This is a genomic window from Rhodococcus sp. IEGM 1305, from assembly GCF_030058635.1.
Taxonomy (GTDB): Bacteria; Actinomycetota; Actinomycetes; order Mycobacteriales; family Mycobacteriaceae; genus Rhodococcus_F; species Rhodococcus_F opacus_D.
On the sequence record NZ_JASHKX010000002.1, the window covers coordinates 230,543 to 288,213 of the forward strand.

Consider the following 57,671-nt stretch of genomic DNA (forward strand, 5'->3'; position numbering starts at 1 on the left):
ATCCTGGACGGCTGGTCGATGCCGCTGCTGGTGCGGGAACTGCTGGTTCGCTATGCCGCCGACGGCGACCCGGCCGGGCTGCCGGAGCCGCCCTCGTATCGCACGTATCTGGACTGGGTAGCGACCCGGGACGCGGAGGCGTCGGCGCGGGCCTGGGAACGAGCGCTCGACGGTGTCGAGGAGCCGACTCTGGTGGCGCCCCACGCGTCCGCGGAACTCTACGGTGTGCCCCACGAACTTGACGTCGAACTGCCCGCCCCGGTGCTCGATGGACTTGCGGCCGCGGCGGAGCGCGCCGGCGTCACCATGAACACGGTGATCCAGGCGGCGTGGGGGATGCTGCTGTCCCGGTTACTTTCCCGCGACGACGTGGTCTTCGGTGCCACCGTGTCCGGTCGTCCACCGCAGCTGTCCGGTGTCGAGAACATGCTGGGACTGTTCATCAACACGGTGCCCGTGCGAGTGCGGGTGGACCCGGACGAGAGCGTCGGGCGGCTACTCGTCCGCCTGCAGGACGAGCAGACGTCCCTACTCGACCACCATCACCTCGGCCTCGGCGAGATTCAGTCGCGGGTGGGTGTGGGCAATCTGTTCGACACGCTGTCGGTGTTCGAGTCGTTCCCGATCGACACGTCCGGACTGGACGAGAACACCGACATCGGGGGCATGCGGGTGACCGGTCTCGATGCCCGCGACGCCACGCACTATCCGCTCACTCTGCTGTCGATCCTCGAACCACGGCTGCGATTGAGTCTGCGCTACCAGCCGGGAGCCGTCGACCGGGACGATGCCGCAGCGCTCGCCGACCGCCTCGTCCGGATTCTGGTGACGATCGCCGGCGACGTGGACACCGCGGTCGGTGATGTGGAGGTTCTGGGGCCGGGTGAGCGGGCGTTGGTGGTGGGTTCGTGGAATGCGACGGGTCACCCGGTGCCGCGCACCACCCTTGCCGACCTGCTCGATGCGCAGGTGGGGCGGACTCCGGACGCGGTCGCGGTGGTGTTCGGGGATGTGGTGTTGTCGTATGGGGAGTTCGATGCGCGGGTGAATCGGCTGGCGCGGTTCCTGATCGGGGCGGGGGTGGGTCCGGAGTCGTCGGTGGGTGTGGCGGTGCGTCGTTCGGTGGATTTGCTGGTGGGGTTGTACGCGGTGGTGAAGGCGGGTGGGGCGTATGTGCCGATAGATCCGGATCTGCCTGCCGAGCGGGTGGGTTTTGTGGTGGGGATTGCGGACCCGGTGTTGGTGTTGACGATGTCTTCGGATCGGGTGGGGGTGCCTGCGGGTGTGCGGGTGGTGGAGTTGGACGCCCTGGATGTGTCGGGTTTCTCGGCCGGTGTGGTGGGGGATGAGGAGCGGCGTGCGCCGTTGCGTCCGGAGAATCCGGCGTATGTGATCTTCACGTCGGGGTCGACGGGTCGGCCGAAGGGGGTGGCGGTGCCGCACGAGGGTGTGGTGAATCGGTTGTTGTGGATGCAGGATCGGTACCCGTTGACGTCGGAGGACGTGATCCTGCAGAAGACGCCGGTGACGTTCGATGTGTCGGTGTGGGAGTTGTTCTGGCCGTTGATCGTCGGTGCGCGGTTGGTGATCGCGGAGCCGGATGGGCACCGTGACCCGGCGTATCTCGAACGGGTGATCCGCGAGGAGTCGGTCACCACCGTGCATTTCGTGCCGTCGATGCTCGAGGTGTTCCTGGCGGGGGCGAACGTGGAGGGGTGCGGTGCGTTGCGCCGGGTGTTCACCAGCGGTGAGGCGTTGCCGTCGGCAACGGCGGCACGTCTGCGCGGGGTGAGCGGGGCGGAGCTGCACAATCTGTACGGTCCGACGGAGGCGTCGGTGGATGTGACGTTCCACGAGGTCACGGGGGCGGATCGGACGGTGGTGCCGATCGGGGTGCCGTTGTGGAATACGCAGGTCTACGTGTTGGACGGGCGGTTGCGGGTGGTGCCGGTGGGGGTGGCGGGGGAGTTGTATCTCGGGGGTGTGCAGTTGGCGCGGGGGTATCAGGGGCGGCCGGATTTGACGGCGGATCGGTTCGTGGCGAATCCGTTCGGTGCTGGGGTGGAGGGTTCGCGGTTGTATCGGACGGGGGATCGGGTTCGGTGGTTGCCGGGTGGGGTGTTGGAGTATTTGGGGCGTACGGATTTTCAGGTGAAGTTGCGGGGTCAGCGGGTCGAGTTGGGGGAGATCGAGGCGGTGTTGTTGCGCCGGGAGGATGTGGCGCAGGCGGTGGTGGTGCTGCGCGGTGATGGGTCGTCGGGGGATTATCTGGCGGGGTATGTGGTGCCGGTGGCCGGTGCGGTGGTGGACGAGCGGGTGGTGCGGGAGTCGGCTGCGGTGGCGTTGCCGGGGTTCATGGTGCCGTCGGTGGTGGTGGTGCTGGCGGAGTTGCCGGTGACGGTGAACGGCAAACTCGATCGAAAATCCCTGCCCAAACCTGACTTCGGCACGCGCACGATCGGATATCGCGCCCCCACCACACCCGCGGAGGAAGCGATCGCCACGGCCTTCGCCGCCGTCCTCGATGTCGATCGCGTCGGGGCCGACGACAGCTTCTTCGACCTCGGGGGAGACTCGCTCAGTGCCACCCGGGCGGTGGGACGCATCAACAGCGCACTGGACACGACTCTGGGTGTCGCGGCGCTGTTCGACGCACCCGTGGTGTCCGATCTGGCCGTCCGGATCGACTCGGACGTGAGGACGAGTTCCGCCTCCCCGCCACTCACCGCGACGGCGCGGCCCGAGCGGATTCCCCTTTCCCTCGCGCAGCAGCGCATGTGGTTCATCAACCAATTCGACACCTCCTCACCGGCCTACAACATTCCGGTCGCCCTCGACTTGGACGGCGCGGTGGACCTGTCTGCGCTACGAGCGGCACTCGGCGGCGTCATGGACCGCCACGAGTCGCTGCGGACCGTGTTTCCCGGTTCCGCCGACGGACCCCGGCAGGTGATCGTCGATTCCGCGCTCGCGACCCCTGACCTCGAACCGGTCCCGGTTGCCGAAGGGGCCCTTCACGACTCGCTCACCGCATTCTTCGGCGTGGGATTCGATGTCACCGAGGACCTTCCGATCCGGGTGCGACTGTGGGAACTCACTCCCGAACGGCACGTTCTCGCCCTCGTCGCGCACCACATCGCGGCCGACGGCTTCTCGATGGCACCTCTTGCGCGGGACGTGATGCTCGCCTACACCGCCCGCGCGCAGCAGCAGGCACCCGGCTGGGCGCCGCTGCCCGTGCAGTACGCCGACTACAGCCTGTGGCAGCGAGCGGCTCTGGGCACCGAAGACCAGCCCGATTCGATGATGTCCGGGCAACTCGGCTATTGGGCGCGGACGTTGTCGGGCATCCCGGACGTGCTGCCACTGCCTCTGGATCGGCAACGACCCCTCCAGCGGTCGCTCCTCGGAGACGTCGTCCCGTTCGACATCCCGCCCTCCGTCCACAAAGCTCTGACCGAGCTGGCACGCCAGCACAATTCGACGCTGTTCATGGTGGTGCACGCCGCGCTGGCCGTGCTGCTCGAGAGAGTGTCGGGATCGGACGACGTGGTGGTGGGAACCCCGATCGCGGGCCGGGGCCACGCGGCACTCGACGACGTGGTGGGAATGTTCGTCAACACGCTGGTGCTCCGCACAGCGGTGGCACCAGGATCGTCGTTCGCCGACGTGCTCACCGACGTGCGGTCGGCGGACCTCGGCGCGTTCGAGCACGCAGACCTTCCCTTCGAGCGTCTGGTGGACGAACTCGCACCCGAGCGGTCCACCGCGCACTCACCCCTGTTCCAGGTGTTGATCGAATTCCAGAACGCCACCCGCACCCACCTGGAACTGCCCGGGTTGACCGCCCGGTCGCTCGACGTCGATCTGAACGTCGCGAAGTTCGATCTGCAGCTGAGCCTGGTGGAGCGAGTCGACGAGCAGGGGGTTCCGGCCGGGATCGGCGCCGGCCTCCGCTACGCGACCGACGTGTTCGATCGTGCGTCGGTACAGAGTTTCGCGGAGCGCTTCGTGCGCGTGATCGAGGCCGTGACCACCGACCCAGCCACACCCGTCGGGGACATCGACATCCTGCACGCGCCCGAACGCGAACTCGTGCTCACCGCCGCGCATCGGCCGGGGACCGACGTCCCACCGCTGTCGCTCGTGGACGCGTTCGATCGCATGGTGGCATCCGCGGGCGATGCCGTCGCGGTGCGCTGCGACGGCGCGTCGATGACATACCGCGAACTCGACGACCGGGCCAACCGGCTCGCGCGACTGCTCGTGGCGCAGGGGGTAGGTGCGGAAACGCTGGTGGCGGTGGCGATGACGCGGTCGGTCGACCTCGTCGTGGCGCTGCTCGCGGTGGTGAAGTCGGGCGCCGGTTACCTTCCGGTGGATGTGGCCTCTCCTGCCGAGCGGTTGGTGTTCCTGCTCGGCGACGCCCGGCCGGAGTGTGTGCTCACCACGACTGCGGACGCCGCGACCTTCCGCGGCGCCGGGGTCCCGGTGGTGGTGCTGGACGACCCCGAAAGCGTGACTGCGCTGCAGCAGTTCTCGGCGCTACCGGTGACCGACGACGACCGTCGTACTCCACTGCACCTGGACTCGGTGGCGTACGTGATCTACACGTCCGGTTCCACCGGGCAGCCGAAGGGCGTGCAGGTCTCGCACCGCAACGTGATCACGTTACTGGCGAACACCCAGACGCTGTTCGGATTCGGACCGGCCGACGTGTGGACCATGTTCCATTCCGCCGCGTTCGACTTCTCGGTGTGGGAAATGTGGGGAGCGCTCGCACACGGTGGCCGGCTGGTGCTGGTGGACTATTTCACGGCGCGCTCACCCGAGAAGTTCCTCGAACTCCTGCGCGGCGAAACCGTCACGGTCGTGAATCAGACCCCCACCGCCTTCTACCAATTGGCGGAGGCCGATCGCCTCGCCGGTGGTCCCGGCCTGTCGTTGCGATACGTGATCTTCGGCGGGGAGGCCCTCGAATTCGGCCAGTTGCGGCGCTGGTACGCACGCCGGGGCGACGCCGCGCCCGTCCTCGTCAACATGTACGGCATCACGGAAACGTCCGTGCACGTCAGCCACCTGCCGATCGACCGGGACCTCGTCGAGGAGGAGTCCGCATCGGTGATCGGCCGGGGACTGCCCGGGCTGCGCGTGTACGTGCTCGACGGTCGACTCCATCCGGTGCCGCCGGGCGTGGTCGGGGAGATGTACGTCTCGGGTGCGCAGGTTTCGCGCGGCTACCTGGGCCGGGCCGCCCTCACGTCCGGCCGATTCGTCGCCGACCCCTTCACTCCCGGCGCCCGGATGTACCGGTCCGGCGACCTGGGCAGGTGGAACGGGAACGGCCAGTTGGAGTACCTCGGCCGCAACGACCTCCAGGTGCAGGTGAAGGGCTACCGGATCGAACTCGGTGAGGTGGAAGCGGCGCTGCTCGCGTGCGAGGGGGTGTCGCAGTCGGTCGTGACGGCCCGCGGGGACCGGTTGGTGGGGTACGTGGTGCCGGAGACCGGCGCGGCGATCGACCCGGCCGCGATCATCGATGCGGCCGCGGTGCGATTGGCGTCGCACATGGTGCCGGCCGCGGTGGTGGTTCTCGACGAGTTGCCGCGGACGGTGAACGGCAAACTCGATCGGAAAGCCCTGCCCGAACCGGACTTCGGGCAGCGGGTGACCGCGGGCCGCAGCCCGGTCACCGAGACCGAACGGATCCTCGCCGACCTGTTCGCGGAGGTCCTCGGCCTCGACTCGGTGGGGGTCGACGACTCGTTCTTCACCCTCGGCGGGGATTCGATCATGTCCATCCAACTGGTCACTCGCGCCAAGGGCGCCGGGATACTGATCTCGCCGCGCGAGGTGTTCGAACGGAAAACCGTTGCCGGGCTGGCCGCGGCGGCCGGGACGGACGACGAGACCGCTGTTCTCGACGAATTGCCGGGAGGCGGGATCGGCGAGATTCCGCTGACCCCGATCGTGCGGTGGATGCTCGCCCGGGGTGGGGATTTCCGCCGCTTCTCGCAGTCCGCACTGTTCACGCTGCCCGCCACGGTGGACGAACGCACCCTGACGGAAGCTCTGCAGGCCGTGCTGGATCGGCACGACCTGTTGCGGGCCCGGCTGTACCGCACGTCCCGCACCGAAGAGGGCTGGTCGATGGAGGTGCAGGCCGAAGGGTCGGTGCGGGCGGCGACCGTTCTCCGCCGGGGGCGGATGGACGATGTCGGCGCCGAACTGGACGGTGCCCTCGACCGGCTCGACCCGGAATCGGGCGTCATGATGCAGGCGGTCTGGCTGGACGGGGCCGAACACCCGGGTCGCGTGCTGCTCGTCGTCCATCATCTGGCGACGGACGGTGTGTCCTGGCGGATCCTGATCCCCGACCTCGCGGCGGTGTGCGCGCAATTGCAGTCCGGCGCGGCACCGGCGCTGGAGCCACCGGGGACGTCGATGCGCCGGTGGGCGCACGCACTCGCCGACGCCGCGCGTGAACCCCAGCGCACCGCCGAGGTCGAACTGTGGCGGGGAATGCTGCACGCGCCCGACCCGCTGCTGGGGTCGCGCCCGGTGACCGCGTCGGACACCGCCGAGACGGCCGCGGACATCGCGGTCCGGGTTCCTGCCCCGTTGACCGAGACGCTCCTGACGACCGTGCCGCGGGCCTTCCACGGCAGTGTGGGAGATGCGCTGCTGACGGCGCTGACCATGGCGCTGACGAGTTGGCGGCGACGACGCGGGATCGAACTGCCCGGCGCGCTGGTCAGTCTCGAGGGACACGGTCGCGAGGAGCAGTTGGCGCCGGGCGCTGATCTCGCGCGCACAATCGGCTGGTTCACGACGATCTTCCCGGTGCGACTCGATCTGAGCGGGGTCGACCTCGACGACGCGTTCGCCGCAGGCCCGTCCGCGGGGGCCGCGGTGAAGACCGTGAAGGAGCAACTCCTCGCCGTTCCCGACCACGGCATCGGTTTCGGACTTCTCCGGTACCTGAACGACGAGACGGCGCAGGTTCTTTCGCCGCTGCCGATGCCTCAGGTCAGCTTCAACTATCTCGGCAGGATGGGCCCGACCGCCACGGCGACCGACGAGGGGTGGGTGCCGGTCGAGGAACCCGGACTGCGCGAGAAGTCGGCGGTGCCCGTCGCGGCCGTCGTCGACGTCAACGCGATGACCGTCGACTCGGGCGACGGCCCCCAGCTGAACTCCACGTGGACGTACCCGCCGGGCGTCCTCACCCGCGAGGAGGTCGAGGAACTCGCGCAGCTGTGGGTGCAGGCACTCGCTGCTCTCGGCGCGCATGCGGAGTCGGGTGGCGGCGGGTTCACACCGTCGGATCTCGATCTCGTCGAACTGCGGCAGGATGCGATCGAGGACCTCGAACACGTCTGTCCGGACCTGACGGACGTGTGGCCGCTGTCGCCCCTGCAGTCCGGCATGCTCTTTCACTCCGAACTCGCCAACGACTCCCTCGATGTCTACCTGGTGCAGGTGAGCCTCGAACTCGAGGGCACCGTGGATCCGCATCGACTGCGCCGCGCGGCCGATGCGCTGCTGGCCCGGCACGCCAATCTGCGCGCCGGCTTCCGGCACGACGCCGAGGGCAACGCCGTCCACGTGATCCGGCGACGGGTGGAGGCGCCCTGGCGCGACGTCCCACTCACGGCTCTGGACGAGGACGCCGCGGCTGCCGAGGTTGCGCGACTGCTGGCCGAGGACAGGGTCCGCCCGTTCGACCTGACACGTGCCCCGCTGATCCGGTTCATGCTGATCGCGACCGCGCCGAACCGCTACCGGCTGGTGTCGACCAACCACCACATCCTCCTCGACGGCTGGTCGATGCCGTTGCTGGTCCGGGAATTGCTGACGCTCTACGCCACCGACGGGGACCCGTCGCCGCTGCCCCGCGTCCGCGGGTACCGCGACTACCTGGCGTGGATGAGCCGCCGAGATCACGGCGCCTCCCGGGAGGTGTGGGCTCGGGCCCTCGCCGGGGTGGACGGACCGACGTTGCTGGCCCGCTCGGATCCGGGACGGCGGCTGTCCACGATGTCCGACGAGTTCGTCTTCGACCTGGACGAGGACCACACCACACGCCTGCGTGATGTCGCGCGGTCGCGTGGCCTGACGGTCAACACGCTCGTGCAGGTCGCGTGGGGGATTGTGCTGGGTACGTTGACCGCCCGCGACGACGTGCTGTTCGGTGCCACCGTTTCGGGGCGGCCTCCCGAACTGGCCGGCATCGAGACGATGGTCGGACTGTTCATCAACACCCTGCCCGTCCGGGTCAGGCTGCGCCCCGACGACACGGTGGGTGCTCTGCTCGAGCGCGTGCAGGCCGAGCAGGCGGCATTGCTGGATCACCACTACCTCGGGTTGGCCGAGATTCAGAGTGCAGCCGGGCCGGAGGTCGGATTCGACACGCTGACGGTGTTCGAGTCGTACCCCGTCGACCGCGCCGGGCTCTCCACCGAGACCGACATCGCCGGAATGCGCGTCACCGGAGTGGATGCGCGCGATGCGGCCCATTATCCGCTGAGTCTCGTGGCATCCGTCGACGCTCGTCTGCGCCTGAAATTCGAGTACCTCCCGGACGTCTTCGACACGGACACCATCGACGACATCGCCGGACGCGTGCTGCATGTACTCGACGCGTGCGCTCGTCCGGACCAGCCGCTGGCCGCGCTGTCGCTGCTGACCGACCGGGAGCGCGCCGACCTGGTGCCGGTCCGCGGCCGTCCGGGCGGGTCGACCCGGACGCTGCCGCAGATCCTCGACGAGGGGGCCGCGGTCGATCCGGGCGCGATCGCACTGTCCTCCGAGGACGGCGACGTGAGCTACGGCGATTTGGACGAGCGGTCGAATCGCCTGGCGCGCGCACTCATCGCCCGTGGGGCGGGCCCGGAGACGTTCGTGGCCATCGGGATACCGCGGTCCCTCGACTCGATGCTGTCGGTGTGGGCGGTGGCGAAGACCGGTGCGGCGTTCGTGCCGATCGATCCGAACTACCCCGACGAGCGCATCACTCACATGCTCGTCGATTCCGGAGTCACTCTCGGCGTGACCACATCCGAACACCGAGGCCGGCTCCCGGGCACCGCGCACTGGCTGGCCCTGGACGAACCCGGCTTCGCGACCGAGTGCGCCGAGCGCGCGGGGGCACCCGTGACCGACGCCGACCGGAGCGGTCCGGTCACGCTGGACACCGCCGTGTACGCCGTCTACACGTCGGGGTCCACCGGTGTGCCCAAGGGTGTGGTGGTCACCCATCGCGGACTCGACAACTTCGCTCTCGACCAGCTCGAACGTTTCGGTGCGACACCGCAGTCCCGGACTCTGCACTTCTCCACACCGAGTTTCGACGGGTCGGTGTTCGAGTACCTGCAGGCCTTCGGTGCCGGCGCGACGATGGTGATCGCGCCGCCCAGCGTGTTCGGCGGCGAGGAACTCGCGCGGCTGCTGGCCGACCGGAGCGTCACCCATGCCTTCATCACCACCGCTGCGCTGGCGTCACTCGATCCGGCCGGGCTGGCGCAGCTCACGGACCTGGTGTTCGGCGGCGAGGCCTGCCCACCCGAACTGGTCGCCCGCTGGGCGCCGGGCCGCCGGTTGTACAACGCGTATGGACCGACCGAGACGACGATCATGTCCAACATCAGCGAGCCGATGGTCCCCGGGCACCCGATCACCATCGGCGGGCCGATCCGCGGGGTGACGGAACTGGTGCTCGACTCCCGGCTGCAACCGGTCCCCGTGGGAGTTCCCGGCGAGTTGTATCTCGCCGGGGCCGGCCTGGCCCGCGGCTACCACCGCCGACCGGCACTCACCGCCGAACGGTTCGTCGCCCACCCCGTCCGCCCCGGCGAGAGGATGTACCGCACCGGCGACATCGTGCGGTGGACGGCAGACCACAGCATCGAGTACGTGGGCCGCACCGACTTCCAGGTGAAGGTGCGCGGCTTCCGCATCGAACTCGGCGAGATCGACTCCACCCTCATGTCGGAGCCGGACGTCGGATTCGCCGCCACTCTCGCGCACCGCGGCCCCGCGGGAGACACCCTGCTGGTGTCGTACGTCGTTCCGGCGTCGGGTCGCTCCCTCGACCCGGCCGTACTCACCCGGCACCTGGCGGACCGCCTGCCGTCCCACATGGTGCCCACCTCCATCACGGTGCTGGAGCGCATTCCGCTGACCGCCGTCGGCAAGCTGGACCGCACGGCACTGCCCGAACCCGACCTGCTCTCCGGGACAGGGCACGACCGGGTTCCGGTCGGTCCGATCGAGGACGCGGTGGCCGTCGTCTTCGCGGAGGTACTCGGCCTCGCGCGCGTCGGCGCCGACGCCGGTTTCTTCGACATCGGTGGCAACTCCCTGAGCGCCACCCGGGTGATGGCACGGCTGCGCGCGCTGCTCGGCACCGACTGCGGGGTGCGGGATCTGTTCGAGGCGCCCACGGTCGCCGCGCTGGCGGCACGAATCGAGCACGCCGGCGCCGGGCCGTCCGGACGTCCGGTGCTCGCGGCCCGCACCCGGCCCGAGGACATCCCGCTGTCGTACGCGCAGCAGCGGATGTGGTTCGTCAATCAGCTCGACACCACCTCGGCTGCCTACAACATCCCGATCGTGGTGTCACTGAGCGGGGACCTCGATGTGGGATCGCTGAACTCGGCACTCACCGACGTCGTCGCCCGGCACGAGTCGCTGCGCACGATGTTCCCGGTCCGCGGGGACTGGCCGGTTCAGCAGATCCTGCCCGCCGAGGGTGCGGTGCCCACTCTGACCCCCGTCCCCGTCGCGGACGAGCACGGCCTGCGGGAAGAGCTGACCCGGCTGGTCACGGCGGGTTTCGATGTCACCGCGCGGATCCCGCTGCGGGCCGGACTGTACTCGCTGAGCGACACCGAGCACGTACTCGCCGTGGTGGTGCATCACATCTCGGCGGACGGGTTCTCGATGGTCCCGTTGGTGCGCGACGTGATGACGGCGTACGGCGCCCGCGTCGGCGGCGGCGCACCCGACTGGCTGCCCCTGCCGGTGCAGTACGCCGATTATGCCCTGTGGCAACGGGAGTCGCTGGGTTCGGGCGACGACCCCCGGTCGCTGATCTCGCGGCAACTCGACTACTGGACGACCACACTCGCCGGCGCCCCCGACCTTCTGGAACTCCCCACGGATCGGGATCGGCCGTCCCAGCAGTCCTTCCGCGGCGCGCGCATCCACTTCTCCGTCGACAGCGACTTGCACCGTCGCATCAGCGAACTGTCGCGACGTCTCGGCTCCACCGAATTCATGACGGTGCACGCCGCCCTCGCGGTGTTGCTCAGCCGTCTCGGGGGAACCCCGGACGTCGCCGTCGGCACCCCGATCGCCGGCCGGGGAGACCCCGCACTCGACGACCTGGTGGGCATGTTCGTGGGCACGCTCGCCCTGCGCACACAGGTGGATGCGGCCGAGTCGTTCACCGCCCTGGCCGCGCACTGTCGCGACGTCGACCTCGAAGCCTTCGCCCATGCCGACGTTCCGTTCGAGCGGGTGGTGGACGCGGTCGGCCCGACCCGATCGACGGCGTATGCTCCGCTCGTCCAGGTCTCGCTGGAATTCCAGAACAACGAGCGACCGGTGCTGACACTGCCGGGACTGGAAGTCCGTGGAATCGATCCCGGGCTCGCCGTGGTCAAGGTGGATCTCGAATTCCTCCTGGCGGAGGAGTTCGACGCGAACGGTGCGCCGGCCGGGATGAGCGGCGCCGTCGACTTCGCGACCGATCTCTACGACCCCGACACGGTCCGCGGCTTCGCCGGCCGCTTCGTGCGCATCCTCGACGCCGTCACCGAGAATCCGGACCGGCCGATCGGCGACCTCCCCCTCCTCGACGCGGTGGAGTTGCGGGCGATGGTGCCTGCCCGCGGCGAGCTGCAGGTGCGCCCCGAGCTGTGGCCCGATCTGCTGACGGCCGCCGCCGCACTCGCCCCGGACTCGGTGGCCCTGTCCCTCGGGGACCGCCGGGTCAGCTACCGCCAACTCGACGAGTGGTCCAACCGGGTGGCCCGGGTTCTCCGCGGACGCAGGGTGGGACCGGAGACGTTCGTGGCAGTCGGAATGCCCCGGTCGATCGAGTCGGTGGTCTCGATCTGGTCGATCACCAAGGCAGGCGCGGCGTTCGTGCCCGTCGACCCCACCTACCCGCGCGACCGCATCGACTACATGCTCACCGATTGCCGGGCTGTGCTCGGCCTCACCGTGAGAAGTCGCCGGAGCACCCTGCCCGACACCGTTCCGTGGCTGATCCTCGACGACGAGGACTTCGCCGCGCAGGCGTCGGCCGTGTCGTCGGCACCGATCACCGACGCGGATCGGACGAGTCCGTTGCACCTCGCTCACCCGGCCTATCTCATCTACACGTCGGGGTCGACCGGAAGGCCGAAGGGCGTCACCGTCACCCACCGGGGTATGGCCGATTTCACCGCGGAGACGCACCAACGGTTCGAGGTCACCCGCGAGTCCCGGGTCTCGCAGTTGGCGTCCCCGAGTTTCGATGCCTCGGTGTTCGAGCTGATGATGGCGTTCGGCGCGTCGGCGCGCGTCGTGATCGTGCCGCCTGCCATCGTCGGGGGCAGCGAACTGGCGGATCTGTTCCGTCGCGAGCAGGTGACTCATGCGACCATCACGCCGACCGCACTGGCGGCCCTCGACAACGACGGACTCGATTCGCTCCGGGTCCTGGACCTGGTGGGCGAGGCGTGCCCGCCGGAGGTGGTGGCGCGGTGGGCGCCGGGGCGGAGCCTGCACAGCGGGTACGGGCCCACGGAGACCACGATCCAGGCGAGCGTCAGCGCCCCGATGCGTCCCGGCGAGAGCGTGAACATCGGGGCACCCGCCCGGGGATTCGCGTTCCTGGTCCTCGACGAGCGGCTGCAGCCGGTCCCGGTCGGTGTGCCCGGCGAGTTGTATATCGCCGGACCGGGTATGGCACGGGGGTACCACAACCGGGCGGCGCTCACCTCGGAACGCTTCGTGGCCTGTCACTTCGGGGAACCGGGGTGCCGGATGTACCGGACCGGTGACGTGGTGCGCTGGCGTGAGTCGGCGAGCGCACTCGAGTACATCGGGCGCAGCGACTTCCAGGTCAAGGTCCGTGGATTCCGTATCGAACTCGGCGAGATCGACGCCGTGCTCGCCCGTCACCCGGCGGTTGCCTTCGCCGCCAGCGTCGGTCACACCGGCCCGTCCGGTGACACCGTGCTCGCCTCGTACGTGCGGGCTCAGGACGGGCAGGAGGTGGAGCCCGCGGGACTGCGCACTTACGCGTCCGAGCGACTGCCCGCCCACATGGTGCCGTCCGCGGTGGTCGTACTCGATCGGATTCCGATGACCCCGGTGGGCAAGCTCGACCGGAAGGCGTTGCCCGCCCCGGAGTTCGGTTCGACCGGTGCGGCGTTCCGGGCACCGGCCACGGAAAACGAGCGAATCGTCGTGGACGCCTTCGCGGAGGTTCTCGGGGTGGACCGGGTGGGCACCGCGGACAGCTTCTTCGATCTCGGTGGAAATTCGCTCCTCGCCACCAGGATCGTCAGCGCACTGCAGGCCGCGCTGGACCGGAGGGTTCCGCTGCAGTGGATGTTCCTCGACCCGACACCGGCGGGGATCGCCCGCCGCCTCGACCTGCCGCATCGGAGCGCCGGTATGGAAGAGGCACTCGCCGTGGTGATTCCGCTGCGTGCGCACGGAAGCGGGCGACCGTTGTTCTGCGTGCATCCGGGCATCGGCCTGTCCTGGGGGTACGCCGGTCTGGTGCGGTATCTCCCTCCCGACCGGCCGGCGTACGGACTGCAGCTGCCCACGATCAGCGATGACGGCGACTACCGGACGATCGAGCAACTGGCCCACCGCTACATCGAGGAAATGCAGGCCATCCAGCCCACCGGCCCGTACGACCTGCTCGGCTGGTCGCTCGGCGGGGTCATCGCGCACGCCATGGCCGTCGAACTGCAGGCAGCCGGCGAAGAGGTCGCCACACTCGCCGTCATGGACAGCTACCCCGTGGGCGGCGAGGACCCGCTGGTCGGCCGGCTCGAGATCCGGGACCTCCTGCGCGGGTTGGGACTCCAGACCGAGGGGGACGGTGAGATGACCTACGAGCACGCCGCGCGGTTGATCGACGAATCGTTCGGGACCGAGACCGGAGTGCGAGGGCACGACCTCGAACGCATCGCCGCCGGGTACGAGAGTTCGAGGTGGCTCGCCCACCACTTCGTGCCCCGGGTGTACGACGGGGATCTGCTCATCTTCCCCGCCACGCGCGACGGAAACGGCACGACCCGGGCCCGGTCGGCGGACGAGTGGCGGCCGCTCGTGACCGGCCGGATCGACGAGCAACCCGTGGACTGCGGGCACAACGAGATGATCGAACCGCAGTCGCTCGCCGTCATCGGGCCGATCCTCTCGCGCGTGCTCTCCGAACGGCCGTGAATCGGATCAGGCGATGCGGAACCCGGCGAGACCGCGAATCGGCCACTCGCCGTTGACGTCCGATGCGTCCCGGCCCTGCCGGACGAGGTAGTCGGCGAAGTCGCGTTGCCGTTCGGCGTGCCAGCCGGCCTGATGCGTCATGATGTCGAGGGCCCGCAGATTCGGGTACTCCTGCGCGAGGGTCCGGGCGAGGTGTGCGGCGGCGATCGCGTCGGCCTCGGCCTCGTGGGCGTCCTCGAGGGCGATGCCGTAGTGCTCGCACACCGCGCCCAGTGTGCGCCTGCCCTTCCGGTACCGGTCCATCTCGCGGTCGATGACGTACGGGTCTACCACGATGCCGGTGACGAGTTCGGTCAGCCCGAGGCGCAGGCCCTCGGTGTGCATGACGGTCAGGTCGTAGGAGGCGTTGAACGCGACGACGGCATGGTCGCGGGTCCACGCGTCGTGCAGAGCCTCGCGGATCTCGCCGTACCCGGTGGCGTAGTCCTGCCCGTGGGCCTGGGCGTACTCCGTGGAGATTCCGTGCACGTCCGAGGCGCCCTGCGGGATGGGAACCTCCGGGTCGAGCAGCCACGTTCGCGACTCGAAGTGGTGAGCGTCGACGACGGCGATGCACGCGGAGACGATGCGGGCGTCGGTGGGGTCAGGCCCCGTCGTCTCCAGATCGAACGCGCAGATCGGTCTGTCCGACCAGCTGGTCATGGGGGCCTCTCGGTGGTGATTCGTTGCCCGCCCAGTATCGGCCGCGGTGGGCGCCGGATCCGGGACCGACACGGCGGGGATCCCAGGTTGTCGTGGCCGGTCGCCGGGGGTATCGTGTCCTCCGGTCTGCAGTTCGCCGAGGTCGTGAACTGCCTTTTCGAGAGAGCAAGGAGGTGTGGCATCCGATGAGAAGCCAACCTCCGAGTACCAACTGAAACCGTTCCACCGGTAGGTGCGCGGTTTCACGGTCCGTGTTCCTCAGCGCTGTTCCGCGCTGCCCCTTTCCCTCGAAGGCCCCGTGTCATGCCTCAGCTGCGCCCGATCCGTTCCCTCCTCCCCAGCCGTTCCGCCGGTCTGTCCGACGCCGACGCCGGTCACGCGGTGACCCGCCGGCCCGTCGAACCGACGCCCGCCGAACCGACGCCCGCCGAGGAAACGGTGGTCAACAGCGCCGTCTACCGCGACGGCCGGAAGACGGCCACCCCGGCCACCCTGTCCGAGGCGCTCGCGAGCCTGCCGGACGCGTCGTCGATGGCGTGGATCGGGATGTACCGGCCGAACGACGCCCAGTTGTATGCGGCAGCAAAGCAATTCGACCTGCACGAGCTGGCCGTCGAAGACGCGATCGTCGCCCACCAGCGGCCCAAGCTGGAGCGTTACGGCAAGACGCTGTTCGTGGTCCTGCGCGCCGCGCGCTACTGCGACGAGACCGAGCGCGTCGAATTCGGTGAGCTGCACGTCTTCTGCGGTCCGACGTTCGTGCTCACGGTCCGGCACAGCGAATCCCCCGACCTGTCGGCGGTCCGCCGGCGGATGGAGAGCAACCCGGACCTGCTCCGGCTCGGACCCGAAGCCGTCCTCTACGCGATCCTCGACGCCGTGGTCGACGGGTATGCGCCCGTCGTCGCCGGACTGCAGAACGACATCGACGAGATCGAGACCGAGGTGTTCAGCGGAGCGCCGGGCGTGTCGCGGCGCATCTACGAACTCACCCGCGAGGTCATCGAATTCCAAAGGGCCACAAGGCCGCTGCTCGGTATGCTGCGCGGATTGTCGGCGGGATTCGAGAAGTACAACACCGACGAGGAACTGCAGCGTTACCTGCGTGACGTCACCGACCACGCGACGGTCGTCGTGGAGCGGGCCGACGGCTTCCGTCAGCTGCTCGGGAACATCCTCACCGTCAACGCCACCCTGGTGTCGCAGGAGCAGAACGAGGAGATGCGCAACCTGACCCAGGCCAGCTACGCGCAGAACGAGGAGATCAAGAAGGTGTCGGCATGGGCGGCGATCCTGTTCGCGCCCACCCTGATCGGGACGGTCTACGGCATGAACTTCGACCACATGCCCGAACTGCACTGGGTCGGTGGGTATCCGTTCGCCCTGTCGCTGATGATGCTCACCTGCGCCGGGCTGTACACGATCTTCAAACGCCGCGGCTGGTTGTGAGCGAGGCCGGCTGCGGGCAGTGCCCGCAGCCGGCCGGCGCCTGCTGTCAGAGTTCGTCCACGCAGACGACGAACTTGCGCTCGGAGTATTCGTATCCGTTGGACGACGTGCTGCACGAGTCCACGGACGTGGCGCCCTGCACGATCTCCGTCACCTTCACACCGTCGACGGCCGTGGTGTCGCCGCAATCGATGCGCGCGGGATCCTCGCCGCCGACATCCATGCACCCGCCGATAACCCAGTCCACGTCGAGGCAGATCGCGCCCTGCTCGATGCCGCCGAGGGTTTCGTAGTAGTACGAGTCGGCGTCGCTGATGCACTGGCTGTTCTTCGCGGCCTTGGCGATCACCTTGTAGTTCGAATCGGCGCTGCCGCACACCGCCTTGTCGATCTCGGCGTCGGAGACGGTGCCGCCGAGCTTCACGCACTCACCGATCGCGACCTCGAAGTCGACGTCGCCGCCGGCGTCCTCGCCTTCCTGCCCGTCGATCACGGTGGTCGATTCGCTGGACGTGGTGGCCGCGGACGCACCCGACTCCGGCACCGCGGTGGGCGTCGTGTCCGAACCGCACCCGGCCACCAGAACTGCCGTCGCCGACAACGCGACGACTGCGGTACACACCCGCCGAACTAACCCTGTCATGTCTGACCCCTCCGTCAGGTGACCGTCCGCCACCCGTTCCTCCGAGATGACCGTGCCACCTCGATCGTGTCCACCGCGATTGCCGTGTCGCGCATTATTTGATTACATCGCCGTCCGATTTGCCAATTGTGGTGACAGTATGGACGGGTGGATCTCCCCGTGATGCCTCCGTTACAGCCGATGCTCGCGAAGGCTGCGTCGTCCGTTCCGGCGCAACCGGAGTCCGGGCTCGCCTGGTCCTACGAACCGAAATGGGACGGTTTCCGCACCCTCGTCTTCCGCGACGGCGACGAGGTGGTGCTCGGGTCCCGCGGCGGAAAGGATCTGGCCAGGTACTTTCCCGAACTCGTCCGGGCAGTGAAGGACGAACTGCCGCAGCGGTGCGTGGTGGACGGCGAACTCGTCGTCCCGCGCAACATCGACGGCCGCACCCGGCTCGACTGGGAGTCGTTGTCGGAGCGCATTCATCCGGCCGAGAGCCGGGTGACGATGCTGTCCGAGAAGACCCCGGCGCAGTTCGTCGCGTTCGATCTGCTCGCCCTGGGCGACCGCGACCTCAGCCGCGAGGACTTCTCGGTACGCCGCGCGCAGCTCGTCGACACCATCGGCGGCGGACCCAGCTGCCACGTCACCGCCGCCACCGAATCCAGTGCGACGGCCACCGAGTGGTTCGAGGCGTTCGAGGGGGCCGGCCTCGACGGGGTGGTGGCGAAGAAGCTGGTGGGCCCGTACCTGCCCAACAAGCGGGAAATGGTGAAGGTGAAGCACGCCCGCACCGCCGACTGCGTCGTCATCGGATACCGGCCGCACAAGAGTCAGCCGGGGATCGGGTCGATGCTGCTCGGACTGTATGACGGCGACCAGATGGCGATGGTCGGCGGTGCGTCGGCGTTCACGGCGGCGCGGCGGATCGAACTGCTCGCCGAACTCGACGAGCTGCGCGTCGGCGACGACGTCGTCGCGGACGGGGCGCCGACGCGGTGGCAGTCCGGCAACGACCGAACCTGGGTGCCGCTGCGCCCCGAACGCGTCGTCGAGGTGGCGTACGACCAGATGGAGGGTGCCCGGTTCCGGCACGCCGCGCGGTTCCTGCGCTGGCGCCCGGACCGGACGCCCGACGAGTGCACGTTCCAACAATTGGAGGTCCCGGTGCGATACGACCTTGCCGACGTCCTGGCCGGAGGTTCCTAGATGGCGAGTCCTGCCGAAGAACTCGACGTCGACGGCGTCGCCGTGCGGCTGTCGAACCCCGACAAGATCTACTACCCGAAACTCGGTGCCGAGGGCGGCACGAAACGGCACCTGGTGGAGTACTACCGGACCGTGGCACTCGACGGTGCGCTGCTGACCGCCCTGGTCGATCGGCCGACGCATCTGCAACGGTTCCCCGACGGGATCGAGGGCGAGGAGATCTACCAGAAACGGGTTCCCGCGAAGCGGCCCGATCACGTGGAATCGTGCGAGGTCACGTTCCCGTCCGGCCGCAAGGCGGACGTGCTCCGCGTGCGCAGCGCCGCGAACATCGTGTGGGCGGCGAACCTCGGCAACATCACGTTCCACCCGTGGGCGGTCCGGTGCCCCGACGTCGATCACCCCGACGAACTGCGCATCGACCTGGACCCGCAGCCGGGAACCGGATTCGACGACGCCCGGGCGGTCGCGCTGGACGTGCTCCGGCCGCTGCTGGACGAACTCGGTCTCGTCGGCTTCCCCAAGACGTCGGGCGGCCGCGGGCTGCACGTGTATCTCCGCATCGAACCGCGCTGGGATTTCATCGAGGTGCGGCGCGCGGGCATCGCCCTCGCCCGGGAGATCGAGCGGCGCAGCGGCGACCGGGCCACCACGTCCTGGTGGAAGGAGGAACGCGGCGAACGCATCTTCCTCGACTTCAACCAGAACGCCAGGGACAAGACCATCGCGTCCGCCTACTCGGCCCGCAAGACGCCGATCGCGACCGTGTCGACGCCGGTCACCTGGGAGGAACTGGTGGACGTCGACCCCGACGACTTCACCATCGCGACCGTGCCCGCGCTGCTCGCGAAGCGCGGGGATCCCATGGCGACCATGGGTGACGTGGCGCAATCGCTCGACGTGCTGCTGGAGATGGCCGAACGGGACGCCGCGAACGGTCTCGGCGATCTGCCGTACCCACCCAATTACCCCAAAATGCCGGGGGAACCCAAGCGGGTACAACCGAGTCGGGACCGAGACCGCAAATAGCCGGCGCTCACGTAGGCTCGGGACGGTCGGGTCGGGAACAATGTGAGGTCGCCATGGAACGTACGACAGTCGGTACTGCCGGACTCGTCCTCGGTGTCGTCGCGACGGCACTCGGGACCCTGATGATCGCGCCGGCCACCGCGTCGGCCGTGTCCCTGTCCTGCGTGTCCCCACCGGGCCGGGGTGACACCACGGTCGTCGACCGCACCGCGTGCGGGGCCAACGCCGATACGAGCAGCAATTCGGCGGCGTTCGGCACGGACGGTGTCGGGTTCGCCGACGCAGCCCACGCGGGAGCGGCGCTCGGCGCCGGCCTGGGCGGCGGTGTCGGTGCCGCCGAGGCACGTCGTGGCGCAGTCGCCGCGGTGGCGGTCGGGCCCCAGAGCGTCGCCATCGGGACGGTCGACAGTGCCGGTCCCGCGCTGGTGCTGAGCGGTCCGGGAGGGCAGGCGCTGGTCGCGGATCCGGCCAAGGGCGTGGTGTGCGCCGCTGGACCGTCGCTCGCGATCAATTTCCTTGCAGGTCAAGCGTGTCTGAGCGACGGCATAACAGTGTGGCGGCTTCCCTGAACGGCACCCCGGTCCGCGTCGTATGGTGACGGTAGTCACAATGGGTTGACGCAACTGCCGTAGGAGATATGGCAGCGAGATCGGAGGTGGTCGATGACGACCAGCGTTCGAGTTCCCCGGCCCGCGTCCGTGCCACGGACGGAGCTGCACGTCGATCCGCGGTTCCTGCCGCTCGCCGACCGGTTTTTCGCGATGTACCGGCAACCACAGCACGGCGGCGGGGCGCTCACCGCGTACTTCCGGGGTGAGAAAGTCCTCGACATCTGGGCGGGCTGGGCAGACCGCGACCGCCGATGGGACCGCGACACCGTCGCCCTGTCGTTCTCGACGGGAAAGGGTGTGGCCAGCACGGTCGTCCACCGCCTCGCCGAGCGCAGGCTGATCGACTACGACGCGCCCGTCGCGCGCTACTGGCCCGAGTTCGGCGCGGCAGGCAAGGACGACATCACGGTTCGCGAACTCCTCACCCACCGGGCCGGACTGCACAAGGTCCGCGGCCTGATGCGAAGCCCGCTCGATCTCCTCGACTACGACGCCGTCGTCCAGGCCCTCGCGGCCACCCCGGCGGATCCGCGCAGGCTGCGCGGTCCCGGGTATCACGCCGTCACCTACGGGTGGCTGGTGGCCGAACTGATCGCACGCGTCACCGGGAAGTCGTTCGTCCAGGCCGTGCAGGACGAAATCGCGGGCCCGCTCGGCGTCGACGACTTCTGGTATCAGGTTCCCGGACAGCACCGTCCACGGATCGCGAAGCTGTTTCCGCACATCAACCCGGCCGGCCTCAACTGGGAGCTCACGTCGAACGTGCTCTCGCTCGTCGGCCCCACCCGCGGCCTCGCCGAGGCAGCGATGCCCCAGGGATTCGACGTGCTGGTCCGGAACCCCGCGGTGCACGATGCGGTGATGCCCGGCTGGAACGGCGTGTTCAGCGCGCGGGCGCTCGCGCGCATGTACGGCGCCATCGCCAACGGGGGCAGGCTGGACGGACACCGGTTCCTGCGCAAGGCCACCATCGCACAGATGTCGCAGGTGCAGACCCACGACCGCGACTACGTCCTGGGGATCCGCCCGCAGTGGTCCCTCGGCTACCACCGGCCGATCCTCGCGTCCCGGGAACAACCGCGGAACGCGATCGGGCACTACGGCGTCGGCGGGTCCGGTGCCTACGCGGACCTCGACAGCGGACTGTCCCTGGGCTTCGTCACCAACCGACTCGGGAGTTCCCTCACGGCTCTCGGTGATCTTCGTCTGGCCCGGCTCGGTGTCGAGGCGCAGGCGATCGTCCGGAACGGCAAGTAACCACGAAAGGAATCCCGATGAGTGATCACGTGTACCGAGTTGTCGAGGTCGTCGGTTCGTCGAGCGACAGTACCGACGCGGCCGTCGAGAACGCCATCGCGCGGACCAACGAGACCGTGCGCAACGTCGAGTGGTTCGAGGTCGTCGAGACCCGGGGTCACGTCGAGAACGGCGTCATCGCGCACTACCAGGTCACGGTGAAGGTCGGATTCCGTGTGGAGCCTGGCGACGCGGTCTGACATCGCGCACGGTTCTCGCGCAAAATTGGAACACGTTATAGTCTGGTGTCACATCCCGACGTCGGACTGCGCGTACTCAGGTAGGGGAGAACCGTGACTTATGTGATCACGCAGCCGTGCTGCAACGACGCATCGTGCGTCGATGTCTGTCCGGTCAACTGCATCCATCCCACACCGGACGAGAAGCCGTTCGCCACCACGGAAATGCTGTACATCGACCCGGACACCTGCATCGACTGCGGGGCCTGCGTCGAGGAGTGCCCGGTGGAGGCGATCTACGCGGAGAACGACCTCGACGAGGTCGACGAGCCGTACCTCGACATCAACGCGCAGTACTACACCAAGCACCCCATCGGCCCCGACTGGCCCGAGCCGCTCAAGCTGCCGCAGATCGACGCAGCCCTCGGCACGCTCCACGTCGCGATCGTCGGGTCGGGTCCGGCCGCCTGCTACGCCGCGATGGAACTGACCGCGAAGCCGCGCGTCGAGGTCGACATCTTCGACCGCCTGCCCACCCCGTACGGGCTGGTGCGCGCCGGTGTCGCGCCGGACCATCCGGGCACCAAGGGCGTCACGGACCAGTTCCGCTCCGTCGTCGGCAAGCGCACGGTGCACTGCCACTTCAACGTGGAAGTGGGCCGGGACGTGAGCCACGAGGAACTGCTCGCGCACCACCACGCCGTCATCTACGCGGTCGGCGCGGCAGGCGACCGCACGCTGGGCATTCCCGGCGAGGATCTGGTCGGCAGCCACGCCGCCACCGAGTTCGTGGCCTGGTACAACGGCCACCCCGACTACGCCGACCACACGTTCGACCTGTCGGGGGAGCGGGCCGTCATCGTGGGCAACGGCAACGTGGCACTCGACGTGGCCCGCATCCTCGTCACCGATCCGGAGATCCTGGCGAAGACGGACCTCGCCGACCACGCCCTCGAGGCGCTGCGGGCGAGCAACATCCGCGAGGTCGTCATTCTCGGCCGCCGCGGCCCCGCTCAGGCCGCCTACACCAACCCCGAACTCCTCGCGCTCGGGCTGATGCCGAACGTGGACATCGTGGTCGACCCGGAAGAAGCGGTGCTCGACCCGGCAAGCCGCGCGTTCGTCGACGGCGACGAGGCCGAGCCGTCGCAGCGCCACAAGGTGCGGCAGGTCGAGGAATTCGCCCGGCGCACCGCCGATCCGGCGAAGAAGCGGATCGTGCTGCGTTTCCTGACGTCACCCGTGGAGATTCTCGGCACCGACACCGTCGAATCGGTGCGCATCGCGAAGAACGAGATGGTCGCGGACGCGTCGGGACGGCTCAGCGCCAAACCCTCCGACGTCACCTCCACGCTGGACACCGGCCTGGTGTTGCGCTCGATCGGCTACCGCGGTCAACCCGTGCCCGGCATCCCCTTCGACGACCGGCGCGGCGTCATCCCCAACGAGAACGGCCGGGTGATCGATCCCGAGACCGGCGCGCCGGTGCCCGGCGTGTACGTGGCGGGCTGGATCAAGCGCGGGCCGACGGGCGTGATCGGCACCAACAAGTACTGCTCCGCGGAGACGGTCAAGATGCTGATCGACGATTTCTCCGCCGGTCGGCTCGACGCGCCCGCCGAACGTGAGGCTCTCGACCGCCTGATCGCCGAGCGTGCGCCCGACGCTGTCGACTACCAGGGCTGGCAGCGGATCGACAAGACCGAACGCGCCGGGGGAAAGGCGGCCGGCCGGACGCGCACCAAGCTGATCACCATCGAAAGCATGCTCGCCGCCGCCCGCGCCGAGACCTGATCGTGAGCACTTCTTGACCACTCGGTGACACCACCTCCCCGCAGGCCGCGGAGCGGCAACGATTGCGGGCAAATTGCTCGCGGCCGGATGATGTGTGTTAATGGCAGTGCGCGATTGGTAGGTCCGTCGGGGACGCGCGTTGCACACGTCGTCGAACGAGAGTGGTCATATGGGCAAGTCAGGAATCGGTTTTTCCAGGAACAAGCACTGGTCTTCGCGCGTCGCCGTCGCACTGACCGGGGCCGTCGTCTCGGGAACTGCGCTGGTCGGGGCCGCACAGGCCGCACCGCTCTTTCCCGGTGGACCGGAGATTCCGAGTCTTCCCACCCTTCCCGGGCTGCCCGGCGCGCCGCAGCTGCCGCTTCCCGAACCGGCACCCGAGCCCGCGAACTTCTCGGCTCCGTCCCTCAACCCGGGCGCCGGCGAGGTCGTGGGTGTCGCGCAGCCGGTGATCATCCGCTTCAACGAGGCGATCGGCGACCGCGCCGCCGCCGAGCGGGCCATCAAGGTCACCACCAGCCAGCCCGTCGAGGGTGGTTTCTACTGGATCAACGACAGCCAGGTGCGCTGGAAGCCCACCGAGTTCTGGCCCGCGAACACCGAGGTCACCGTGGATGCCGGCGATGCGCACTCCACGTTCACCATCGGCGACGCGCTGGTGGCGACCGCGGACGACAACACCAAGCAGATCACCGTCACCCGGAACGGCGAAGTGGTCAAGACCATGCCGACGTCGATGGGTAAGACCGATCACGAGACGCCGAACGGCACGTACATCATCGGCGACAAGTTCCGCGACATGTACATGGACTCGTCCACGTACGGAGTCCCGGTCGACTCGGCCGAGGGGTACCGCACGTACGTCGAGTACGCCACCCGCATGTCGTACAGCGGCATCTTCGTCCACGCCGCACCGTGGTCGGTGGACGCCCAGGGCAACACCAACGTCAGTCACGGCTGCCTCAACGTGAGTACCGAGGACGCCAAGTGGTTCTACGAGAACTCGAAGAAGGGTGACGCCGTGGTCGTGCAGAACACCGCGGGCGGCGTGCTGAGCGGCTCCGACGGTCTCGGCGACTGGAACCGCTGACCCCGATTCCCACCGCGTTCTTCCCGTAGCCCGCACAGTTCAATGTGCGGGCTACGGCAATTCACCGGCTATTCGTCATCGGTCGTCAGACTGCCGCAGTGAGATCGAGTCCGCAACGTTCCCTGCCGTCGCCGGGAAAGCAGGGACTGCTCGGGCGTCCGTGGCGGGACTATGCGTTGTTCGCGGCGCTGGTGGGTCCCAATCTGGTTCTGCTCGTACTGTTCACCTACCGGCCCCTGGTCGACAACATCCGGCTGTCGTTCTTCGACTGGAACATCGCCGACCCCGTCGCCACGTTCGTCGGATGGGACAACTACCGCGAGTGGTGGAGCCGGACCGACACCTGGCAGATCGTCGGCAACACCGTCGTGTTCACCGTCGCGACCGTGGTGGGATCGATGATCGCCGGTCTCGCGCTCGCCGTGCTGCTGGACCGTAACCTGCACGGCCGCAACCTCGTCCGCTCGGCGATCTTCGCGCCGTTCGTCATCTCGGGAGCCGCGATCGGCGTGGCGTTCCAGTTCGTGTTCGATCCCCGTTTCGGGTTGATCCAGGATCTGCTGCACCGTGTCGGGATCGACTCCGTCCCCGACTTCTATCAGGACCCGCACTGGGCGCTGTTCATGGTGACGGTCACCTACATGTGGAAGAACCTCGGCTACACGTTCGTGATCTACCTTGCGGCACTGCAGGGCACGCGGCGTGAGCTGACCGAGGCCGCGGAGATCGACGGGGCGGGCCGGTGGACGACGTTCCGCCGGGTCATCCTGCCGCAGTTGCGTCCGACCACCTACTTCCTCTCGATCACGGTGATGCTGGGCTCCCTTCAGGTGTTCGACATCGTCAACGTGATGACCCGGGGCGGTCCGCTCGGCACCGGAACCACCACGATGGTCTACCAGGTCTACAACGAGTCGTTCCGCAACTTCCGTGCCGGCTACGGCGCCACCGTGGCCACGATCATGTTCCTTGTCCTGCTAGGGATCACCGTCTACCAGGTGCGGATCATGGATCGCGGTGAGGTCCGGTGACCGCGGAGACACTGCGCGAACAGCGCAGCACGGAGGTGCCGGTGGCGACAGACCCGGCCCGTGACCATCGCCGCCGGGAAGCGCTCGTGACGGCCCTGGGATACGCCGCGATGGTGGCGGTGCTGGTCATGGTGGCCCTGCCGCTGTACTGGATCGTGATGACGTCCTTCAAGGATCGCCCGGACGTCTACACCCTGCCGGTCACCTGGTGGCCCGGCACCTTCCATCCCGAGAACTACTCGGAGGCCACCACGTCGGTGCCGTTCTGGACGTTCCTGCGCAACTCCGTGATCATCACCGGGGTGCTGGCCGTCGTGAAGTTCGCACTCGGCGTGTTCAGCGCCTACGGACTGGTGTTCCTGCGGTTCCCGGGTAAGAACGTCGTGTTCCTCGGCATCATCGCCGCCTTGATGGTGCCCAACCAGATCACGGTCATCTCCAACTACGCACTCGTCGCCGAATGGGGCTGGCGGAACAGCTTTCACGGCATCATCGTTCCGCTCGCCGGGGTCGCGTTCGGAACGTTCCTGATGCGCAACCACTTCCTGTCGATCCCCACCGAGATCATCGAGGCCGCCCGGATGGACGGCGCAGGCCACTTCCGCCTGCTGTGGCGGGTGATCCTGCCGGTGTCCGGGCCCACCATGGTGGCGTTCGCGATCATCACCGTCGTCACCGAGTGGAACGAATACCTGTGGCCGTTCCTGATGGCCGACGACGCGTCCGTCGCGCCGCTGCCGATCGGGTTGACCCAACTCCAGAACAACGACGGGCTCACCAACTGGGGTCCGGTCATGGCGGGAACGGTACTCACGATGCTGCCGATTCTCGTGGTTTTCCTTGTGCTGCAACGGCGCATGATCAAGGGCCTCACATCGGGTGCGGTCAAGGGATAGCGGAGAACGAGGAGAGACATGAATCGGATGAACCGTCGGGGATTCCTCGGGCTGGCGGGCGCGGTGGCCGCCGGCGCCGCGCTGTCCGCGTGCGCCGGGTCGGGGTCGGGCTCGTCGGCGACGTCCGGCGCGGCGGGCGACGCGAACACCATCACGTTCTGGTCCAACCACCCGGGCAAGTCGCAGGACGTCGAACGGGAACTGATCAACCGGTTCCAGGCGAAATACCCCGACCTCACCGTGAACCTCGTCGACGGCGGAAAGAACTACGAGGAGGTCTCGCAGAAGTTCAACGCGGCCCTGTCGGGCGGCGAACTGCCCGACGTGGTGGTCCTGTCGGACGTCTGGTGGTTCAACTACGCCCTGACCGGGGCCATCGAGCCGCTCGAAGGACTGTTCGGCGAGGTCGGTGTCGACTCCTTCGACTACGTCGACTCGCTGCTCGCCGACTACCTGTTCGAGGGCAGGCACTACGCCCTTCCGTATGCGCGGTCGACGCCGCTGTTCTACTACAACAAGCAGGTGTGGGCGCAGGCCGGACTGCCCGACCGGGGGCCCGCCACCTGGCAGGAGTTCGACGAGTGGGGTCCCGAACTGCAGCGGGTGATGGGCGGCGGCAAGCTGGCCCACGGCTGGGGCGACACCAAGAACTACCTGGGCTGGACGTTCGAGGGGCCGGTCTGGACGTTCGGCGGGGCGTACTCGGACCAGTGGGACCTGAAGTTCGGCGACGAGAAGACACTCGCCGCGGGGACGTTCCTGAAGGACATGATCCACACGAAGAAATACGCGGCCGTGTCGAGCGACATCGCCAACGAGTTCGGCGCCGGCATCCTCGCCTCGACCATCGCCTCGACCGGCGACCTGTCGGGGATCACCAAGTCGGCCGCGTTCGACTTCGGCACCGCCTTCCTCCCCGCGTCGGGCGCGCCGGGCTGCCCGACCGGTGGCGCGGGCCTCGCGATTCCGGCGCGGATCTCCGACGAGCGGAAGAAGAACGCGCTGACGTTCATCGACTTCGTGACCAACGGCGAGAACACCGCGTACTTCTCCCAGAACGTCGGATACATGCCCGTCCGCAAGTCCGCTGTCGAGGACCCGAGCATGAAGGCGTACCTCGACGCGAACCCCAACGCGCGCACCGCCGTCGACCAGCTCGCGAAGACCCGGTCGCAGGACTACGCCCGGGTGTTCGTGCCCGGCGGCGACCAGATCATCGGCACCGGACTCGAGCAGATCGCGCTGCAGAATGCGGACGTGGCGGCGACGTTCGCGGGTGTCGGGACGCAACTGCAGCAGATCGTCGACCGCCAGATCACACCCAAGCTGCCCCAGTAGGAGGAGAAGGAACATCCATGGCCCACGTGCAGTTCGCAGGTGTCACCCACCGCTATTCCGGAGCCGATCGACCCGCGGTCGATCGGCTGGACCTCGACATCGCGGACGGCGAGTTCCTCGTCCTCGTGGGTCCGTCCGGGTGCGGTAAGTCGACCAGTCTGCGAATGCTGGCCGGCCTCGAAGCCGTCGAAGCGGGCCGCATCGAGATCGGCGGCGCCGACGTCACCGCGCTGCCGCCCCGGGCGCGGGACGTGGCCATGGTTTTCCAGAGTTACGCGCTGTACCCGAACATGACCGTCGCCGACAACATGGGTTTCGCGCTCCGCAACGCCGGCGTCGGGAAGGTGGAACGCACCGAACGGGTGCTGGAAGCGGCGCGGATGCTCGAACTCGAACCGCTGCTGGATCGCAAACCGGCGAAACTGTCCGGCGGGCAACGTCAACGGGTCGCGATGGGCCGGGCCATCGTGCGGCACCCCAAGGTGTTCTGCATGGACGAACCGCTGAGCAACCTCGACGCCAAGCTGCGGGTGAGCACCCGCTCGCAGATCGCGGGCCTGCAGCGCCGGCTCGGCACGACCACCGTGTACGTCACCCACGACCAGGTGGAGGCCATGACTATGGGCGACCGGGTGGCGGTCATGCAGGGTGGGCGCCTCCAGCAGGTAGCCCGGCCCCGCGATCTCTACGACGACCCGGTCAACACGTTCGTCGCCGGTTTCATCGGCTCGCCCGGGATGAACCTCATGGACACCCCGATCCGCGACGGCGTCGCCGAACTGGGCGACCTGCGAATTCCCGTGCCGCACTCGGCTATCGGGGACGGATCCGTGATCGTCGGGGTGCGCCCGGAGTCGTGGGTGCTGGTGGGGTCGTGGCGCAAGGACTCGTACACCGTCGACACCGACCTGCTCGAGGAACTGGGGGCGGAGTCCTTCGTGTACGCGTCCGGCACGTCCGGGAAGGTGGTGGTGCGGGTGGACCGCACCCGCACCGTCGCCGCGGGGGAGAGGGTGCACCTGCAGCCGAAGCCCGGCCAGGTGTACTTCTTCTCCGCGGCGACGGGGAACCGTCTGCGGTAGTCGCTACCAGATCTTGACGCGCTCCTCCGGATCCAGATACAGGGCGTCACCCGGCTGGACGTCGAACGCGTCGTGGAACGTGTCGAGGTTGCGGACCACGCCGTTGCAGCGGAACTCCGGCGGCGAGTGCGGATCGACGGCCAGCCTGCGGAGCGCCTCGGCGTCCCGGGCCTTGGTACGCCACACCTGTGCCCAGCCGAAGAACACCCGCTGGATACCGGTGAGGCCGTCGAGAACCTCGGGCTCGGACCCTTCCGTGGCGATCCGGTACGCCGCGATGGCGATGGACAGGCCACCGAGGTCGCCGATGTTCTCACCGATGGTGAACTCGCCGTTCACGCTGTGGCCGGGGAGCGCCTTCGGCTCGAACTCGTTGTACTGCTCGATCAGCGCCTTCGTGCGCTTGCCGAACTCGGTCCGGTCGTCGTCGGTCCACCAGTCGACCATGTTGCCGTCGCCGTCGTACTTGGCGCCCTGATCGTCGAAGCCGTGGCCGATCTCGTGACCGATGACGGCACCGATTCCGCCGTAGTTGGCGGCGTCGTCTGCGGCGGCGTCGAAGAACGGAGGCTGCAGAATGGCTGCGGGAAAGACGATTTCGTTCATGCCCGGGTTGTAGTAGGCGTTGACCGTCTGCGGTGTCATGAACCACTCGTCGCGGTCGACGGGGCCGCCGAGCTTCGCGAGGTCGCGGTCGTACTCCGCCGCGTAGCCGCTGCGGTAGTTGCCCACCAGGTCGTCGCGGGAGATGGTGACGGCCGAGTAGTCGCGCCACTTGTCGGGGTAGCCGATCTTGGGCGTGAACTTCTCCAGCTTGCGGAGCGCCGCCTGCCGCGTCTCGGGGCTCATCCAGTCCAGGTCGGAGATGTTGCGCCGGTATGCCTCCTGCAGGTTGGCGACGAGTTCCTGCATGCGGGCCTTCGCGTCGGCCGGGAAGTGGCGTTCGACGTACAGCTTGCCGACGGCCTCGCCCAGCAGATCCTGCACCAGGGACACGCCGCGCTTCCAGCGCTCACGGATCTCCTCGGCACCGGTCAGCGTCTTCCCGTAGAACGCGAAGTTCTCGTCGACCAGGGCCTGCGTGAGGTACGGGGCGCGGGAGCGGATGACGTTCCACGTCGCCCACGCCTTCCAGTCGTCGATGTCCTCGGACGTCCACAGCTCGGTCAGCGTGGTGAGGAAGTCGGGCTGGCGGACCACGATCTCGGCGAACTGCTCGGACGTGCCGCCGAGCGCGCCGATCCACGACGACCAGTCCAACCCGGCGGGGAGCTGGTCGAGGGTGAGCAGGTTGTAGCTCAGCTCGGCGTCGCGACGCTTCACGACGTCCCAATGACCGGCCGCGATCTTGGTTTCCAGGTCGAACACGCGCTGCGCGTCGTAGTCGACGCCTGCGAGGGCGAACATCTTCGCGATGTGCTTCACGTACGCCGCGCGGATCTCCGCGTGGTCGTCCTGGCGGTAGTACGACTCGTCGGGCAGGCCGATGCCCGACTGGCTGAAGTGGACGAGGTAACGCTCGGAGTTCTTGGCGTCCGTGTCGACGTAGTGGCCGACGGCTCCGCCGACCCCCGTGCGCTGCTGGCGGCCGATGACGGCGGCGAGCGCGGAGAGGTCGGCGGCCGAGGCCACGTCGGCGAGCTCGCCCGCGATCGGTGCGAGCCCCGCGGCCTCGACGACATTCGCGTCCATGAAGCTGCCGTACAGGTCACCGATGCGCTGCGCGTCGGTCCCCGGCGCCGCGCCGGAGTCCGCCGCCTCCTCGATGATGGTCTGGACGTCGACCTCGGCCTTGTCGTACAGCGTGCGGAACGCGCCGTCAATCGCCCGGTCCGCGGGAATCTCGTAGTCGTCGATCCACTTGCCGTTCACGTGGACGAAGAGGTCGTCCTGGGCGCGGGTGTCGTTGTCGAGGTGAGTGAGGTCGATGCCGGAGCGCTGAGCCGTGGTCATGCGTTCCATCCTTACACCGTTCCGCGCCGGGAGGTCCACCACTGCGCTCAGGGCGAAACAGACGACCGGGGATCGATCAGACGTCGATGCCGAGGTTGATCGCCGCGAGGTAGCCGTCCGACTGCTTGGCGACGGTCAGCAGGCCGGCGGCGTCGTAGATGCTGTCGGTGGAGTTGTTCACGTTGTTCTCGCGTCCGGTGTGATCGGAGTACGGCGCGGTCGCGTACACCTCGTCGAGCAGGGCCTCGTCGAAGAACAGCTGGGTGGTGAGCACCGTCTTCTTGTCGATGTGCACCTTCAGGTGGATGTGGGTGGTCCGGCTGATGTACCAACCGGGGAAGATGGTGGTGAACTGGGCGACACCGTTCGCGTCCGTGGTCTGGGCGCCGCGCAGGTAGGTGCCGTCGTCCGTGGTGGCGGCCTCGCTGTCGCCGACGCTGTAGGACCCGTCGGACGTCTCACCCGAACCGCCGGACATGTCGCCGCCGGGACCACCCGCACCGGGACCACCTGCGCCACCGGGAGCACCGGCCGGGGGTTGGCCGCCACCGGGTCCGCCCGCCGGAGGCGCGCCTGCGGGGGCGCCGTTGCCGCTGAGGTCCGCGGCCTCGGAACCCGACTCGAAGCCGGAGTACACCCCACCCGCGTCGCAGTGCCAGATCTCGACGACGGCATTGCTCACCACCGCGGCGGAGCCGTCCGCGGAACAATTCGTCAGGTCCTGCACCCGCAGTGCGAGCTGCAGGTTCGTGCCCGGCCGGTCCTCGCGGATGTCGCTGCGGATGGAGTCGACGTCGAACCAGTACGGTCCCTGCGTCTCCTCGACGGCCAGGACGCACCGCGGTGCCTGGTCGAGCAGGGCGCTCACGGTGTCGGCGCTCGTCGCGGCACTGGATGCGGCTGCGGTCGACGTGGCCGACGCCGACGTGCTGCTGCTCCCGTTCCCGGTGCAGGCGGCGATGAGCCCACCCAGGCTCACCGTTCCACCGACCGCCAGTGCGCGGCGGCGGCTGATGCGCAGACGGCTCTTCTCGACGTCCTTGTTCACGATGCGTACCTCTCCATGATCGGGCTGTGACCCGATCGTGGCGCACGAACCTGCGCGCAGCGTGCCGTCCGGCTGTGAACTTGCTGGGAACTCACCCGCCGAGGCGGGCGTGCATCTCCCAGACGAGGACCTCGGCGCCGGAGTGCGAGGTGACCTGCTGGCCACCGGAGGCGCTCAGCCGGACGGCGTCCCCCTCGTACAGGGTGCCGACACCCTCCATCTCCGCGGTGCCCCGGGCGACGAAGACGTGGAGGAACGGCGCTTCGGGAAGCGTCACCGATGCGCCGGGGAAGAGTCGCGCGACATGCAGGGCCGCGTGCTTGTTGTGGATCCGGATCGCCGAATTATCTTTGTATTCCGGCATTCCGGACGCAACGGGCACCAGCCCGCCCTTGAGGATCTCGTCCTCGATCTCGAGTTGTTCGTAGCTCGGAGTGAGGCCGGCTTCGTCGGGTACCACCCACATCTGGACGAAATGCACCGGCTCGTGGTGCTGCTCACCCTCGAGGCGCCAGCTGTCGTTCTTCTCGGAATGCATGATGCCCTTGCCTGCGCTCATGCGTTGCGCAAGGCCGGGATAGATGATGCCGGAGTGGCCGATCGAATCCTGATGGACGAGCGAGCCGCGCAGCACCCACGTGACGATCTCCATGTCTTTGTGCGGGTGCGTGTCGAATCCCTGACCGGGGAGCACGGTGTCGTCGTTGTTCACGAGGAGCAGCCCGTGGTGTGTGTTGTCGGGGTCGTAGTGCTGGCCGAAGGAGAACGAGTGCTTCGAATCCAACCAGGAAATCTTGGTTTTCAGCCGATCGCCGGCACGATGAACATAGACATGAGGTGTGGTGACTGCTGGCATATCGGTCCTCCTTCGGGTGGTACCCGGTCCAGAGTACGAGGTGCCGGCTGCAGGTACTCGCAAGACGGTGTCGATTGTGCATCGAATTCATCGCCTGCCGGCAGCGGTGGAGGACCCGCGTCGAAGGCGAAATGAGGTTGCGCAGTGCGACATTGGCGAACCTGACGTCCGTAAGGTGGTGTTCGGCAACAGGTTTCACCGACGGTGCGAAATGCCCGAAAGACGGGCGTCCAGTTCGTGCCGCCGTGAATGCCCGCTTCGGCCGGGCCCGCGGCGTACAGTTCGAATTGTGCGTCCGGAAGTCGCAGGATTTGCGGCCCGTCGCACACAGCGGAAGGAGCGTGATGAAGGCGAATTCGGATCGACACGATCAGCACCTCCCCGAGCACCAGCGGATCGCAGACCTCGTCGACGACATGGAAGACCGGCTGGTGGCCGAGCGCGAGGCGAAGGGAATCGCGGGCAACGCGTCCGAGCGGAAGCAGGCGGAACAGGTCGAGCCCGACGACCAGGCTCCCGAGTAGTGCGGCTTCGCCACCCGTGAGTACTTATTAACCCCGGGCGGTTAATAAGTACTCACAGGTGGGTCACTCGAAGAAGCGGTACACGGCCTCGACGACTACCGCGGGACGCTCGCTGCCCTCGAGTTCGATCTGCCCGGCGACGGTCACCTGGACGCCGCCCTTGGGCAGCTCCTCGACGGACTGCAGCGTCGCGTTCAGCCGGACGCGTCCCTCGGCGGGTACGGGGTTGGTGAATCGGACCTTGTTGAGACCGTAATTGACGGCCATGGTGACGCTGTCGACGGTCAGTACCTCGTCCCACATGGGGATGATCAGCGACAACGTGAGGTAGCCGTGGGCGATGGGCCCGCCGAACGGGCTCTCCGCCTTGGCGCGCTCGGGGTCGACGTGGATCCACTGGTGGTCGTCGGTGGCGTCGGCGAACGTGTTGATTCGCTGCTGGGGGATGTCGATCCACGAGCTGGTGCCCAGCGGCTGGCCCTCGAGTGCGGCGAGGTCGGCGAGGGTGGCGACGCGGGTGGTGGTTGCGGTGGTCACGATAAGTCTCCTGGTGGTTCGGTGGGGCCGGGTCAGTGCTTGATGCCGAGAACGCGCAGCGCGTTCTGCTTGAAGATCAGCGGCGCGACCTCGGGTTTGATGTCGAGGTTCTCGAAGTCCTTCATCCAGCGGTCGACCTGGATGACGGGGAAGTCGGAGCCGAACAGCACCTTGCCGCGGAGCATGCTGTTGGCGGCCTTGACCAGCTGCGGCGGGAAGTACTTCGGCGACCACCCGGACAGGTCGATGAAGACGTTGGCCTTGTGGGTGGCGATGGAGATCTGCGAGTCGACCCACGGCACCGACGGGTGGGCCATGATCACGGTGAGGTCGGGGAAGTCGGCGGCGACGTCGTCGAGCAGCATCGGGTCGGAGTAGCGCAGTTTGATGCCGTGGCCGCCGGGCAGCCCGGCGCCGATCCCGGTCTGACCGGTGTGGAACAGGGCGGGGACCCCGGCCTCGGTGATCGCCTCGTAGAGCGGGTAGAACTGCCGGTCGTTCGGTTCGAAGCCCTGCATGCTCGGGTGGAACTTGAATCCCTTCACGCCGTAGTCGTCGACGAGCCGGTGCACGCGCCGCACGGCGGCCTTGCCCTGCCAGGGGTCGACGGATCCGAACGGGATCAGGACGTCGTTGTGGCGGGCCGCGCCCTCGGCGATCTCCTCGACCGAGTTGGCGGCGTGTCCGCTGGCTGAGGCCGCGTCGACGGTGAACACGACCGCGGCCATGTTGCGCGAGCGGTAGTGATCGGCGATCGCGTCGATGGACGGGGTGCGTTCCTCCCCGGACTTGAAGTACTTCTCCGAGGCGGCCATCAGTTCGTCGTCGAGCGACCGGTGCCCGCAGCCGTCGATCTCGACGTGAGTGTGGATGTCGATGGCGTCGATCTTGTCGAAGTCGATGCCGTACTCGTAGCGGCTCACTTCGCCATCAGCTCCTCGGGGAATTCCTCGCCGACGGACTGGACGGCGTCGCCGAACGTGCCGTTCCACTGAGCCGCGATGTCGTCGGCCGACCAGCCACCGTCGTGGTACTCGACCGCGGTCAGGTCGGGGTGCGACCACAACGCGAGGCGGTCGCCGCCGACGGCGAACGCCTGGCCGGTGATCTCGGCGGCCGCGTCGGACGCGAGGAACGAGATGATGCCTGCGGCGTCCTCGGGGGTGCCCAGGCCCACCTCGCGGCGGATGATGTCGGGGAGCGGCTCGCCGTTCTTCATGCCCTCGATGTAGGGGGCCAGGAACGGGACGGTCTCCGTCATCGCCGTCGCTGCGACAGGGCAGACGGCGTTGGCGGTGATGCCCGCGCGCTGCAGTTCCATCGCCCAGGTGCGGACCATGCCGACGATGCCGGACTTGGCGCCCGAGTAGTTGGTCTGCCCGAAGTTGCCGCGCTGGCCGGCGGGGGAGCCGATGCAGATGATGCGACCACCGTCGCCCTGTTCGCGGAACTTCAGGACGGCTTCGCGTACGCAGGTGAAGGTGCCGCGCAGATGCACGTTGATCACGGCGTCGAAGTCGTCGTCGGTCATCTTCCACAGCACCTTGTCGCGGAGGATGCCGGCATTGGTGACCATGACGTCGAGGCGTCCGAATGCGTCGATCGCGCCGGCGACCAGCTTCTGGGCGGTTTCGGTGCTGCCGACCGGGGCGACGACGGCGACTGCCCGGCCGCCCGCGGCGGTGATCTCGGCGACGGCGGCGTCGGCGGTGGCCTGGTTGACGTCGTTGATCACGACCGCGGCGCCGTGGCGCACCAGGTCCTTGGCGTATGCCAGTCCGAGGCCCTGTCCGCTGCCGGTGACTACGGCGACTTTGTTGCTGAGGTCCATGTCGTGATTCTCCTAAGGTCGTGTTCGCTGGATCACACGTAATCATTGATGATTGAGAATGTCAATGATTAAGGTCTGCTACTCTACCGACAATCATCAGAAGGGGGTCGTCGCATGGCAGAGTCGCAGGCGTTATCGGACGACATCGGGTTCCTGCTCTCGCGCGTCGGCGGAATGGTGCTGGGCGCGGTGAACAAGGCCCTCGTCCCCACGGGTCTGCGGGTGCGCTCCTACTCGGTCCTGGTTCTCGCCTGTGAGCAGGCCGAGGGCGTCAACCAGCGCGGGGTGGCCGCCACCATGGGTCTCGACCCCAGTCAGATCGTGGGGCTGGTCGACGAACTCGAGGAACGCGGACTCGTCGTGCGTACCCTCGACCCCTCGGATCGCCGCAACAAACTGATCGCCGCCACCGAGGAAGGGCGCCGGCTCCGCGACGACGCCAAGGCGCGTGTCGACGCCGCGCACGGACGCTACTTCGAGGGCATCCCCGACACGGTCGTCAATCAGATGCGGGACACGTTGCAGAGCATCGCCTTTCCCACCTTCGTGGAGTAGGGCGCGATGACCGAGCTCCTCGCCCCGGCCCCGCCCGGCATGTCGTTCCTCGCCACGTTCGTCGTGGAGGTGGCCGAGCCGGTGGAGATCGGGTCCACGCCCGAAGGGACACGTCGCATCATCCCCATCGTCGGTGGCCGGGTCGAGGGCCCCGAGCTGCGGGGCACCGTGCTGCCCGTCGGGGCGGACTTCCAGCTGCTCAGCTCGTCCACGCTCACCGAGCTCGAGGCCAAGTACGCCATCGAGACCGACGACGGCGACCGCATCTACGTCACCAACTTCGGGCTGCGCTCGGGTACCGCCGAAGACATCGCCCGACTGGTCGACGGCGAGGCCGTGCCACCCGAGCGCATCTACTTCCGCTGCACGCCGCGGCTCACCGCCGCCGAGGGCCGGTGGTCGTGGCTGCGCTCACGGATCCTCGTCGGCACCGGCGAGCGCCTTCCCGGCGAGGTGCGTCTCACGGTGTTCGTGGTGGACTGACCGGTCGTGGAGATCCGCTGGATGAAGTCGTTCGTCGCGGTCGCCGAAGAACTCAACTACGGCCGGGCGGCCGAGGTGCTGCACATCGCGCAACCCGCAGTGAGTCAGCAGGTGCAGCAACTCGAGAAACGCCTCGGCGTCAAATTGTTCGACCGCACGACGCGATCGGTCCGGCTCACCGCGGCGGGGGAGCGCTTCCTGCAGCCGTGCAAGGACGCGCTCGCCGGAATCGACCGCGCCGTCGATGCCGCGGTGATCGCGGATCCGGCGGTGGAGGGTCGCGTCCGCGTCGGTTTCAGCGGCGCCTACGGGCAGACCGAATTGTCCTCTCTGGCACGGTCGGTGCGCCGTCGGTATCCCCTGATCGATCTCGTTCTCGAAGGGGCGACGGTCAGTGGGCAGATCCTCGACGAAATCTGGGAGGGGCAACTCGACCTCGGGATCGTCTCGGACGCGGTGTCCCACCCCCATGTGCTCACGCGGCAGATCTCGGTGGAGTACCTCAGTGCACTGCTCCCCAGCGATCACCCACTCGCCGAACGGAAGTCGATCGACCTCGCGGAACTACGCGACGAAACGTTCGTCGCGAATCCCGCCGCCACCGGATCGACGCTCCGCCGCGATCTGCTCGCCGCGTGCAGGGATGTCGGGTTCACGCCGAACATCGTGCAGGAGACCACCGACGGGATCGTCCTGACCGCCCTCGTCGCGGCGGGGGTCGGTGTGGCGCTCGTGCCGGGTGACGTCCAGACGTATCCCAATCGGGTGGTCCTCGTTCCCCTCGATGCCGGCCGATACGAAGTCCGGGCCGCGCTGGCCTGGTCGGACCGTCCCGTATCGCCGGTGGTGCGGACGGTCCTCGACCTCGCCGACGAGGTGCTGCCGTCGCCGGATTCCGTCGCCGACGAGCAATAACGATCGCTTATCAATCGGTGCCGATACTGCTCTTGGACGGTCATCGGTTTCTTTGGCAGAGTCTCCCTCGGCGGCGCGGATGTGACCTGGACGACTCCGATCCCCGGTGCTGCACCCGCCTCGAGGCCTCTCCGAACTCCCGGATGCCCTTCACATTCAGGTAGGAACCACATGACTTCCACATTCGACGGCCGCGCCGTACGCGCCGACACGAGCGTCCGGTCGCCCCACGCGCGCCGGGCAGCCCTGGCCTCCTTCGTGGGCAGCACCCTCGAGTACTACGACTTCTTCATCTACGCCTCCTTCTCCGCGCTCGCGTTCAACACCCTGTTCTTCCCGGATCTCGGTTCGTTCTGGGGGACCATCGTGTCGATGGCGACCATCGGGATCGGTTACGTCGTCCGGCCGCTCGCGGCCCTCGTCTTCGGGCACTTCGGAGACACACTCGGGCGTAAGCGGATGCTGGTGGTGACGCTCGTGATGATGGGTGTGGCCACCTCGCTCATCGGCTGCCTGCCGACGTACGGGGCGATCGGCGTCGCGGCGCCGATCCTGCTGGTGCTGCTGCGGGCCGTCCAGGGTGCGTCGGCGGCAGGCGAGTCGGCGGGAGCCGCGTCCCTGGCGCTCGAACACGCACCCGCCCATCGCCGGGCGCTCGCGGCCAGCTGGGTGAACACCGGCGCCGCCGCGGGAATGCTGCTGGCGTCGCTGGTCGTCCTCGTGTTCTCCGGACTGCCCGAGGACGCCTTCCTCAGCTGGGGATGGCGTATCCCGTTCCTGCTCAGCATCTTCGTCGCACTCGCCGGGCTCGTCATCCGCCGGATGCTGCCCGAGAGCGAGGTGTTCGAGGAGGCGGTGTCGACCGACGAGCCGAAGGAGATGCCGGCGAAGGTGATCTTCCGCGACCACTGGCCGAGTGTGCTGCGGGTCGTGGGGTGCGGACTGTTCGCGGTGGTCTCCACCATCTTCAGCGCCTTCGCCCTGTCGTGGGGCACCCACGAGGCCGGCGTGTCCCGGACCGTCATGGTCGGCGCGACCGTGCTCACCGCCGCACTCGCGCTCGTGGCCCAGCCCGCGGCGGGGATCCTCGCCGACCGGATCGGACGCAAGCCGATCTTCATCACCGGCAACCTCGTCTGCGCCGTCGCCATCTCCGGATTCTTCTGGGCGGTCAGCCAGCGTTCGACGGCGCTGATCCTGATCACGGCGTGCATCGTGATGGTGGCCGGCTACTCACTCGTCAACGCCGTCGGTCCCGCGCTGTACGCGGAGATGTTCGAGACGCGCATCCGGTATTCGGGCATGGCGATCTCCGGGCAGCTGGCGCTGGTGGCCACCGGATTCGCCCCCACCATCGCCGCGGCTCTCGTCCGGCCCGGACCGAACGGCTGGATCCCGGTGGCCGTGTTCACCGCGTGCTGCTGCCTGGTCAGCGCACTCACCACGCTCACGGTCCGGGAAACCTACCGGACCAGCACCACCGACCTCGGCAAATGACCGCACTCCCGTCGAAAGTGACCGAACCTGTGAAACACGATGTACTGATCGAGAACGACGTCGAGGCGACGATGCGGGACGGGGTGGTTCTGCGCTCGACCGTGTACCGCCCGAACGGATCCGGACGCTTCCCGGTTCTGCTCACCCGCACCCCGTACGGCCGCGACCTGTCCGTGAACTCGGGATACCTCAACCCCACCACTGTCGCGGCCGCCGGATTCGTCGTGATCATGCAGGACGTCCGCGGCAGGTTCGGCTCGGACGGCGAGTTCGTGCCGTCGGAGAACGAAGGTCCGGACGGTTACGACACGGTGCAGTGGGCCGCCGAACTGTCGTACTCGACCGGCGCCGTGGGTATGTGGGGACGGTCGTACTTCGCCGAAACCCAGTGGCGTGCAGCCCAGGAGAAGCCGCCGGCCCTGCGCGGCATCGCCCCGGGCATCTCCGCAGGCGGCAATGCGCGGTCCGGTGGACTCGTGCGCGGCGGCGCGGTGGAATTCGGTGCCCGGCTCGGGTGGGGGCACTATTCGGCCGGACCGGCCGAGATCGCGAAACTGTCCCGGACCGATCCCGTCCGCGCGGAACGCGAGTGGGAGTCGTGGACGCGGATCGATCGGGCGATGTCCGAGGACACGTTCCTCGACATCCTGCCCGTCCGCGACATGGCCGTGGACGCCCCGGCGTTCTTCGCGTCACCGATCGTCGAATCGCTGGGATTCCCGATCGATCACCCCACCCGCGACCTGTGGGACAGCGCGAGCGATCGGGCCGTCGACCTCCCCTCACTGCACATCGGCGGGTGGTACGACATCTTCGTGAGCAGCACCCTCGACCAGTACTTCGGCCAACTGGCGCACAGTGATTCCGGTGCGGCCCCCGCGCCGTACCTGATCGTGGGCCCGTGGAGTCACACCAACTTCTCCGGGCTCGGTGGCTCGGTCGTGTTCGGCAGTCCCGCGAACCAGGCGGTGCTCGACTCGGGTCAGGACCTGTCGTCGGTTCACGCGCAGTGGTACGCGTCGGTGCTCGCCGACGAGGAACCCGCCATGCCCCGGGTCCGGATCTTCGTGATGGGGGAGAACCGGTGGCGGACGTACGACCGCTTCCCGGAACCCACGCGGACGGCCGAACTCTTCCTCGCTCCCGGCGGAACCCTCGTCGCGCAAGCGGAGGAAAGCGACGGGCGCGTCGACTACGACTACGACCCGGCGGATCCGGTGCCGACGGTCGGTGGGGCGACGATGATGCCGGGAACGTTCGCGCCCGGCGCACTGGAACAGAGCCGCGTCGAATCCCGCGACGACGTCCTCGTGTTCACCGGTGAGGCACTCACCGAGCCGTTGACGGTGATCGGCCGGGTGTCCGCGACACTGTTCGCTTCGTCCAGTGCGGTCGACACCGATTTCGTCGTGCGACTGTGCCGGGTGACCGCGGACGGCACGTCGATCACACTCACCGACGGCATGGTGCGGGCCCGCTACCGCGACTCCTACCGCACCCCCGGGACGTACACGTCCACCGAACCGAGCCTGCTCGTGCCCGGGGAGGTGTACGAGTACGCGATCGACCTGTGGTCCACGGCCGTCACCTTCCAGCCGGGCGAGCGGATCCGGGTCCACGTGACGTCCAGCAACCATCCCCGTTGGGACCGCAACCTCAACACCGGCGAATCCGCCTACGAATCATCCGAATTCGTGGTCGCCCAACAGACCGTGCACACAGGGGAGCGTTACCCCAGCCGCGTGTCGCTGTCCGTGGTGCGCTGACGCGCCCGTGAGTACTTATTAACCGCGGGTGGTTAACAAGTACTCACAGGGGGCGAAGCGGCCCAATGCGTCGTAGCCGGCCTGTCTTTCAGCAGGCCGGCTTTCGCGTAGACCAGGGAACCCGTGCACACGCTGGTCATCAACGGAACGACGGCGCGCTGGCGGCGCACCCAGTCGAGATGGGCGTCGTCGAGTAGTTGTGGCCGCGTGCCCTGACCGCCGGGATGGAGCAGCACGTCGAGGGGCGGCGCGTCGGCATGGGAATGATGAGCGCCCAGGACGAGGCCCTTGGCGCACTGCACACTCCCGCCCGACGCGGAGAGGCAGGACGCGGCGTATCCGTCGTCCGGGTACATGCGCGTCCACGCGGACAGCACCTCCCACGGCCCGACGGCGTCCAACTCCTCGACGCCGTCGAACAACACGATCCCGATGTGCTTCATTCCATAATGCAAGCACGCTCGTGAGTACTTGTTAACCGCCCGACGTTAAGAAGTACTCACAGGCTGCGAAGCGGCAAGCTTGCGCAGGTCGGGTTTGCGGATCTTGCCGGTGGCGGTGCGGGGGAGTGCCTCCGCGATCTGGATGAACGTGGGAATCTTGAACCCTGCGAGCTTTTCTCGCAGCCGGGCGCGCACCGTCTCCTCGTCGAGTGTCGTGCCGTCGTCGGCGACGACGAAGGCCATGCCGGTCTCACCCCACTTTTCGTGGGGGACGCCGATGACCGCCGCCTCCCGGATGCCGTCCAGTTTCAGGAGCGCCGCCTCGACCTCGGCGGGGTAGACGTTCTCACCGCCCGAGATGTACATGTCCTTGTAGCGGTCGCAGATGAAGAGGAAGCCTTCGTCGTCGAAGTAGCCGGCGTCGCCGGTGTGCAGCCAGCCGTCGACGATGGTGCGGGCGGTCGCCTCGGGCTGATTCAGGTAGCCGAGCATCACGTTCGGGCCCTTGGCGACGATCTCGCCGATCTCGTGCGGTTCGGCGCTCGACCCGTCCGGGCGTACGACGTCGACGTCGGTGAAGAACGTCCGCTTGCCGGCGGAACCGATCTTGGTGCGCACGTCCGCACTCGACAGCATGGTCACCGACGGCGCGGTCTCCGTCAGGCCGTACGCCTGCGTGATCGCGACGTTCCGGTCCTGCCACGGGGAGATCAACGCTTCGGGTAGCGGAGCCCCGGCGACGCAGATGGCCCGCAGGCTGGACAGGTCGGCGTCCGCGAACCGGGGGTGGTGCCAGAGTTCCTGGATCATCGTGGGGACGGCGAAGAACGTGGTGATGCGTTCCTTCTCGATCGTGTCGAGGACGACGCCGGCATCGAACTTGCGCAGCAGCACCACGGTGCCGCCGTTGAGCAGTGTCGGCGTGACAGCGCCGCCGATCCCCCCGATGTGGAACAGCGGCGCCACCGACAGTGTGCGTTCCTTCGACGTCATGTCCTGGGCGAGAAGCTGGTTCAGTGCGTTCCACAGCATGTTGCCGTGGCTGAGCATGACGCCTTTCGGTGCGCCGGTGGTGCCCGACGAGTACATCAGTACGGACAGGTCGTCGAGGCCGACCTGTTCGTCGATGCGGGTGTCCGGCTGGCCGGCGCGCACGCCCTCGTACGTGTGGGTGGACCACGAGTCGCCCAGGCCGATCCAGGTGGTGACCGGGGTGTCCGACTGCGCCAGCTCCTGCGCGACGTCGGCCTGCTGATCGCCGAAGATCACTGTGGTGCAGCGTGAATCGCCGATCGCGTAGCGTGCTTCCTCCGCGGTGAGGCGTGCATTGAGCGGGAGATACGTGGCGCCGAGCAGCCCGGCAGCGAACATCACCTCGAGCGCCGCCGGGTCGTTGAACCCGAAGAAGCCGACACAGTCACCCTTCTCGACGCCGAGGGCGCGCAGGCCGTGGGCGAGTCGGCGTGTCCGCAGTGCCATCTCCTCGTACGTGACGGCCTGACCGTCGAAGACGAGCGCCTCGTTCTTCGGCGTCATGGTGATGCGGCGCTCGAGCCACGAGCCGATGCCTTCGTTGTCCATGGTGACTCCTCGTTCTCTTCGAAACTACTCTCGAGCTTGTGGCGGCGTGGTGTGTCAGGCCGACGGGGTGTCGGCGGTCAGGTCGTTGTCCTTGCTCTCCTTCGTCGCGACGAGGAAGACGGCGCTGACCACGCACAGTGCGATGATGAACAGCCCGACCGGGAGGATCGATTTACCGGACGACGCGAACAGCGACGCCAGGATGACGGGGGTGAATCCCGCACCGATGAGGGTGGCCAGCTGATATCCGAGCGAAGCACCGGTGTAGCGCGCCCGGGTGCCGAACTGCTCGGAGATGAACGCGGCCATCGGACCGTAGGTGGCCGAGTGGCAGATGGTGTAGCCGACGAAGGCGAGTGCGATGAACAGGAACTGTCCCGTGCTGAGCAGCAGGAAGAGGGGGTAGACGCTGAGGATCATCGCGCCGAGTCCCGCGAGCATGACCGGGCGGCGGCCGATCCGGTCGGACAGTCGCGCCGATCCGAGGACCAGGAAGATCGCGCAGAACTGGCAGAAGGAGAACGCCAGCAGCGCGTCGGACCGCGCGGCGCCGCTCGACACGGCGTACGTGATGGCGAACGTGGTGAACGCGGTTTGCATTCCGAAGCTCGCGATGCAGCTCATCGACGCCACGACGACCGCGCGGGGCCGCTTCAGGATGGTGACGATGGGCGGGGTGGTTTCCTTCTTCGCGGATTCCTTCAGCGCCGCCGTGAACAGCGGGCTCTCCGACACCTTGGACCGGATGAACAGGCCGAGGGCCAGCATGAACGCCGAGATCAGGAACGGGATACGCCAGCCCCAGGTCAGGAACTGCTCGTCGGGGAGAAGTGACACGGCCGCCAGCGCGAGCGTGCCGAGCAGTGCGCCGGTGGGGGCGCCCGCGTTGGTGAACGCCGCGGCGAAACCGCGCTTGCCGGATTCGGCGTGCTCGAGCGACATCAGCGCTGCGCCACCCCATTCGCCGCCGACGGCGAGTCCTTGGCAGACGCGGAGAAGGACGAGGATCACCGCGGCCCAGGAGCCGATCATTTCCGGTGGGGGAATGAGTCCGATCGCGAACGAGGCGATGCCCATGACGGTCATCGAAATCAGCAGCATGGCCTTGCGGCCGACGGTGTCCCCGAAGTGACCGAAGACGATTCCGCCCAGGGGGCGCGCGACATAGCCGGCGGCGAACGTTCCCATCGACGCGATGCTCGCGGCCAGGGGGTCCAGATCGGCGAAGAAGACCGGACCGAAGACGAGGGACGCTGCCGTGGCGTAGAGCAGGAAGTCGTAGAACTCGATGGTGCTGCCCAGGTAGCTCGACAGGATCACCCTGCGAACTTCATTCTTGCGTTGGGTGGCCGACATGGTGCCGGCGGTGGCGGTGACCGTCATCGAAACTCCTTGGCCGAAGCGTGGGACAACAGAGCGGATCGCGTGTGTAGCGCGGATCACAATTAAACATTAATCATTGAACTTGTCAATGGAAGAGATCGCCAACGCTTCTGTGGTAACCGCACCCATCAGGCACGCGTGAGCGTGCGCCCGATGATTTCCTTCATGATCTCGGTGGTCCCGGCGTAGATCGACCCGCCGCGGCAGTCGAGATAGTCCTGGGCGACGTCGTACTCGCGCATGTATCCGTACCCTCCGTAGAGTTGGACCGCGCGCTGGACCACCCGTTGCTGCAGCTCGGTGATCCACCATTTGGCCATCGCCGCGGTCACCTCGTCGAGCGTGCCGTGGGCGGCGTCGAGGATGCAGCGGTCCGTGAAGCACTGCGCGATCTCGATCTCGGTCGCGAGCTCCGCGAGGTAGAAGCGGTTGGCCTGGAAGTCGGCCACCCGCCGGCCGAACGCCGTGCGGTCGCAGCTGTACGTCAGGGCCTGGTCGAACGTGCGTCGCATCGACGCCATGGACGTGACGGCCACGCTGAGGCGTTCCTGGGGCAGGTTGTGGCGCAAGTAGCCGAAGCCGTCGTTCAGCTCGCCCAGGACGTTCTCGCGGGGGACGCGGACGTCGTCGAACACCAACTCGGCGGTGTCCTGTGCGGTCAGGCCGACCTTGTGCAGCGGTCCGTTGCGGGTGAAGCCGGCCATCCCCTCTTCGACCACCAGCAGGCTCACGCCCTTCTTGCCCGCCACCGGATCCGTCTTGGCCACGACGATCACGAAGTCGGCGAGCATTCCGTTGCTGATGAAGATTTTGGTGCCGTTGAGGACCAGATCGTCGCCGTCGGGGAGGGCGGTCGTGGAGATCGCGGCCAGGTCGCTACCCGCACCCGGCTCGGTCATGGCGATGGCGCCGATCTTCTCGCCGGTGCACAAGGGGGTCAGGAACCGATGCTTCTGCTCCTCGTTCGCCAGCGAGACGAGGTACGGCGTCACGAGGTCGTTGATGCCGGCCAGGCCCATCACCACGGCGGGGGCCCCGACGCGGCAGAGCTCCTCGATGGCGATGGCGTTGAAACGGAAGTCGTCGATTCCGCCGCCGGCGAATCGTTCCTCGACATTGATCCCGAGGAGCCCGAGCTTGCCGGCCTGACGGTAGAGGTCCCGGTCCACCTGTCCCGCCTCGGCCCAGTCGCGAAGATGCGGGGCCACGTCACGTTCGGCGAACCGGCGCACCGTTTCCCGGAACGCATCGTGATCGGCGTCGAAGATGGTCCGTTCCAGTGCAACCGAAGACATGCGAGGTTCCTTTCGACGGCACGCGTGCGGCGCACGCGTGCATACTCGAAAGGAACCTATCTATCAATCATTGATAATGTCAATGATTGATCATGTCCAACAGAAGGGCGCCGGCGTCAATACCAATACTTCCGCCCGCCGACCGCGCGGCCCGTCGTGCCCAGCAGTAGTAGCACGAGGCCGATGACGAGAAGGATGATTCCGATCGTCGTGAGGATGGAAATCCCCGCGACGAGGCCGATGACGAGCAGGATGATCCCGAGAACGATCACGGTCTTCCCTCTTTCGGTTGACGGTCTGGAGCTACTGACTCGGTTGCGGCACTTCACAATCGATCTTCGGGTTCACACCCGCATAGTTGAGTGGGCCGGCGATCACAGTCACCGCGATCGTTCCGGCGCTGGCGCAATCGGCCGTCGTGTCCTTGAAGTAACCGCGCTGCCACACGGCAACGGCGCCGATGATCAGCCAGATGATCACGATGAGCGTCACGAGCCGTCCGATACGCATTTCCGACCTCCCGTGTGGGCACCGGCGCCCGGCCGGTGCACGTGTCGTACTCGAACGCTATGTCGACGACGTGTCGGTCGGCTTCGCGTGTGCTCCGTGGGTATTCGTGGAGTCCGTGCCGCTGGGGCGACCGTTGGCAGGCCCTGAGCCCGTGGTGCGAGCGTCGGTGGCCCGAGTGTTCGTGGGCCCCGCTCCCGTGGTTCGAGCGTCGGTGGCCCTGGCGTCGTTCGTCGCCGTGTCCGTCTTCTTGACGTCGGGATCGAGCTCGTCGGCGCGCTGCCACTCGTGCTTCAGGTCGTCACGGGAACTGGTCGCCGTATTCTGGTGCGTCTGCGCATCGACCTGCAGTCTCTTGGCCTCTGCCGCCTTGGCCTCGGCTTCTGCTTGAGCCCTTCTGGCGTTGGCTGCAGTTTCCTCCGCGATCGCCTCGCGCTTCTCGACGACGGACGTCTGCTCCTGCGCGTTTGCGCGGATGCTGTCGGCCTGCTGACGGTGGCGCTGGTTCCGCTTGCGCGATGCCGCAACGGCCAGCGCGATCAGGGCGAGAACGACGACGATCGCGACGATGATCCAGATGACAGTCATGGTGTCCATTGGCTACTCCCAGCGGTTGTGTTGTTAAGGTACCCCGCGCTGAAACCCGGCAAACAGACCGAGAGCCAATCGCAATCAACCGTCGTATTTCGACACCACATAGGGTGCGGGCATGGAGATCCGCTGGATGCGCGCGTTCCTCGCCGTAGCCGAGGTGTCGAACTACGGCCGGGCCGCCGAGTCGTTGCGCATAGCCCAGCCCGCGGTCAGCCAGCAGATCCAGCAGCTGGAGAGGCATCTCGGAGTGAAGCTGTTCGACCGCGGTACGAGACCGATTCGGCTGACCGCCGCGGGCGAGCAATTTCTCGAACCCTGCCGATCCGCGATGAAAGCCGTTGCCTGGGCCGAGCAGTCGGCGTCGGCGGGCAATCCCGCGGAGGAGGGCCGTGTGCGGGTCGGATTCAGCGGTGCCTACGGACAGTCGAAGCTGCCCCTGTTCGCCCGGACCGTGCGCAAGAGATATCCGAAGCTCGAGCTGGTTCTCGACGGGGCGAGACCGAGCGGGCTGATCCTCGACGACATCTATTCCGGCAAGCTCGATCTCGGTTTCGTCTCGGCGGCCCTGTCACATCCCGAGATTCGGACGAGAGTGATCTCGATCGAGCCACTGGGGGCACTGCTCTACGCCGACCACCGACTGGCGAAACGCTCGGAGATCTCGCTGTCCGAACTGCGCGACGAGCCGTTCGTCACCAACCCCGCGTCGTCGGGATCCACACTCCGTCTGGACGTGCTGGCCGCATGTCACGACGCGGGGTTCACGCCGGAGATCGCGCAGGAAACGTCCGATGGATCGACGCTGACCGCACTGGTTGCGGCCGGCGTGGGGGTGTCACTCATCCCCGTCAGTTCTCATCGCGCCGGAGCGGTCGACGCCGTCGTCGTGCCCACGGACGGCGGCCGCCACCGAATTCGCGGTGCGCTGGCGTGGGCGGACAGGCCCCTGACACCGCTGCTCGGGACCGTCCTCGCGCTCGCGGAGGAGCTCATGCCGACGATCGACGAGTTCGATAAGTAGTTCTTATCGAAAGTAGTCCAAGTTGATCTTGGACTGTGATGAAGGTGTTTGGCAGAGTCGTCGGCGCAGCGGTGGTGTGATCCGCGGCACGTCATCACCTCTACTCCGGTCCGAAAGGTCCTCCCATGAGCGTACGAGCTGGTTCTGCTGCGCACCCGGACGCGCAGCAGCCTGTCGGTACCCCGGCGAGTGTGCCCGCGCGTCAGCCGCGTAAGGCGGCCTTCGCGAGTTTCCTCGGCAGCCTCGTCGAGTACTACGACTTCTTCATCTACGGGTCGGCGGCCGCCCTGATCTTCCCGACGGTCTTCTTTCCGTCGGAGAGTCCGGCGACCGGCACGTTGGCGGCACTGGCGACATTCGGCGTCGGATACATCGCCCGCCCGATCGGGGCCGTGGCGCTCGGCCACTACGGCGACCGCATCGGACGCAAGCGTGTGCTCGTCTTCACGCTGGTCCTGATGGGTGTCTCGACGTTCCTCATCGGATGCCTGCCGGGGTTCGGGAGCATCGGGGTCGCGGCGCCGATCCTGCTGGTGGTCCTGCGGCTCATGCAGGGTGCGTCGGCGGCGGGCGAACAGAGTGGCGCCAATTCGCTGACCCTCGAGCATTCGCCGGAGGGTTCGAGGGCGTTCTACACCAGCTTCACGATGAGCGGCACCCAGGCGGGGCAGCTCATCGCGACCCTGGTGTTCATCCCCGTCGCCGCGCTGCCCGAGGGCATGCTGATGACGTGGGGGTGGCGAATCCCGTTCCTCGTCAGCGGAATCCTGACGATCGTCGCGCTGTTCGTCCGCCGGACGATGGAGGAGACACCGGTGTTCCGGGAGGCGGAACGCGACAACGAGCTGGTCGAGATCCCCGTCGTCGAACTGTTCAAGAATTATCGGCTGCAGATGCTCCGGGTGATCGCGTGCTCGCTCTTCGCCGTGTCGGGCACGATCATGACGGTCTTCGCGCTCGCCTACGGTACCGGTGAGGCAGGGCTCGAACGGCAGACCCTGCTGTGGGCGGGCGTCATCGCAAACATCATGCAGCTGTTCGCCATTCCACTCTGGGCGATGCTGGGAGACAGGATCGGCCGCCGGCCCGTGTATCTCGCCGGAATCGTCGGCGCCATCGCCGCGTTCTTCTTCTACTTCGAGGCGATGAGCATCGGTTCCGTTCCCCTGATCTTCGCGGTGTCGGCCTTGTTCGGTGCCGCCGCATCCGGTGTCAGCGGTGTCGGTCCGACCTTCTTCGCGGAAATGTTCGATACCCGAGTGCGGTTCTCCGGCATCGCCATCTCGACGCAGATCGGGTTCGCTTTCGCGGGCTTCGCCCCGAGCATCGGCTATGCGCTGCTCGGAACCGGCACGCACGGGTGGATACCGGTGGCGGCGTTCGGCTCCGTCTGCCTGCTGGTTGCCGGCCTCTCGGCGGTGACCGCCCCGGAGACGGGCAGCGTCGCGATCACCGACCTAGGCAAGAAGTAATCGATCCCCGAACCGCCTCGCTGCGGTTCCCCATCACGAGGAGAACTCATGACGCTCGACCCCGACATGGCAGTACTGCTGGACAAGCTGAACGACTGGGACGCCGCCGCAGGTCCGCAGACGACGATCGAAGGCGCCCGCAAGCGCATCGAGGAGATGCGTGCCCTCTACTTCGAACCCGAACTGCTCGAGGTGCGAGAAGTCGAGAACGTCACCGTCCCGGGTCCTGCCGGCGGCATCCCCGCCCGGATCTACCGGCCGGACACGGAGGAGTCGACTCTGCCGACCGTCCTGTACCTGCACGGCGGCGGCTGGGTGATGGGCGGCCTCGACTCCCACGAGTCACACGCTCGACGCGTCTGCGCCCGAACCGGCTCCGTCGTCGTCGCCGTCGACTACCGGCTGGCACCGGAACACCCGTTCCCGGCGGGCTACGACGACTGCCTGGCATCGCTCCACTGGATCCACGACACCATCGATCGGCTGGGCGGCGACGCGTCCCGAATTGCCGTCGCCGGAGACAGCGCAGGTGCAAATCTCGCGGCGTCGGTGGCCTTGGCGGCCCGCGACGCGGAACTTCCTCTGCGGGCACAACTGCTGCTGTACGTGCCGGTGCATCTCGCGAAGCGTTACCCGTCGATGGACGAACTTGCCGACGGGTATTTCCTCAGGATGCCGGCAAACGAGGACATGGGGGCCGGCTACCTCGACGACCGCAGACTGTCGTCGGACCCCCGCGTCTCGCCGATCGAGGGCGATCTGGCGGGGGTGGCACCCGCCATCGTGTGCGGGGCCGAATGCGATCCGCTCCGAGATCACGCCCCCGCGTACGCCGCTGCGCTGGAGGCCGCCGGTGTGCCGGTGCGACTCCGGATCTCCCCGGGCATGCTGCACGGGTACTGGAGCATGGGCGTCGTGCCACGCGCCAACGACCTCGCGAACCAGCTGTGCGAAGAACTCGCGGAGTTGCTCGCCCCGGAGTAGCTCGCCATTCCACTACCGTGAACCGCATGAACGAGTTGCTGGAACGTGACGGTGTGCGCGGACATCTCCACCGCCCCGCGGGTGACGCAGTGGCGGGGCTGGTTCTGACGCATGGAGCGGGAAGTGACTGCGACACAAAGCTGTTGCGTGCCATGACCGACGGGTTCGTGGAGCGGGGCGTCGTCGTCCTGCGGTTCGATCTGCCGTTCCGTCAGCGCCGCGCGTCGGGTCCGCCGCATCCGTCGAAGGCGGCGGAGGATCGGGACGGCGTTGCGGCCGCGGTGGCCGTGATGCGGGAGCTGGTGTCGGCGCCGGTGTGGGCAGGCGGGCACTCGTACGGCGGGCGGCAGGCGTCCATGCTCGCTTCGGAGCGACCGGGGCTCGTCGACGCCCTGTTGTTGCTGTCGTACCCGCTGCATCCACCGGCCAAGCCGGAGAAGCTCCGCACCGAGCACCTGCCCGGTCTCCGCACCCCAACCGTGGTGGTGCACGGTTCGAAGGACCCGTTCGCGACCACCGGCGAAATGCGGTCGGCACTCGAACTGATCCCCGCACCGACGACGCTCGTCGAACTCGAGGGGGCCCGCCACGATCTGGCCCCGGACAAGTTCCCGGTGGTCGAACGCGCGGTCACGGCCATGCTCGACCTTCTGTAGGGCGGGCGAGGACGGTCGCGCGTCGTCGGTATGTTCGGTGAATGAGCAACGTGCAGACGGACGCGCCCCACTGGTTCACCACGGCGTTGGCGTCGCCGGTCGACACCGGCCGGGTCGACGTCGCCGGGGCGCAGGTCCACTACCGTGCGTGGGGGCCGTCGGGCTCACCGGGAATCGTGCTCGTGCACGGCGGCGCCGCCCACAGCCGGTGGTGGGACCATGTGGCACCCACGCTGGCCACGGGCCGTCGCGTCGTCGCACTCGACCTGACCGGGCACGGTGACAGCGACCGGCGCGCGGAGTACGGCCTGGAGCAGTGGGCGGAGGAAGCCCTGGCGGTGGCGAAGCCTGCGGGCATCTCGGGGGCGCCGGTGTTCGTCGGGCACAGCATGGGCGGCATGGTGTCCTACGTGGCAGCGCAGCTGTTCGGCGAGGATCTGGCCGGTGTCCAGCTGATCGATTCGCCCGTCCTCGCCCGCACACCGGAGGAGGAGGAAGCGCGCAAGCAGCGTGCCTTCGGTCCGAAGAAGGTCTACCCGTCCAGGGCCGAGGCGCTCGAGCGGTTCCGGTTCGTCCCGCCGCAGGACACCGCGGTGCCCGCGGTCCTGCGTCACGTCGCCGAGAACTCGATGGAGGAGGTGGACGGCGGCTGGTCGTGGAAGTTCGATTCCACGTTCTTCGCGCGCCACGGCAGCAACCACCTCGGCGGATCCGACCCACGCTGCCGCATCGCGTACTTCCGCGCCGAGAACGGCATCGTCACCGACGCCATGATGGACGACATGCGCCGACGATTCGGGCCCACCGCGGTGGTCGTGGAAATCCCCGACGCCGGACATCACGTGATGATCGACCAGCCGCTCGCGCTCGTCGTGGGCATCCGGACGGTGCTCGCGTCGTGGGACGTCGAAGATTCCGTGGCCGGGATGCCGGGCTGACTCAGTCGCCGGACCTGACGGCGGCGACGAACTGCTCGATCAGCGCCGCATCCTTCACTCCACGCGAGGATTCGACACCGCTCGACACGTCGACGCCCCACGCGCCGGTCGCGTCGACGGCGGCCCGCACGTTGCCGGGATGAAGTCCGCCGGCGAGGATCCACTCGCCGTCGGGCCGGCTCTGGTTCGCCCAGTCCCAGGGCACGCCCGCCCCGGCGGTCGCCCCGTCGACGAGGATGCGGTCGGCGCCGAAATCGCCCGACGTGTCACCGGCGACCACGGCACGGATCACGCCGAGCCCCGCCTCCCGCAACCGGGCGACGTCGTCGGCGGACTTCAGGTCGTGCACCTGGACGGTCCCGAGACCCGCCGCGGCGGCGACCTCGATCACCTCCGACACGGGACTCCCCTTGAACACACCCACCGCGACGGTGTGACCGGTGACCCGGCGGACCAGCGGCGCGGCGTCCTCGGGGGAGATCCGGCGGACGCTGTCGGCGAACACGAAACCCACTGCGTCGACGCCGAGGCGCACGGCCAGATCTACGGAGGCCTCGTCTCGCAGACCGCACACCTTGATGAATGTCACCCCGGCAATTTTACCGGTCGCTCCGAGTCGCCGACGCAGTGCGGGTTCGCGCTCTAGGCTTCGTGACGTGGAATGGCTCAGCGACCTCAGCGTGATCTCAGGGCCTCTGCCCTGGATCCTCACGGTGATCGGTGCGCTCGGCGGCGTGTGGCTGCTCGCCGCCCGCGCCCCGTGGTACCGCGGGAAGGCGATTCCGATCTGCCTGGCCGTGTCGGTGGTCGTCACCGTGGTCCTCTACGTGATGGTCGAGAAGGTTCTCCGGCCGTTCCCCGACCCCATCGAGATCTCCATCTACGTGTGGATCGGTCTGGGGCTCTTCGCGATCGTCCTTCTCGTGCCGAGGATTCGCGCCGGCCGGACGGTGAAAGCCGCCGTCGTCTCGGTCCTCGCGGTTCTCGCCGTGATTCTCGCGTCCGCGACGCAGATCAACCTGGTGTTCGACGCCTACCCCACGGTGGGCACGGCCTTCGGGGCGGAGCCGTTCGACCGGGTTCAGATGAACGACCTCGGCAGCGCCGCCGAGAACGTGGTGACGGGAACACCTCTCGACGCGTCGTGGACCGCCCCGCCCGGAATGCCGAGCGAGGGACGGGTCCTGACGGCGGCCATCCCCGGAACGGCGTCGGGGTTCGCCGCCCGCGACGCCGAGATCTACCTCCCGCCCGCCTACTTCGCCAACCCGCGCCCCCTGCTGCCGGTGCTCGTGATGCTGGCCGGTCAGCCCGGTGCGCCGGAGGACTGGTTCGCCGGCGGCAAGCTCGCCACCACGATGAACGAGTTCGCCGCGAAACACGGGGGACTGGCCCCGATCGTGGTGGTGGCGGACGGCACCGGCTCGCAGATCGCGAACCCCCTGTGTGTCGATTCGAAGCTGGGCAACGTGGCCACGTATCTGGCGAAGGACGTTCCGTCCTGGGTGAAGTCGAACCTGCAGGTGAACCCGGACCCCAAGGCGTGGGCCATCGGCGGCCTCTCCTACGGCGGCACCTGTTCGCTGCAGATGGCCACCAACTATCCCGACGTGTACCCGACGTTCCTCGACATCTCGGGTCAGGAAGAACCCACCCTCGGCGACCACCAGCGCACCCTCGACGAGGCGTTCGGCGGTGACGAGGCGGCGTTCAAGAAGGTCAACCCGCTCGATCTGATGGGGTCGAACAAGTACCCGGATACGGCAGGGGTCTTCGTGGTCGGCTCCGACGACGACGCCTACAAACCGGGGGCCCAGAAGGTCTATCAGGCCGCGAAGAACGCGGGCATGGACGTGCAGTACGTGGAAGTGCCGGGCGGACACAGCTTCGCGGTGTGGTCTGCCGGACTGGAGAAGGAACTGCCGTGGCTGGCACAGCGGTTGGGGCTGATCGGCTCGTAGGAACTCGTCACGGCGGAGAGGATGGCATGACGGCGGCGGCGCACATACTGCGGGTGGGTTCGGCGTTGCCCGACCCGCCGTTCGAGTTCCGGGACGGCGGGGCTTCTGCGGGTTTCGATGTCGAGTTCACGCGGGCCGTCGCGCAGGTGCTCGGCCTCGAATGGTCGCTCGTCCCGTACCGGGGCATCGACTTCAACGGCATCTTCGATGCGCTGGCGGACGGTGAATTCGACTGCATCGCCTCGGGAACCACCGTGACACCGCAGCGGAGGGCGCGCGCGGATTTCTGCGCTCCGTACCTCGTGTCGGGTCAGTCCCTCGCCGTCGACACGTCGCGGCATCCGGGAGTGCGCGGGGTGGACGACCTGGGCGGTCTGACCGTCGGTGTCCAGCACGGCAACACGAGTCAGCCGATCGTGGAGAGACTGGTTGCGGAGGGTCGCGCGGGTGCGATCCGGGTGTACGCCTACGACCGGATCGGGCAGGCCCTCGACGACCTGTCCTCGGGCGGGTGCGACGCCGTCATGAAACTTGCGCCTGTCCTCACCTGGCTCGTCCGGGACCGCCCGCATGTGGAGGTGGTCGAACGGGGAATCTCCCGCGAGGAGATCGCCGTCGCCGTCCGCACGGGTGATGACGCGCTGCGCGAACGCATCGAGTCGGCGCAGCGCGCCCTGGCCGCGGACGGCACCCTCGACCGGCTGAGGTCGACGTGGCTCGGGATCGGTGAAACGGACGGCGGCGCGTTCTGACCGGCACACCTGTCCAAGAATGAGAACGTGTTCTATATTTGCGGCAACCCTTTCTCTCAGTGACTGGAGTGCCCGGCATGTACGAGTGGTCAGATACCGACCTGATGTTCCGCGACGCGATCCGCGGTTTCATCGACAAGGAAATTCGGCCGCACGTCGACAAGTTGGAGACCGGTGAGCTGCCGCCGTTCGACATCATCCGCAAACTCTTCGCCACCTTCGGTCTGGACGAGATGGCCCGTGAAGCGCTGACGAAGTCGCTGGACCGCGAACGCAGTGGGGCCGTGTCCGGCGCGAAGGAAGAGAAGTCCGGCGGCCTCGGCGGTGCCGGCAGCATGGGCGTGATCATGAACGCCGAGTTGGCAGGCGTCAGCCTCGGGCTCGTCGCCTCGCTCGGGGTGAGCCTCGGGCTGGCGGCGGGCACCATCCGCAGTCGCGGGACGCTGGCGCAGAAGGAGCGGTGGCTGCCCGGCCTGGTCACGTTCGAGAAGGTCGGAGCCTGGGCCATCACCGAGCCCGACTCCGGCTCGGACGCGTTCGGCGGCATGAAGTCGTACGTGCGCCGTGACGGCGACGACTACGTCCTCAACGGGCAGAAGACGTTCATCACCAACGGTCCGTACGCCGACGTCATCATCGTCTACGCGAAGCTCGACGAGGGAGACTCGTCCGTCGACCGTCGCGACCGGAAGGTTCTCGCCTTCGTCCTCGACGCGGGCATGGAGGGGCTCACTCAGGGTGCGCCGTTCAAGAAGATGGGCATGAACTCGTCACCCACCGGAGAACTGTTCTTCGACAACGTGCGCCTCACCCGCGACCGTCTGCTCGGCGAGACGGAGGACGGCGGCAAGTCCGACGGCAAGTCCAGCGCGAAGGAAAGCTTCGCGGCCGAGCGGATCGGCATCGCGTCGCTGTCGCTGGGCATCATCAACGAGTGTCACCGGCTGTGCGTCGACTACGCCAAATCCCGCAAGCTGTGGGGTAAGGAGATCGCCCAGTTCCAGCTCATCCAGCTCAAGCTCGCGGAGATGGAAATTGCCCGCATCAACGTGCAGAACATGGTCTTCAACGCCATCGAGCGCACCGCGGCGGGGGATCAGGTGAGCCTCGCGGAGGCGTCGGCGATGAAGCTCTACTCCTCGCGGGCGGCTACGGAGGTGGCGATGGAGGCGGTGCAATTGTTCGGCGGCAACGGGTACATGGCCGAGTACCGGGTGGAGCAACTCGCGCGCGACGCGAAGTCGCTGATGATCTACGCAGGCAGCAACGAGATCCAGGTGACGCACATCGCGAAGGGTCTGCTGGCGATGTGAGGTGTGGCCCTCGGGAACAAATGTCGTACGGCGTACGTTAGTGGGGTGTCGTCAACGAAAGGACACCACCGTGAAGGTCACCGCGAGCGCACTGTCGCTGAACGTCGCAGACCCCAGTGCGTCGGCCGAGTTCGCCAAGTCCCACCTGGGCTTCGTCGAGGAGATGGCAGCCGAGGGCTTCGTGTCACTGAAGCGTGCGGACGTGGGCTTCAATCTGGTCTTCCTGAAGACCGGACTGGAAACCTTCAAGCCCGCGCGGATCGCCGGTGACGCCGGCCAGGGGTTGCTGATCGCGCTCGTCGTCGACGGTATCGACGCCGAATACGAGCGACTGCAGGCGGAGGGCGTCCCGATCGTGACGCCCATCGAAACCGAGCCCTGGGGCGAACGCTACTTCCAGATGAGCGACCCCAACGGGGTGATCATCCAACTGGTCGAATGGATGTAGCGGTCACACCGAAGCGAGGAACGGCTCGACGGCCGCGAGCACCTCGGTGCTCGCGGCCACCGCCGTCGAGTGGTCGGAACCGGGCAGGATCGTCAGCGACGCACCGGGAATCAGTGCCGCCGCCCGCCGGGTGTCGCCGATCCGCTCGGCGTCGTTCAAACCGACGAACAACAGGGTGGGGACGGCGATCCCGCGCAGGACGTCGTCGTCCACGCCCGGCTCCACACCGGAACGCCGCATGTACGCGGCGAGCGCCTTCGCGTCGTTCGCCATGAACGCCGCCCGGGTGCCTGCGTCGATCGGCCACGCGCGCAGGGCATTCCACTGCCCCAGGAACGCATCCATGCCGTCCCGCTCGAGGACGTCGATGCAGCCCGGGAAAAACAGGCGGTCGAACGCGCCGGCCTGCGGTCGGCTGCTGCCACCGCCGACGATCAGGCTCTCCAGCCGTTCGGGCGCCCCGACCGCCAAGGCCAGCGCGACCCGGCCGCCGAGCGAATACCCCAGCACGTGCGCGCTCGGAAGATCCAGGTGGTCGAGGACCGCCAGAACGTCGCCGCTGACCAGCTCCATGGCGTACGCGCTCTCGTCGTGCGGCTTGTCGCTGCGCCCGTGGCCCCGCAGATCGACCAGGATCAGCCGGTACCGGTCACGCAGCGCGGCGACGTAACCGAATCCACGCCAGATCGCGTGGGAGAGCGCCGTGCCGTGAAGGAGAACGAGCGGCTCACCGTCGCCGACGGTCTTGTACGCGATCCGGACACCGTCGACGGGATTGGTAGCGTGCTGCACCCGCCCAGTCTGCATCACTCAGAAGTCGCGGCCCTCCGACACCCACTGCAGATCCTCCGAACGCGCACCCTCCACGTGCTCCCCGGCCGAGTTCAGCACCGCCAGCTGCGCCGCATCGAGTTCGATACCGAGAGCACCGGCGTTCTCCGTCACCCGTTCCGCACTGCGGGTTCCGGGGATGGGTACGACCGGAAGTCCGAACGCGCGGCCTTGCGCGTAGAGCCACGCCAGCGCAACCTGTGCGGGCGTGGCACCCAGGTCGCCTGCGACCGAATTCACCGCGTCCACCACGCCGAGGTTCCGCTGCAGCGTGCCCGCCGCGAACCGGGGGAGAGTCCGGCGGAAGTCGTTGGGCGCCAAGGTATCGACGCCGGTGACGGTCCCGGTGAGGAACCCTCGGCCGAGCGGCGAGTAGGGGACGAACCCGACACCCAGTGCGGCCGCCGCCGGCACGATCCGCGCCTCGACGTCGCGGCTCCAGATGCTCCATTCCGACTGGACTGCCGTGATGGGATGCACCGCGTGCGCGGACGCCAGCTCCCCGGCCGTCACCTCCGACAGTCCGAGGTGTCGCACCTTGCCCGCCGCCACCAGTTCGGCCATCGCACCGACGGTGTCCTCGATCGGAACCGACGGGTCGGGGCGGTGCAGGTAGTAGAGGTCGATCGTGACGGTGCCGAGTCGGCGCAGGCTGGCGTCCACCGCCTCGTGGACGTAGGCGCGGTCGCCGCGGGTCGAGGCGCCGCCCTCGCTCCGCTTCCTCGGATCCCCACAA

45 protein-coding genes and 1 pseudogene (2 of these 46 running past the window's edge) are annotated in these 57,671 nt (G+C 67.8%); 28 read left to right on the plus strand and 18 right to left on the minus strand.

The genetic code is table 11. The features are described from left to right. On the plus strand, positions 1-14,460 hold the 3' portion of the coding sequence (locus tag QM693_RS04745) for a non-ribosomal peptide synthase/polyketide synthase (protein WP_283351575.1). Its footprint begins 12,126 nt before the window's first position; 14,460 of the gene's 26,586 nt are visible here — the last part of the coding sequence; its start codon lies off the left edge, out of view; it ends in the stop codon at positions 14,458-14,460. 6 nt (positions 14,461-14,466) lie between these two features. Here QM693_RS04745 and QM693_RS04750 read toward each other — a convergent pair whose 3' ends face one another. Beyond that, entirely contained in the window at positions 14,467-15,162 is a 696-nt protein-coding gene (locus QM693_RS04750; RefSeq protein WP_283351576.1) for a 3'-5' exonuclease, read from the minus strand. Positions 15,163-15,465: 303 nt separating this feature from the next. Between QM693_RS04750 and QM693_RS04755 the strand changes: the two genes are divergently transcribed. After that, the gene (locus QM693_RS04755; RefSeq protein WP_283351577.1) at positions 15,466-16,611 is read left to right on the plus strand and encodes a magnesium and cobalt transport protein CorA; all 1,146 of its coding nucleotides are present in this window, start codon (positions 15,466-15,468) and stop codon (positions 16,609-16,611) included. A gap of 46 nt (positions 16,612-16,657) precedes the next feature. Here QM693_RS04755 and lppU read toward each other — a convergent pair whose 3' ends face one another. After that, positions 16,658-17,254, minus strand: a complete 597-nt coding sequence (gene lppU / locus QM693_RS04760) for an LppU family putative lipoprotein (RefSeq protein WP_283330824.1) — start codon at positions 17,252-17,254, stop codon at positions 16,658-16,660. Between the two features lie 147 nt (positions 17,255-17,401). Here lppU and QM693_RS04765 point away from each other — a divergent pair, with 147 nt between their 5' ends. From QM693_RS04765 to QM693_RS04815, 11 genes are all read left to right on the plus strand, one after another. Further along, the gene (locus tag QM693_RS04765; RefSeq protein WP_011597343.1) at positions 17,402-18,445 is read left to right on the plus strand and encodes an ATP-dependent DNA ligase; all 1,044 of its coding nucleotides are present in this window, start codon (positions 17,402-17,404) and stop codon (positions 18,443-18,445) included. Further along, positions 18,446-19,474, plus strand: coding sequence for a non-homologous end-joining DNA ligase (ligD, locus tag QM693_RS04770; protein ID WP_283330826.1), 1,029 nt, complete (start codon positions 18,446-18,448; stop codon positions 19,472-19,474). It abuts the gene before it with no gap. A 53-nt stretch (positions 19,475-19,527) separates the two neighbouring features. Further along, entirely contained in the window at positions 19,528-20,043 is a 516-nt protein-coding gene (locus QM693_RS04775) for a DUF6764 family protein (protein WP_105421188.1), read from the plus strand. Between the two features lie 93 nt (positions 20,044-20,136). After that, positions 20,137-21,342, plus strand: a complete 1,206-nt coding sequence (locus tag QM693_RS04780) for a serine hydrolase domain-containing protein (RefSeq protein ID WP_283351578.1) — start codon at positions 20,137-20,139, stop codon at positions 21,340-21,342. Positions 21,343-21,359: 17 nt separating this feature from the next. Next, positions 21,360-21,581, plus strand: a complete 222-nt coding sequence (locus QM693_RS04785; RefSeq protein WP_283351579.1) for a dodecin — start codon at positions 21,360-21,362, stop codon at positions 21,579-21,581. 93 nt (positions 21,582-21,674) lie between these two features. Further along, positions 21,675-23,354 carry an FAD-dependent oxidoreductase gene (locus QM693_RS04790; RefSeq protein ID WP_283330828.1) on the plus strand — a complete coding sequence of 560 codons (1,680 nt, stop codon included), beginning with the start codon at positions 21,675-21,677 and terminating at the stop codon, positions 23,352-23,354. A 169-nt stretch (positions 23,355-23,523) separates the two neighbouring features. Continuing rightward, positions 23,524-24,444: a L,D-transpeptidase gene (locus QM693_RS04795; protein ID WP_283351580.1), complete on the plus strand. Its 921-nt coding sequence runs from the start codon at positions 23,524-23,526 to the stop codon at positions 24,442-24,444. A 98-nt stretch (positions 24,445-24,542) separates the two neighbouring features. Continuing rightward, positions 24,543-25,475 (plus strand): carbohydrate ABC transporter permease, encoded by a 933-nt coding sequence (locus tag QM693_RS04800; RefSeq protein WP_283330829.1) that lies wholly within the window; start codon positions 24,543-24,545, stop codon positions 25,473-25,475. Positions 25,476-25,516: 41 nt separating this feature from the next. Further along, on the plus strand, positions 25,517-26,371 hold the full coding sequence (locus QM693_RS04805; RefSeq protein ID WP_411194619.1) for a carbohydrate ABC transporter permease: 855 nt from the start codon (positions 25,517-25,519) through the stop codon (positions 26,369-26,371). 18 nt (positions 26,372-26,389) lie between these two features. Beyond that, positions 26,390-27,709, plus strand: coding sequence for an ABC transporter substrate-binding protein (locus QM693_RS04810; protein WP_283351581.1), 1,320 nt, complete (start codon positions 26,390-26,392; stop codon positions 27,707-27,709). 17 nt (positions 27,710-27,726) lie between these two features. Then, entirely contained in the window at positions 27,727-28,791 is a 1,065-nt protein-coding gene (locus tag QM693_RS04815; RefSeq protein ID WP_283351582.1) for an ABC transporter ATP-binding protein, read from the plus strand. A gap of 3 nt (positions 28,792-28,794) precedes the next feature. Here QM693_RS04815 and QM693_RS04820 read toward each other — a convergent pair whose 3' ends face one another. The 3 genes from QM693_RS04820 to QM693_RS04830 form a co-directional block, all read right to left on the minus strand. Continuing rightward, complete coding sequence (locus QM693_RS04820; protein WP_283351583.1) at positions 28,795-30,744, minus strand: M13 family metallopeptidase; 1,950 nt, start codon at positions 30,742-30,744, stop codon at positions 28,795-28,797. Between the two features lie 76 nt (positions 30,745-30,820). Beyond that, entirely contained in the window at positions 30,821-31,792 is a 972-nt protein-coding gene (locus tag QM693_RS04825; RefSeq protein WP_283330833.1) for an intradiol ring-cleavage dioxygenase, read from the minus strand. A 91-nt stretch (positions 31,793-31,883) separates the two neighbouring features. Then, entirely contained in the window at positions 31,884-32,648 is a 765-nt protein-coding gene (locus tag QM693_RS04830; protein WP_280784589.1) for a pirin family protein, read from the minus strand. 344 nt (positions 32,649-32,992) lie between these two features. On the opposite strand from QM693_RS04830, the gene QM693_RS04835 reads away from it, so the two are divergent. Continuing rightward, on the plus strand, positions 32,993-33,172 hold the full coding sequence (locus QM693_RS04835; protein ID WP_005243850.1) for a hypothetical protein: 180 nt from the start codon (positions 32,993-32,995) through the stop codon (positions 33,170-33,172). 63 nt (positions 33,173-33,235) lie between these two features. Here QM693_RS04835 and couM read toward each other — a convergent pair whose 3' ends face one another. The 3 genes from couM to couN are packed head-to-tail and all read right to left on the minus strand — an operon-like array spanning position 33,236 to position 35,540. Continuing rightward, positions 33,236-33,709 carry a p-hydroxycinnamoyl-CoA hydratase gene (gene couM / locus QM693_RS04840; protein ID WP_283330835.1) on the minus strand — a complete coding sequence of 158 codons (474 nt, stop codon included), beginning with the start codon at positions 33,707-33,709 and terminating at the stop codon, positions 33,236-33,238. Positions 33,710-33,741: 32 nt separating this feature from the next. Next, complete coding sequence (gene couO / locus QM693_RS04845; protein ID WP_172649992.1) at positions 33,742-34,632, minus strand: 4-hydroxyphenyl-beta-ketoacyl-CoA hydrolase; 891 nt, start codon at positions 34,630-34,632, stop codon at positions 33,742-33,744. Continuing rightward, positions 34,629-35,540 carry a 4-hydroxyphenyl-beta-hydroxyacyl-CoA dehydrogenase gene (gene couN / locus QM693_RS04850; RefSeq protein WP_283330836.1) on the minus strand — a complete coding sequence of 304 codons (912 nt, stop codon included), beginning with the start codon at positions 35,538-35,540 and terminating at the stop codon, positions 34,629-34,631. Before couN ends, couO begins: the two co-directional genes overlap by 4 nt. 114 nt (positions 35,541-35,654) lie before the next feature. Here couN and couR point away from each other — a divergent pair, with 114 nt between their 5' ends. The 5 genes from couR to QM693_RS04875 all read left to right on the plus strand — a co-directional run bounded on the left by couR (position 35,655) and on the right by QM693_RS04875 (position 40,756). Beyond that, positions 35,655-36,095: a MarR family transcriptional repressor CouR gene (gene couR, locus QM693_RS04855; protein ID WP_009478157.1), complete on the plus strand. Its 441-nt coding sequence runs from the start codon at positions 35,655-35,657 to the stop codon at positions 36,093-36,095. Positions 36,096-36,101: 6 nt separating this feature from the next. Next, the gene (locus QM693_RS04860; RefSeq protein ID WP_283330837.1) at positions 36,102-36,578 is read left to right on the plus strand and encodes a DUF3237 domain-containing protein; all 477 of its coding nucleotides are present in this window, start codon (positions 36,102-36,104) and stop codon (positions 36,576-36,578) included. Positions 36,579-36,584: 6 nt separating this feature from the next. After that, complete coding sequence (locus QM693_RS04865; protein WP_283351584.1) at positions 36,585-37,493, plus strand: LysR family transcriptional regulator; 909 nt, start codon at positions 36,585-36,587, stop codon at positions 37,491-37,493. A 171-nt stretch (positions 37,494-37,664) separates the two neighbouring features. Next, on the plus strand, positions 37,665-38,990 hold the full coding sequence (locus tag QM693_RS04870) for an MFS transporter (protein WP_283351585.1): 1,326 nt from the start codon (positions 37,665-37,667) through the stop codon (positions 38,988-38,990). Further along, positions 38,987-40,756: a CocE/NonD family hydrolase gene (locus tag QM693_RS04875; protein ID WP_349307481.1), complete on the plus strand. Its 1,770-nt coding sequence runs from the start codon at positions 38,987-38,989 to the stop codon at positions 40,754-40,756. The genes QM693_RS04870 and QM693_RS04875 overlap by 4 nt, the downstream gene beginning before the upstream one ends. Before the next feature lie 32 nt (positions 40,757-40,788). Here QM693_RS04875 and QM693_RS04880 read toward each other — a convergent pair whose 3' ends face one another. The 7 genes from QM693_RS04880 to QM693_RS04910 all read right to left on the minus strand — a co-directional run bounded on the left by QM693_RS04880 (position 40,789) and on the right by QM693_RS04910 (position 46,562). Continuing rightward, entirely contained in the window at positions 40,789-41,199 is a 411-nt protein-coding gene (locus tag QM693_RS04880) for a DJ-1/PfpI family protein (RefSeq protein ID WP_283351587.1), read from the minus strand. A gap of 45 nt (positions 41,200-41,244) precedes the next feature. Next, positions 41,245-42,780 carry a p-hydroxycinnamoyl-CoA synthetase gene (gene couL / locus QM693_RS04885; RefSeq protein WP_283351588.1) on the minus strand — a complete coding sequence of 512 codons (1,536 nt, stop codon included), beginning with the start codon at positions 42,778-42,780 and terminating at the stop codon, positions 41,245-41,247. Between the two features lie 54 nt (positions 42,781-42,834). Next, positions 42,835-44,163 carry a p-hydroxycinnamate MFS transporter gene (couT, locus tag QM693_RS04890; protein WP_283351589.1) on the minus strand — a complete coding sequence of 443 codons (1,329 nt, stop codon included), beginning with the start codon at positions 44,161-44,163 and terminating at the stop codon, positions 42,835-42,837. Positions 44,164-44,291: 128 nt separating this feature from the next. Continuing rightward, positions 44,292-45,458 (minus strand): dihydro-p-hydroxycinnamoy-CoA dehydrogenase, encoded by a 1,167-nt coding sequence (gene couH, locus QM693_RS04895; RefSeq protein ID WP_283330843.1) that lies wholly within the window; start codon positions 45,456-45,458, stop codon positions 44,292-44,294. A gap of 116 nt (positions 45,459-45,574) precedes the next feature. Beyond that, the gene (locus QM693_RS04900) at positions 45,575-45,730 is read right to left on the minus strand and encodes a DUF6131 family protein (RefSeq protein ID WP_005263616.1); all 156 of its coding nucleotides are present in this window, start codon (positions 45,728-45,730) and stop codon (positions 45,575-45,577) included. Between the two features lie 31 nt (positions 45,731-45,761). Next, positions 45,762-45,968, minus strand: coding sequence for a hypothetical protein (locus QM693_RS04905; RefSeq protein ID WP_005571421.1), 207 nt, complete (start codon positions 45,966-45,968; stop codon positions 45,762-45,764). A 57-nt stretch (positions 45,969-46,025) separates the two neighbouring features. After that, complete coding sequence (locus QM693_RS04910) at positions 46,026-46,562, minus strand: hypothetical protein (RefSeq protein WP_283351590.1); 537 nt, start codon at positions 46,560-46,562, stop codon at positions 46,026-46,028. 112 nt (positions 46,563-46,674) lie between these two features. Between QM693_RS04910 and QM693_RS04915 the strand changes: the two genes are divergently transcribed. The 5 genes from QM693_RS04915 to QM693_RS04935 all read left to right on the plus strand — a co-directional run bounded on the left by QM693_RS04915 (position 46,675) and on the right by QM693_RS04935 (position 51,630). Then, a complete protein-coding gene (locus QM693_RS04915; RefSeq protein WP_283351591.1) occupies positions 46,675-47,580 on the plus strand; it encodes a LysR family transcriptional regulator in 906 nt (301 codons plus the stop codon). 125 nt (positions 47,581-47,705) lie between these two features. Beyond that, positions 47,706-49,052 (plus strand): MFS transporter, encoded by a 1,347-nt coding sequence (locus QM693_RS04920; RefSeq protein WP_283351592.1) that lies wholly within the window; start codon positions 47,706-47,708, stop codon positions 49,050-49,052. A gap of 48 nt (positions 49,053-49,100) precedes the next feature. Next, positions 49,101-50,036 (plus strand): alpha/beta hydrolase, encoded by a 936-nt coding sequence (locus QM693_RS04925; protein WP_283351593.1) that lies wholly within the window; start codon positions 49,101-49,103, stop codon positions 50,034-50,036. Between the two features lie 17 nt (positions 50,037-50,053). Further along, positions 50,054-50,692, plus strand: a complete 639-nt coding sequence (locus QM693_RS04930; RefSeq protein ID WP_280784573.1) for an alpha/beta hydrolase family protein — start codon at positions 50,054-50,056, stop codon at positions 50,690-50,692. 41 nt (positions 50,693-50,733) lie between these two features. Beyond that, complete coding sequence (locus QM693_RS04935) at positions 50,734-51,630, plus strand: alpha/beta fold hydrolase (RefSeq protein WP_283351594.1); 897 nt, start codon at positions 50,734-50,736, stop codon at positions 51,628-51,630. Position 51,631: 1 nt separating this feature from the next. Here the strand turns inward: QM693_RS04935 and QM693_RS04940 are convergent, their stop codons facing one another. Then, the gene (locus QM693_RS04940) at positions 51,632-52,219 is read right to left on the minus strand and encodes a phosphoribosylanthranilate isomerase (RefSeq protein ID WP_280784571.1); all 588 of its coding nucleotides are present in this window, start codon (positions 52,217-52,219) and stop codon (positions 51,632-51,634) included. A 67-nt stretch (positions 52,220-52,286) separates the two neighbouring features. Here QM693_RS04940 and QM693_RS04945 point away from each other — a divergent pair, with 67 nt between their 5' ends. The 4 genes from QM693_RS04945 (at position 52,287) to QM693_RS04960 (ending at position 56,104) form a co-directional block, all read left to right on the plus strand. Then, positions 52,287-53,591, plus strand: coding sequence for an alpha/beta hydrolase (locus tag QM693_RS04945; RefSeq protein WP_283351595.1), 1,305 nt, complete (start codon positions 52,287-52,289; stop codon positions 53,589-53,591). A gap of 26 nt (positions 53,592-53,617) precedes the next feature. Next, a complete protein-coding gene (locus QM693_RS04950; RefSeq protein WP_283351596.1) occupies positions 53,618-54,343 on the plus strand; it encodes an ABC transporter substrate-binding protein in 726 nt (241 codons plus the stop codon). 77 nt (positions 54,344-54,420) lie between these two features. Then, positions 54,421-55,656 (plus strand): acyl-CoA dehydrogenase family protein, encoded by a 1,236-nt coding sequence (locus QM693_RS04955; protein ID WP_283351803.1) that lies wholly within the window; start codon positions 54,421-54,423, stop codon positions 55,654-55,656. Positions 55,657-55,726: 70 nt separating this feature from the next. Then, on the plus strand, positions 55,727-56,104 hold the full coding sequence (locus QM693_RS04960; RefSeq protein WP_009478176.1) for a VOC family protein: 378 nt from the start codon (positions 55,727-55,729) through the stop codon (positions 56,102-56,104). A 3-nt stretch (positions 56,105-56,107) separates the two neighbouring features. Here the strand turns inward: QM693_RS04960 and QM693_RS04965 are convergent, their stop codons facing one another. Both QM693_RS04965 and QM693_RS04970 read right to left on the minus strand, forming a co-directional pair. Next, entirely contained in the window at positions 56,108-56,914 is an 807-nt protein-coding gene (locus QM693_RS04965) for an alpha/beta fold hydrolase (RefSeq protein WP_283351597.1), read from the minus strand. Then, a pseudogene (locus tag QM693_RS04970) lies at positions 56,915-57,671 on the minus strand (aldo/keto reductase); it runs 256 nt beyond the window's last position.

Excerpts from the sequence above, each read along its gene's own strand:
- QM693_RS04750 (WP_283351576.1), bottom strand. The coding sequence starts at position 15,162 with ATGACCAGCTGGTCGGACAGACCGATCTGCGCGTTCGATCTGGAGACG.
- QM693_RS04755 (WP_283351577.1), top strand. The coding sequence starts at position 15,466 with ATGCCTCAGCTGCGCCCGATCCGTTCCCTCCTCCCCAGCCGTTCCGCC.
- lppU (WP_283330824.1), bottom strand. The coding sequence starts at position 17,254 with ATGACAGGGTTAGTTCGGCGGGTGTGTACCGCAGTCGTCGCGTTGTCG.
- ligD (WP_283330826.1), top strand. The coding sequence starts at position 18,446 with ATGGCGAGTCCTGCCGAAGAACTCGACGTCGACGGCGTCGCCGTGCGG.
- QM693_RS04775 (WP_105421188.1), top strand. The coding sequence starts at position 19,528 with ATGGAACGTACGACAGTCGGTACTGCCGGACTCGTCCTCGGTGTCGTC.
- QM693_RS04780 (WP_283351578.1), top strand. The coding sequence starts at position 20,137 with ATGACGACCAGCGTTCGAGTTCCCCGGCCCGCGTCCGTGCCACGGACG.
- QM693_RS04785 (WP_283351579.1), top strand. The coding sequence starts at position 21,360 with ATGAGTGATCACGTGTACCGAGTTGTCGAGGTCGTCGGTTCGTCGAGC.
- QM693_RS04795 (WP_283351580.1), top strand. The coding sequence starts at position 23,524 with ATGGGCAAGTCAGGAATCGGTTTTTCCAGGAACAAGCACTGGTCTTCG.
- QM693_RS04810 (WP_283351581.1), top strand. The coding sequence starts at position 26,390 with ATGAATCGGATGAACCGTCGGGGATTCCTCGGGCTGGCGGGCGCGGTG.
- QM693_RS04815 (WP_283351582.1), top strand. The coding sequence starts at position 27,727 with ATGGCCCACGTGCAGTTCGCAGGTGTCACCCACCGCTATTCCGGAGCC.
- QM693_RS04820 (WP_283351583.1), bottom strand. The coding sequence starts at position 30,744 with ATGACCACGGCTCAGCGCTCCGGCATCGACCTCACTCACCTCGACAAC.
- QM693_RS04830 (WP_280784589.1), bottom strand. The coding sequence starts at position 32,648 with ATGCCAGCAGTCACCACACCTCATGTCTATGTTCATCGTGCCGGCGAT.
- QM693_RS04835 (WP_005243850.1), top strand. The coding sequence starts at position 32,993 with ATGAAGGCGAATTCGGATCGACACGATCAGCACCTCCCCGAGCACCAG.
- couN (WP_283330836.1), bottom strand. The coding sequence starts at position 35,540 with ATGGACCTCAGCAACAAAGTCGCCGTAGTCACCGGCAGCGGACAGGGC.
- couR (WP_009478157.1), top strand. The coding sequence starts at position 35,655 with ATGGCAGAGTCGCAGGCGTTATCGGACGACATCGGGTTCCTGCTCTCG.
- QM693_RS04860 (WP_283330837.1), top strand. The coding sequence starts at position 36,102 with ATGACCGAGCTCCTCGCCCCGGCCCCGCCCGGCATGTCGTTCCTCGCC.
- QM693_RS04870 (WP_283351585.1), top strand. The coding sequence starts at position 37,665 with ATGACTTCCACATTCGACGGCCGCGCCGTACGCGCCGACACGAGCGTC.
- QM693_RS04875 (WP_349307481.1), top strand. The coding sequence starts at position 38,987 with ATGACCGCACTCCCGTCGAAAGTGACCGAACCTGTGAAACACGATGTA.
- QM693_RS04880 (WP_283351587.1), bottom strand. The coding sequence starts at position 41,199 with ATGAAGCACATCGGGATCGTGTTGTTCGACGGCGTCGAGGAGTTGGAC.
- couL (WP_283351588.1), bottom strand. The coding sequence starts at position 42,780 with ATGGACAACGAAGGCATCGGCTCGTGGCTCGAGCGCCGCATCACCATG.
- couT (WP_283351589.1), bottom strand. The coding sequence starts at position 44,163 with ATGACGGTCACCGCCACCGCCGGCACCATGTCGGCCACCCAACGCAAG.
- couH (WP_283330843.1), bottom strand. The coding sequence starts at position 45,458 with ATGTCTTCGGTTGCACTGGAACGGACCATCTTCGACGCCGATCACGAT.
- QM693_RS04905 (WP_005571421.1), bottom strand. The coding sequence starts at position 45,968 with ATGCGTATCGGACGGCTCGTGACGCTCATCGTGATCATCTGGCTGATC.
- QM693_RS04910 (WP_283351590.1), bottom strand. The coding sequence starts at position 46,562 with ATGGACACCATGACTGTCATCTGGATCATCGTCGCGATCGTCGTCGTT.
- QM693_RS04915 (WP_283351591.1), top strand. The coding sequence starts at position 46,675 with ATGGAGATCCGCTGGATGCGCGCGTTCCTCGCCGTAGCCGAGGTGTCG.
- QM693_RS04920 (WP_283351592.1), top strand. The coding sequence starts at position 47,706 with ATGAGCGTACGAGCTGGTTCTGCTGCGCACCCGGACGCGCAGCAGCCT.
- QM693_RS04925 (WP_283351593.1), top strand. The coding sequence starts at position 49,101 with ATGACGCTCGACCCCGACATGGCAGTACTGCTGGACAAGCTGAACGAC.
- QM693_RS04935 (WP_283351594.1), top strand. The coding sequence starts at position 50,734 with ATGAGCAACGTGCAGACGGACGCGCCCCACTGGTTCACCACGGCGTTG.
- QM693_RS04950 (WP_283351596.1), top strand. The coding sequence starts at position 53,618 with ATGACGGCGGCGGCGCACATACTGCGGGTGGGTTCGGCGTTGCCCGAC.
- QM693_RS04955 (WP_283351803.1), top strand. The coding sequence starts at position 54,421 with ATGTACGAGTGGTCAGATACCGACCTGATGTTCCGCGACGCGATCCGC.